This is a genomic window from Leucobacter musarum subsp. musarum (assembly GCF_001273845.1).
Classification (GTDB): Bacteria; Actinomycetota; Actinomycetes; order Actinomycetales; family Microbacteriaceae; genus Leucobacter; species Leucobacter musarum.
This window is the reverse complement of sequence record NZ_JHBW01000087.1, coordinates 518,384-575,126: the sequence shown is the minus strand read 5'-3', so window position 1 is coordinate 575,126 and position 56,743 is coordinate 518,384. Positions and strand designations below refer to the sequence as shown.

The following is a 56,743-nucleotide window of genomic DNA, read 5'->3' as shown; positions in this document are numbered from 1 at the left end:
CTCGGCGGCATCCGCAACATGGGCAAGACCCCTTCGGCGCTCTGGGTGGTCGACACCAAGAAGGAGCACCTCGCAATCGACGAGGCGAAGAAGCTCGGCATCCCCGTGATCGCGATCCTCGACACCAACTGCGACCCCGACGAGGTCACCTACCCGATTCCGGGCAACGACGACGCGATCCGCTCGGTCGCGCTGCTCACCCGTGTGATCGCCGATGCTGCTGCCGAGGGCCTCATGGAGCGCCACCAGAAGCCCGCTGAAGGTGCTGAGCAGGCCGCTGAGCCGCTCGCCGAGTGGGAGGTCGAGTTGCTGAACGCTGACGCTCCGGCCGCTGCCGAGGCTCCCGCCGAAGAGGCACCCGCTGCTGAGGCTCCCGCTGCGGAAGAGGCTCCGGCCGAGGCCGCTGCCGAGACCCCGGCCGCCGAATAATCTCTGACCGTTCACCGAACGACCACTGAAGGAGTCACACATGGCTGCAGTAAGCATGGCCGCTGTGAAGGAGCTGCGCGAACGCCTCGGCGCCGGCATGCTCGACAGCAAGAACGCACTCGTCGAGGCTGAGGGCGACATCGAGAAGGCCATTGAGATTCTGCGTCTCAAGGGTCTGAAGGGCGTCGCGAAGCGCGGCGACCGCGAGGCGACCGAGGGTCTGGTTGCCGTGCGTCAGACCGAGGGTTCTGCCACGATGATCGAGCTCGCTTGCGAGACCGACTTCGTCGCGAAGAACGAGAAGTTCATCGCCCTCGCCGATCGCGTGCTCGACGCTATCGTCGCGGCGCAGGCAGGCACCGTTGAGGAGGCCCTCGCGGCCCCCCTCGACGGCAAGACCGTCGCTGACGTCGTCACCGATGAGGCCGCCATCATCGGCGAGCGCATCGAGATCCGGAAGGTCTCGCGCGTCGAGGCCCCCGCGACCTCGGTCTACCTGCACCAGACCTCGAAGGATCTGCCGCCGCAGATCGGCGTGGTCGTGGGCTACGAGGGTGACGACGCCGAAGCTGCCCTCAGCATCGCCCGTCACATCTCGTTCGCGGATCCGGTGTACCTGAACCGCGAAGACGTGCCCGAGGCAGACGTCGAGAAGGAGCGTGCAATCGTCACCGAGATCTCAAAGAACGAGGGCAAGCCCGAAGCGGCACTGCCCAAGATCGTTGAGGGTCGTCTGACCGCGTACTTCAAGCAGGTCGCGCTCAACGAGCAGGTTCACGCTCTCGACGCAGACAAGCGCGAGGTCAAGAAGGTCGCTGAAGCCGCTGGCATCACCGTGACCGGCTTCGCTCGCAGCAAGGTCGGCGCCTAGCCACTGACACCGGGACCCGGGCCGAATGGCCCGGGTCCCGTGCTGTGTCCGCACTATTATGGCCTCGGGTACATACGGGGCCCACCGGCGCCCGCGCCGCAGAGATCGACTCAAGGAGAACCCCACATGACGAAGACCGCCGATCGCAAGCGCCGAGTCCTGCTCAAGCTCTCGGGAGAAGCCTTCGGTGGGGGCACGTTGGGAGTGAATCCCGACGTCGTCAGTCAGATCGCACGTGAGATCGCCGCAGCATTGAACGATGCCGAGGTCGCCGTCGTCGTGGGCGGCGGAAACTTCTTCCGGGGCGCGGAGCTCTCGCAGCGCGGCATGGATCGTGCTCGTGCCGACTACATGGGCATGCTCGGCACGGTTATGAACGCGCTGGCGCTCCAAGACTTCCTGGAGCAGGCGGGTGTCGAAACCCGCGTGCAGTCCGCGATCACCATGACGCAGGTCGCAGAAACGTACATTCCGCTTCGCGCTGTGCGCCACCTCGAGAAGGGACGCGTCGTCATCTTCGGCGCGGGTGCGGGCCTGCCGTACTTCTCGACGGATACGGTAGCTGCGCAGCGCGCACTCGAGATCGAAGCCGACGAGGTGCTCGTCGCGAAGAACGGCGTCGACGGGGTGTACACCGCTGATCCCCGTCACGACCCTGAAGCCACCCTCATCGAGAAGATCACGTACAACGATGCACTCGTGCGCGGGCTGAAGGTTGTCGACTCGACCTCGTTCAGTCTCTGCATGGACAACGGCATGCCCATGCGCGTCTTCGGTATGGAGCCCGCCGGTAACGTCACCGCTGCAGTTCGCGGTGAGACCCTCGGCACGCTCGTTCACGCCTGACCTGCGAGCGACCGGGCAGGCCGTAGAGTCGTGCCCACTAAGCTGGAACAACGAGCGAAATCACTAAGGAGTACACCGTGATCGATGAAGTCTTCGCCGACGTCAAGGAGCGCATGACCCGTGCGGTCGAAGCCGCGAAGGAGAGCTTCGCTACGGTTCGTACCGGCCGTGCGAACCCTTCGCTGTTGCAGAACCTGCAGGTCAATTACTACGGCACGCCGACGCCGCTGCCACAGCTGGCATCAGTGCAGAATCAGGATGCGCGCAGCCTGCTGATCACCCCGTACGACAAGGGCGCTCTCAAAGACATCGAGCAGGCTATCCGTGACATGCCGAACCTTGGAGCGAATCCGTCGAACGACGGCACGGTGATCCGTGTGTCGCTGCCCGAACTCACCGCGGAACGCCGCAAGGAGTTCGTGAAGATCGTGAAGGGCAAGGCGGAAGACGCTCGTGTGGCGATCCGCAACGTGCGTCGCTCGGGCAAGGATGATTTCGACGCGCTCAAGAGCGAGGTCGGTGAAGACGAGATCTCGCGTGCCGAGAAGGAGCTCGAGGCCGTGACGAAGCAGTTCATCGACCAGATCGATGATGCGCTCAAGCGCAAAGAGGCCGAGCTGCTGGAGGTCTGATCGCGCATGGCCGGCTCGGAGAAGCGAGACGAGCTGCGCACGGCGATCGAATCGACGCGTGCGCAGCTCGAAGCGACCAACGCGCGCATTGAGGCGCGCGCGGGCCGCAATCTCGTCTTCGCCATCGGGTCGGGTGTGGTCTTCGGCGGCATCTTCCTGGCGAGCCTGCTTCTGGTCAAGCAGATATTCATCGTGCTGGTCGCTGCCCTGGTCGCCATCGCACTCGTAGAACTCGCTTCGGCGTTTCGGGTCGCGGGCCGGCGCGTGTCGCGCATCGGGGTGGTCGTCGGCGGGCTCGTCGTCGTCGGCGGCGCGGCGTTCTGGGGGGCCCAAGGCATGCTGCTCGGCTTGTTCGCCGGGTCGGTCGTGCTCATCGTCTGGCGACTGATCGAAGGATTGGTGCCGGCGTGGGAGGCGCCTCCGAAGACGGTCGTTCGCGATGTGTTCTCGGGGCTCTTCACGATCGTCTACGTGGCGTTTCTCGCCTCGTTTGCGGTGCTGCTGGTCGCTGCGGAACACGGCGAATGGTGGGTGTTCGCGCTCGTGCTGGTCGTCGTATCGGTCGACGTCGGCGCTTATGCCGCCGGGGTGTCGTTCGGAAAGCATAAGATGACGCCGCGCATCAGCCCGAACAAGACCTGGGAGGGGTTTGCTGGAGCCGCAGTGGTCGCTGCGGGAACCGGTGTGCTGGTCTCCGTGTTCGCGTTGCACCAACCCTGGTGGGTCGGCGTTATCATCGGCGTGGTGGTGCTCTTCACGGCCACCGGCGGTGACCTGACCGAGTCGCTGATCAAACGAAACCTGGGTGTGAAAGACATGAGTTCTTGGATTCCGGGCCACGGTGGTTTCTTGGATCGCCTGGATTCACTGCTGCCCTCTGCCGTCGGCGTCTACGGTGTCGCGCTCATGTTGGGGGTGGTCTGATGGCCCGTCGTTCACAGGGATCAGCCGAGGAGCCCGTGCAGACTGGACGGGTGCATACCTCGTTTCCCCTCGCCACCGGAACCCAGCTCGGGTATCAGCAGGAACAGGTCGATCAGTTCCTCTCGTCGGCACGCAGCGCCTATGAGGCCGCGGCAGGGTCCGCGGAAGCCATGACCTCCGAATCGGTTCGTAGAACGGCGTTTCCGGTGAAGCGTGGAGGGTATGCGGCTCGCTACGTCGATGCGGCCATGGACCGACTCGAAGAGGTCTTCTACGAACGCGAGCGTCGTGCGCGGGTGCGCGCTGCAGGTGAAGACGCCTGGTGGGATGAAACGCGCCAGCTGCTCTCCGAAGTTCGGGGGCGGATCCACCGGCCCCGTGGTAAGCGATTCCGTCGCCGTGGTCTCTTCGCCACCGGCTACCGCCGCTCGCAGGTCGATGCGTTTCTCGATCGGGTCTCGGAGATGTTCGAGCGCCGCGAACTCGGCCTGAAGCCGGCGGAAGTTCGTGATGTGGTATTTCATTCTCAGTGGCGCGGGTACGACGAAGAACAGGTCGACGCGCTGCTCGACGGTGTCGTCGAGCTGATCCTGGCGACGCGATGAGGCGAGCGCCGTCAGGAGCCCCGAAGCGTCGCTTGTCGGCTCGGCCTCGCTGAGATACAATCGTTATATTGTGTCTGCACTGAACCGAAATCCCCTCTCGCGATGGACCCGCTTGCGCGCTCCGGTCGCCGGCCTCGCCGTCGCCGGATTCTTGGGAGCGGCCGTGGTGGCTCCGTTCGCGATGCCCAGCGCGCCGGCTGATGCTGAGGCGATGGCGTTCCAACAGCGGATCCATCAGGAATTCACCCCGAATACGTCGGCTGACGCAGACCTCGTGTACACGAACGTCGGAGTCGTCGAACTTCCCGACCCTGAGGAAGTGCGCAAGAAGCAGGAAGCCGAGGCTGCTGCGAAAGCGGCGGAGAAGGCTGCGGCCGAGAAGGCCGCGGGAACGGCAAGTTCTGAACAATCGTTAGGGGCATCCGAGAGCGCCGGTGCGCCACCCAAGTACACGGGTGGTGGGTCGATGGCTGAGTGGATGGCTGCAGCGGGAATCGCTGAAGCCGACTGGTCGTATGTGGTGTACATCGCTGAGCGCGAGAGCAGCCTGAATCCGAACGCGACAAACGCGAGCTCTGGGGCGTGCGGGCTCATTCAGGCGTTGCCGTGCAGCAAGGTCCCGGGCAATGGGTACGACCCGGTCGATAACCTCACCTGGGCCAACGGGTACGCGGTGGGACGGTACGGAAGCTGGAGCGCCGCCTACAGCTTCTGGACGGCAAACCACTGGTGGTGATCGGTCGCCATGGCGAAGAGCCGTCGACCGAATAAGTACCAGCGTGCCGCTCTGCAACCGGTGAGCGATGTCTCACGTCTCGCACATGGAGGCGCGCGTCGCGAATCCCGCTCCGGTGCGGAATGGTTCGTGCGCGATATTCCGTCGCATCGGGCGGAGAAAGCGTATCGGTGCCCGTCCTGCGGCACTGATGTGCCCCCAGGCCAGGCTCATATCGTGGCGTGGCGCGCCGACCATATCTTTGGCGACGAATCGGCAGTCCGCGATCGACGGCACTACCACGCACACTGCTGGCGTCTGCGCTAGAAGAGCGTGGGGGGAGCCTCGGCGGGGGCGACGTCAACCTCGCGAATCGGAGCTGCGCCCGCGAATCCGGGGCCGTGATCGGGCTGCTTTCCGGCTTGAAATGCAGTGGCTGCTGCTCGGGCATGCTGATCCGCGGCTTCATTGAGGGCATGTCCGGCATGCCCCTTCACCCATTCGAACGACACGGATCGCCCGGTGAGCGCGGCATCGAGTTGCTCAAGGAGTTCCCGGTTGAGCACGGGCTTGCCGTCGGCCTTTCGCCATCCCCGTCGCTTCCAGCCGGGCATCCATTGCGTGACCGAATTGATCACGTACTGACTGTCGCACAGCACATGGAGTGCTTCACCGCTGCGCTCTGCCGTGGCATTGAGCAGATCGAGCACTGCCATCAGCTCGCCCTGATTGTTGGTCGCACGCGGCCATCCGCCCGCCCGCCACTGATCGCCGTCGATGACCCAAGCCCACCCTGCGGGGCCGGGGTTGCCGAGTGCGGATCCGTCTGCTGCTGCGGTGATGGTCATGATCTCAATCCTGCCAGAGCGCGGCTGTGCGGCGAGCTAGGCTGGAACAGTTCGGCCGCGATGACAGGGAGACACGGATGATCGAGATTTCCAGTAATACGGTGCTGCGCGCGCGTCGAGAAGACATCGAGTTGCACACGGCGGATGGTTTGACGCTGTACGGCGAGTTGGCGCTTCCGGCCGACCGCGAGCCTCTGGCGACGCTCGTCACACTGCACCCGCTGCCGACCGCCGGGGGATTCATGGAGTCCCACGTTTTGCGCAAAGCGGCGAACCGGCTCCCTGAACTCGCGGATCTCGCGGTCCTGCGGTTCAACACGCGAGGCACATCATCCCCGCGAGGCACCAGCGAGGGTGCGTTCAGTGAGGGAATCGAGGAGCGGTTCGACGTCGCCGCAGCCATGGATCTGGTGCAGTCGCGTGGGCTTCCGCACCCCTGGTTGGTGGGCTGGTCATTCGGCACTGAACTGACGCTGAAGTATGGGCTTGAGCATGACATCGACGGTGCGATTCTGCTGTCGCCCCCGTTGCATCGGGCGACATCAGCGGAGGTCGCCGCGTGGCAGCCGGCGGCTCCCGAACTCGTCGCGCTCATTCCTGAATTCGACGACTATCTTCGACCCGAGGAGGCGTCGCAGCGATTTGCCTCAGTTCCTCGCATGCGTCTCGTGAACGTCGAGGGTGGCAAACACTTGTGGGTGGGGGAGAAGCAGACGCGACGCGTGCTCGACGAGATCGTCGCAGCGGTCGGAACCGCGTCGACACCGCTGCCGGGCGAAGTCGCGGAGGATCGCCTGCAGAGGTGATCGCCGCGACTCCGCCCGCCGGTCACCCCTGAGGCGTTGCGTCGTCGGCCTGCGCGTTGCCCGCGGCTTCGGAAGTGTTCGCCGCCGCATCCTCCTGCTGGAGCGACTCGGCAACCGGCTGCTCGACGAGCCGACCCGCGACCGTGCTCATCTTCTGCGCGTTCGTGATGACCTCGCCGAGGCTCTCGAAGTAGCGGGCCACGGCACCGCGCTCGACCTTCAGTTGCGTCATGCGGTCTTCTGCGGCCGCGAGCACCTTCGTCGCGCGATCTTCCGCGGAAGCGAAGGTGGTCTGTGCGCGCCGTTCGGCCTCGAGCACAATGTCAGCGGCGTGACGCTCGGCCGATGCGCGCACCTGGCGTGCGTCTTGCGTCGCGTCGGCACTGAGCCGCTCGTACTCCTCGCGAGCAGCGTCGAGCTGCATGCGGAGTTCGGCGAGTTCGGCGCGAGTCGCATCGAGCTCGCGCTGCGCGGCCTCTGCGGCGGTGCGCTGGCGTTCGGCGAGGTCGTGCTCGAGCGACTCGCGCTGTTGAGCCGCCGACGTTGCGAACGCAGCGCTCTCGGTCTCGATTCGCTCGGTCATCTGGCGCACGGCGTCTTCGGTATCGGCACGCAGCTGCGCAAGGCTCGTCTCTTCGGTGTGGCGGTGTTCCGCGAGTTCGGCCAGCGTCTCGACGCGCAGCAGATCGGTTTCTTCGGTGACCGATGCACGGAGTGCGGCTGCTTCGCGCTCGCTCGCTGCGATGCGCTCATCACGCTCGCGAGCGAGATCGGCGGCGTGTTGTTCGGCGGCAGCCGCGAGTGTGCGCTCCTGCTCTGTGCGCTCACGCTGCAGGTCGTCATCGAGCTTCGCGCGATCGCGCTCGATGCGCAGCTCTAGCGACTCTCGCTCGATGGCAAGTGCCGATGCTGCCTCATCACGGGCGATGCGAAGCCGCTCCTCTGCGGCTGCGGCTTCGTCGGCGATGCGCTGCTCGTGCTCGTGGCGCGCAGCCGAGAGTCGTTCGGCGTGCACAGTACTTTCATCAGAGATCCGTGCCGCGTGATCGGCTTCCGCGCGCTCGTGCTCGCGCTGCTGCGTGGCGCGCGCATCTGCGACGCTGCGCTCATGAGCGGCGAGCTCATCGGCGATGCGAATGCGGTGTTCGTCCCACTCCGAAATCACTCGGTCCTGATGCTCCGCCAGGTCCGCACCGAGTTTCTCGGCGTGAGCCGCGAGTTCTGAGGCAATACGCGCCTCGTGCGCCTCCGTCGCCGCGGCGAGCTCGCGATTGAGCTGGTCGCGCTGGTCGGTCTGCTCGGTGGCCCACGCCTCGCGCTCTGCGGTGATCTGCGACTCGTGCGCCTGACGTTCATCGGTGAGTGCCGCGTCGTGATCTGCGCGTTCACCGCTGATGGCTTCTTCATGCGCCCGCCGTTCTTCGGCGATCGATGACTCGTGCGTTGTGCGTTCCGCAGAGAGGGCGGTGTCATGCGCCTCCCGTTCGTTTGTGAGAGCGGTCACGTGCGCTTCGCGCTCTTGCGCGATGCGTGAGACATGCGCTGCCAACTCGTCGGAGAGTCGCACCTCCTGGCGATCCCGCTCGTCACGCAAACGGGCCTCGTGCGACACGCGCTCGGCCCCGATTGCGGTGTCGTGCTCGTCGCGCTCGCGCGCGATCAGTGCGCGATGCTGCGCGAGTTCTTCCGCGAGTGCGGCGTCTTGCGTGTCGCGCTGCAGGCCAAGCGCGTCGCGGTGCGCTGCCGCTTCGCGCTCGATCGCAGTCTCGTGCGCGCTACGCTGCTCCGCCAGGTCGGCGGTGAGGCGTGTCGCTGCGGCTTCGCGATCTTCGGACGCGATGCTGTCGGCGCGTTCCCGCTCGCGCTCAGCTTGCGTTGCGAGCGTGCTGAGCTCCTCGGAGAGCGCAGCGCGCTCGCGTTCGATCGTGGCCTCGTGCTCGGCGCGCTCCTGCGCGATGCGATCACTATGCGCCTGCACTTCGGCGGCGATGCGCTGCGTCTGCTCGCGCCGTTCCTGCGCGATCGCGGTGTCGTGCTCCATGCGCTCCTGCGCGATGCGGCCGCGCAGGGTCTCCTCTTCAGCGGTGAGGGCGCGTCGACGTGCGTCGAAGTCTGCCTCGAGCGCGCGCTGCTGCTCGGTGAATCGCTCCTCGAGTTCCGCTTCCTCGCGTTGGCGTCGTGCCTCGAATTCTGCGCGGGCCCGCTCACCGTCTTGCACGAGGCGGCAGCGCTCGAGCTCTGCCTCGCGCTCGCTCTCTGCTCGCTGACGGGCGAATGACTCCGCCTGAGCCTCGGTCTGGGTTCGCAGTTCGAGCGCCGCGGCCTGCGCCTCAGACGTCAGTCGGTCGGCCTCGGCCTGCGCGGCCGCGATGGCGGCTTGGGCCTCCCGGTGCGCGGTCTCGCGTGCCGAGACGGTCTCGCGATCGACTGCGGCACGTGTGAGCTCTGCCTCGCGCCGAGCTTCGTCGAGCAGACGCGCACGCTCGGCCTCGGCTGCCGCGCTCTGCGTGGCGACGTCGTTGCGCGCTCCGGTCAAGATGATCTCGGCCTGCTCGGACGCCGATGTCATCTGCTCATCGGCCCGCTGCTGCGCCTGCGTCAGTACCCGCTGCGCTTCCGCCTCTGAGTCACGACGCAGTTTTTCGGCATCGAGGTCGGCCTGAGCCATGAGTCGCTGCGCGTGATCTTCGGCGACCTGCAGACTTTTCTCGACGCGAAGACCGAGACCCGAGTAACCCGAGGCACCGAGTTCGGCAACCTGCTCCTGCAGGTCCGAGATGAGCTGCCGCTGCTGTTCGCCGGTGTGCGATACCTGCTGATGCGCGGTCTGCAAGGCTTCGATGTGGGCCTGCAGCGTCGAGATATGGCCGGTCAGCGCGCCGACGCGTTCGTCGACCTCGTCGCGGTTGTATCCGCGGAACGCAGGGGTGAAAGGCTGGGCTGGTTCGGACACGGGCCCTCCGGTGTCTGGGTGTCGAGACGTCGCACTCCCGAAACCGGGTCGCAGCGCGTACAGAATTGCTTCCCAACGATAGCGTACGAGGGGGTGTGCGGGCCGGGCCGATTCGTCATGAAACACGCCTGCGTGTGCGCTTTCTGGTGAAGTGTTCATGCCAACCCAGGGAAGCTCCGGTAGCGTTGCAGGTTGAAGAATCGTGTTCGGGCGGTGGGGCTGTTGCCGCGCTCGCGAGAACCGATGCCAATGTAGAGGAGTTCCCGTGCGACATGCGGTAGCGATTGCAGTGCTGGTGGTCTCCGGCGTGCTCATACTTCTGGGACTCGGGCAGCGCACCTTTCTCGCCGGCCCCGCAGAGATCAGCTTTCCGGTCGACACGCAGTCGGAGTCGCCGTTCGCGGTCGTCAACGGGTCTGAATTCACCAAGCTTCCGGGCCAGGCGAACGTGGTCGTCTCCGGCCAAGATGCCTTTGTGGCCACGGCGATGACGCGCGATGTCGAAGCCTGGGTCGACGCATTTCCGCATGCTGAACTGTCAGTCGACCAGCGCTCGCAGCGGTTGCTGAGTGCGTTGATTCCCGCGGCGGTCAGCGATGCGCCGACCGCGGGTACGGATGATGCGGCCTCGACTGAGCCCGACTCAGCTGGGCTCGACCCGCGCGGCAGCGACTTGTGGCTCGAGTCGCGTTCGATCGATGACGCGGGCAACGGCACGGAGAACGAGACCCTGCGTGTTCCGGTGGCACTCGCGAAAGACCAGTCCGTGATCATCGCGACGAATGGAACGGACCCGATTCCCAGCGAGCTCTCGCTGGTCTGGGTGCAGGATCGCAGTACCCCTCTGGCCGGGCCCTTCTTGGCCGGAGGTGCTCTGCTGGCGATCGTCGGTGCGGTCCTCTATCTGCTTGCGGTCGACCACGATCGCCGGGGCCTCGGGCCACGTCGCGGTCGTCGGGGTCCGTTGCAGGGCATTCGCAACGCGTTCGGAGGGCGAGGTCGCCGCAGCGCGAGCGCGAGCGGCGCACCCGATACGAATTCGCAGACGGCTGGAGGGCAGAAGTGATGCACGAGTCGCAGCAACGGCAGGCATCGGTCGCAGCACGAGGCAACCACAAGACGGGGCGTCACCTGCGGCGCTGGGTGCCGGTCATCGGTCTCGCGATGGTGCTCGGACTCTCGGGGTGCTCCGCCGAGTATTGGCCGCAGATCGGTGGGGCCGCAGCGCAGGATCCGGAGCCGACGCCCACTGAGCAGTCGTCGTCGATCGCTCCCGTGCCGGTGAACGAAGGCCAGTTGCACCGCATCGTCGAGCAGGTCTCAGTAGCGGCAAATGCTGGCGATGATGCACTCGACGCGACGGCGCTTGATGCTCGGTTCGTCGACGACGCGCTCGCACAACGCACGGCGAATTACGCGATTCGCGCAGCGGTACCCGACTACGCGGTCGTCCCGCCACGAATCACGGATGACGAACTCGATTACGCGCTGGTGCAGAGCACCGAGTCTTGGCCCCGCACGGTCTTTGTGACGGTGGCCTCGACGTCCGGTCAGACGACGGCCGATGCGGCAGCCGATGGTACGGCTGACGCGAGCGCCGAAGGTGCGGAGGGCGCCGATGCCGACGCCAGCGCATCGGAAGAGAAGACATCGCCTTCGTTGGCGATGATTCTGACTCAGGAGTCACCGCACGAGAATTTTCAGGTCTCCCGAGTGATTGCGTTGCGCGGCGGCATCTCCATGCCGCAGGCGGCTCCGGCGAAAGACGGCACGGCACTGCTGGCGAACGACATTTCGACCCTGGTGCTTCCGCCTGATCAAGTGGGCGCGGCCTACGCCGCGGTGCTGCAGAACGGAACGGCGGCTCCCGAAGCCGCATCGTTCGACCTCGACGGAGACACCATTCTCGAGAACTATGGGCAGGCACGTGCTGCGGCGGCCCAGGCGAAGTCCGACGAGAAGGGCCAGACCATGAAGTACTCGGCGCTCGCCCGTCAGGGCGACGCACCCGTAGTCGCGCTGTCGACGGGCGCCGGCGGCGCGCTGGTCGCGACGACGGTGATCGACGAGCAGATCGTCGACGCGGCCGGTGGTCGCTACAAGCCGCAGGCGCAAGACGCGATCACCGCTCTGTCTGGCCTCGAAGGCGAGCAGGAGAAGCTGGTGCAGCAGGTCGCTCACCAGATGCTCTTCTTCGTTCCCAGCAAGGGCGACGACGCGCAGATCGAACTCCTCGGTGTGACGAGCGAGCTCGTCGCCGTTACGAACTGAGTGTGCGCGTCTCGCCCCGGGCTGCCGGGGTGCGACGCCTCGCGAATACCCGGTGAAAGGACCGTGTGAGATGACCCAGCAGATGCCAGAGCGGATTCCTGGAGGAGGCGTGGATCTCAGCCACCTCGCCGCGCGCGGACAGAACGGAGCACCCGCGGGCGCTCCAGCTTCTGCGGCGGCGCAGAACGGTCAAGGAGCCCCTGCGGTCGTCGATGTTCCTGCGCTGGTCATCGATGTGACCGATGCGTCGTTCGAGCCGGTCGCGCAGCTCTCGAGCGTCGTTCCGGTCGTGGTGCTGCTGTGGGCTGAGCGTTCTGAGTCCGCAAAGAATCTCGGATCCGTGCTCGAACGGGTAATCGGCGAACTCGCCGGTCGAGCACTGCTCGCGAAGGTGGACGCCGACACGAACCCTGGCCTGGCACAGGCGTTCCAGGCGCAGTCTGTGCCGACCGTGGTCGCCCTCGTTGGGGGCCGACCGGTACCGCTGTTCCAGGGCGAAATTCCTGATGCGCAGGTGCGCGAGATGTTTGCGCAGCTGTTGCAGCTCGCCGAGCAGCACGGGGTCACGGGCCGCGTGAATGCGCCGGACGCGGGATCGGACGCGGCACCGGCGGAGCCCGCTGAGCCGGAGATTCCGGAAGCGCACATCGCCGCAGTCGAGGCGGCGGAGCGCGGGGACTATGCAGCCGCTGTGACGGAGTGGGAAGCGGTGCTTACCCGGGCGCCCGCAGACGCCGGCGCCCGTGCGGCGCTCGTGCAAGTGAAGCTGCTGCAGCGCCTGCAGGGGCAGACGACGGATGGCATTCGGTCGGCTGCCGCTGCCGCGCCGACGGATCTCGCGGCCCAGCTCGCCGTCGCTGATCTCGATGTCTCGGGCGGCCATGTCGAGGATGCGTTCCTGCGACTCCTCGAACTGTTCCCTTCCCAAGACGATGCGGGGCGAGGCGCGATTCGTGAGCGTCTGCTCGAGCTCTTCGAGGTGGTCGGCGTTGCGGATCCGCGTGTGATCGCCGCGCGCGGGCGTCTCGCCAGCCTGCTCTACTGATCGACGGGCCCGTCATGCCCGGCTCTCGCGCCTATCTCGATCACGCCGCAACCTCCCCGATGCCCGAGGAGGTCATTGCCGAGTACCTCTCCGCGCTCCGTACCGTCGGAAACCCGGCATCAACCCACGGGCACGGCCAACGCGCGAGCGAGATGCTCGAGTCCGCTCGAGATCGGGTCGCGCGGGCGGTCGGATGCGATCACGCCGAACTGATCTTTACGGCGAGTGGTACCGAGTCGATCAATCTGGCGATGAAAGGAGTCTACTGGGCGCGGCGGCGATCCGGAGCCGGTCCGGTCATCGTCGTTGCCGAGGGGGAGCACCACGCCACAATCGAAGCCGCAGAGTGGTTGCGCGACGCGCAGGGCGCTCAGCTCGTCTGGCTGCCGATCGACGCGGAGGGCCGCGTGCGACCCGAGGCGCTCGCCTCAGTCATCAGCGAACACGGAGCCGATCAGATCGCGCTCGTGAGCTTTCTCTGGGCGAACAACGAGGTCGGCACGGTGCAGCCGGTCGCGGAACTCTGCCGTATCGCCGCGGTGGATGGAATCCCCGTGCACGTCGATGCGGTGTCGGCTCTCGGCCAGGTCCCGATCGATTTCCGGGACTCAGGGGCTGCCGCGGTCAGCCTATCCGCGCACAAGATCGGAGGCCCGGTCGGGGTGGGTGCGCTCCTCCTCGGGCGCCGCGTAACCGCTGATCCGCTGCTGCACGGCGGCACCCAACAGCGGTCGCGATCCGGCACCCAAGATGTGGCGGGAGCCGTTGCATTCGCCGCCGCACTCGACCTGGCTGTCGACGACGCCGGAATCCCGCGAGCCGAGCGCATCGCCCATCTCGAGGCGTTGCGGGATCGCCTGATCTCGGGTGTTCGTGCGGTCGACCGCGCGGCCGTGCTTCGCGGTGCGCCGGTCGGGCCAGAACGCCTGCCGGGCAACGCGCACTTCACGTTCCCGGGATGCCAAGGGGATTCCCTGGTCTTTCTGCTCGACGCCAACGGGGTCTCTGCCTCTGTCGGGTCAGCCTGCCAAGCCGGAGTCGCGGAGATTTCCCACGTGCTCCTCGCGCTGGGGCTGGAGCCCGAGACGGCTGCGGGGGCGCTGCGGTTCACCTTGGGCGCCGATACCGAGTCGGCAGAGATCGATGCGCTGCTCGTGGCTCTCCCGGCAGCACTGGAGTCGGCGCGTGCAGCCGGACTCAGTTGATGCTCGCGCGGTGGATGCGCGACTCGACGCAGGCACAAAGCGAGAGTAGGCTGTTGCGGTGAAGATTCTGGCAGCGATGAGTGGTGGCGTCGATTCCGCGGTCGCGGCGGCCCGCGCCGTCGAGGCCGGTCACGAGGTCGTCGGCGTCCATTTGGCGCTGAGTCGCATGCCGGGCACGATCCGCACCGGATCTCGAGGCTGCTGCACGATCGAAGATGCGATGGATGCGCGGCGCGCGGCCAATCTGCTCGGCATTCCGTTCTACGTGTGGGATCTGAGTGAGCGCTTCAAGGAAGACGTTGTCGACGATTTCATCGCCGAGTACGCTGCGGGCCGCACCCCGAATCCCTGCATGCGCTGCAACGAGAAGATCAAGTTCGCGGCGCTGCTCGACAAAGCCATGGCGCTGGGGTTCGATGCAGTGGCGACGGGACACTACGCCACACTCGAAGATGGGGCACACGGGCCCGAGTTGCACCGGGCCAGTGCCTGGGCCAAAGATCAGTCGTACGTGCTCGGTGTGCTCACCGAACGCCAATTGCGGCACTGCTACTTCCCGCTGGGCGACACGCCGTCGAAGCAGCTGATTCGCGCGGAAGCCGCGGAGCGCGGCCTGCAAGTGGCGCAGAAGCCCGACAGTCATGACATCTGCTTCATCCCTGATGGCGATACTCGTGGATGGTTGTCTGACCATGTCGATCGCACGCCGGGAGAGATCCTTGACGAGGCGGGCGACGTCATCGGCACGCACGATGGAGCTCACGGGTACACCGTCGGACAGCGCCGCGGCTTGCAGCTCGGCCGGCCCGCAGACGACGGCAAGCCGCGCTATGTGCTCTCGATCCGGCCCGTATCGAATCAGGTCATCGTCGGCCCGAAAGAACATCTTGCGATCTCACGGATCGCCGGCGGCCGTTACAGCTGGGCAGGCGAGCCGGGGTTCGACCTCGCCGAACGATTCGCCTGCGAGGTGCAGATCCGCGCCCACGCCGACCCGGTTCCGGCATTCGCCCGTCTGGAGCCCATTGTTAAGTCGGAGCGCACCGAGCAGCACCGCGCCGAGGCGACGCATGAGGTCGTCGTCGATATCGATCTCGACCACGCCGAGCCGCTCTTCGGAGTTGCTCCCGGCCAGACCGCGGTGCTCTACGTCGGCACCCGGGTGCTCGGCCAGTTCACCATCGATCGTGCCGTCTCGATGGAGTCCGCTGCAGGCAGTGCATAACTGTCCGTGGTCGCTCCTACACTGGGAGCGTGAGCACGAACACGCAGCAGATCCCGCAAGACTTCGACTCGGCGCGCGCAGAGGCCGAGCGGCTCGCCGAGCATATCGAGCGTCTCCGCACGTCGTACTACTCTGAGGCCGCGAGTCTGGTCTCCGACGCGGAGTACGATGCCATGTTCCATCGCCTCGAGGCGATCGAACGCGCGTTTCCCGAACTCGCCGGGCAAGACAGCCCGACGCGCGAAGTCGGCGCTGCGGTGGTCTCTGCAGGTTTTCCCGAGCACGAGCACGCTGAACGCATGCTCAGTCTCGACAATGTCTTCTCCATCGAGGAGTTTCGAGAGTGGGCCGCGAAAGCGGCAGCGTCGGCCGGTCGACCGGTGCGCTGGCTCTCGGAGCTGAAGATCGACGGCCTCGCCATCAGTTTGGCGTATCGCGATGGAGTGCTCGAAACCGCGACGACGCGCGGAGATGGTCGCGTCGGCGAAGACATCACGGAGAACGTCGACCTCATCCCGGTGATCCCTCGGCGGCTGACCGGTGAGAACCTCCCGCCGTTCTTCGAAGCTCGTGGCGAAGTCTTTCTGACAAGCGCGAATTTCGCGGCACTGAACGAGCGCCAGCACGAGCTCCAGGCCGCCTTCGTTGCCGAGCAGCGCGAGAAAGGCCGCCCCGAAGAGCAGATTCCGGTGCGCTATCCCGAGTTCGCGAATGCTCGCAATACCGCTGCGGGCAGTTTGCGGCAGCGCGCAGAGAAGAAGTCAGCAGCCGACCTCGCCTTGATGCGCGATCGACTGGGCAGACTCTCACTGCACGTGCACGGCATCGGTGCCTGGCCCGACCCGCACATCGAGAATCAGTCGGATGCGTACGCGCTGCTCGCATCGTGGGGGCTTCCGGTGTCTCCGCATTCTCGGGTGTTCGACACCGTCGACGACGTCGCGAACTTCATCGAAGACCGGGGGGAGCACCGTCATTCGGTCGAACACGAGATCGACGGCATCGTCGTCAAGATCGATGAACTCGCGCTGCACAGCGAACTCGGTGAGACCAGCCGGGCACCGCGATGGGCGATCGCCTACAAGTACCCGCCCGAGGAAGTGCACACACGCCTGCTCGACATCCGAGTCGGGGTCGGCCGCACCGGGCGTGCGACGCCGTACGCCGTGATGGAGCCGGTGAAGGTGGCAGGTTCGACGGTGAGCCAGGCGACACTGCACAACCAGCAAGTGGTGAAAGCCAAGGGCGTGCGCATTGGTGACACCGTGGTGCTGCGCAAGGCGGGCGACGTGATTCCCGAAGTGCTGGGTGCAGTGCTTGAGCTCCGTGATGAGGACGCCCCGGAGTGGCAGATGCCGGAGCACTGCCCGGAGTGCGGCACCGAGCTGCGCGCGATGAAAGAGGGCGATATCGACCTCCGCTGTCCGAACGCGCGGGCCTGCCCCGCTCAGGTGCGCGGTCGCGTCGAGCACATCGGTTCGCGCGGAGGCCTCGACATCGAGGTGCTGGGGGAGATCACGGCGGCCGCACTGACGCAGCCCGAAGTTCCGTCCACCCCACCGCTCGAAACCGAAGCCGGGCTGTTCGACTTGACGCTCGACCAGCTCGTGCCGATCGAAGTGATCGTTCGCGATAGCGAAACGGGCGAACCGCGCCTCGACGACGCGACCGGCGAACCTCGGCGACGCAGGCCGTTCCAGAAGACGGAGAAGTTCTACCCCGAGCCGTGGGACCGCGCGACCGCTGCCGAGCGGCGTAAAGCCGGAATCACGCAGGAGGAGCGCGTCGTCGCTTCGCGCGATGCCGAGACATTCCTCGCGGAACTCGAGCGGGCGAAGACCAAACCGCTCTGGCGCCTGATCGTCTCCCTGAATATCCGCCACGTCGGGCCGGTTGCAGCGCGCGCGCTCGCCGACTGGTTCGGTTCACTCGAGGCGATCCGTGCGGCCACTGAAGCGGAGCTTGCGCAGGTCGACGGCGTCGGGGGCATTATCGCCGAGTCGCTGCTGGCGTGGTTCGACGTCGACTGGCATCGCGAGATCGTGGATCGCTGGGCGGAGGCCGGAGTGCAGTGGGCCACGCCCGGGCATCCGGGCCCGGGCGCAGCGGTCGCCGAAGGGGGAGTGCTTGCCGGCCTCATCATCGTGGCCACGGGTTCACTGGACGGCTTCACCCGGGATGGGGCAAAGGAGGCGATCATCGCGGCCGGCGGCAAAGCCGCTTCGAGCGTGTCGAAGAACACCGATTACGTCGCAGCCGGGCCAGGCGCCGGATCGAAGCTGGGGAAGGCCGAAGATCTCGGCATTCCGGTGCTCGATGCCGCGCAGTTTGCAGTGCTCGTCACGCAGGGACCCGACGCGCTCGGACTGTCTGCGGAAACGGAAGCTGCGACGCCGGAGTAAACCGGCTGCTGCCCGAGTTATCCACAGATGTCCCGGTTCGGTGTTCGGAGTGTCCAGCGGGTCGCTAGCGTCGTCAGGAGGCGCGAGAGCACTCCGCCTCCGATGAGATGGGAGCTTGCATGAGCGACACCCCGACGCCGCGACGCGCGGCCTGGGCAACACAAGATCCGCTGTTGACCGAGTACTACGACGGCGAATGGGGCATGCCGAGTTTTGACGACAACGGCGTGTTCGAGCGCCTTTCGCTCGAAGCCTTTCAGTCGGGGTTATCGTGGCTGACGGTGCTGCGCAAGCGCGAAGCATTCCGTGCTGCGTTCGATGGGTTCGACATCGACCGGGTCGCCGATTTCGGCGATGCCGACGTCGTGAGGCTGCTCGATGATGCGACAATCATCCGGAATCGACGCAAGATCGATGCCACGATTGCGAACGCGCGGGCCGCGCAGCGCCTGGTCGCAGAGACCGGGAGCGGGCTCGCCGCCTTCGTCTGGGGGTTTCGACCTGAGCGATCGCCGGCGCCGGTCACCGATGCCGACGTGCCCAGCACGTCAGTCGAGTCCGTCGCGCTCGCTCGCGAACTCAAACGACGAGGCTTCGCGTTCGTCGGTCCGACGACGGTCTACGCGCTGATGACGGCGATCGGCATCGCCGATGCCCATCTCATCACGAGCCATCGTCGTGGGTGCTCCGGCCTCTGGAACGTCGACGGCACCCGAGCGAATACGCCGCTGCCTTTGGTTCCGTGGAGCGCAGAGGAGCCTTCGGCGGGCTCGTGACCGCACGCGAACCCTGAGCCGGTGGTGCGACCGCCGCAGATAGGATGGAACGCGTTCCCAGAAGACCACTCCCGATGGAGCAGCATGCCTGAACCCAGCGCGGCGAGCACCGAGATCACGGCTGAAACCGTGCAGCATCTCGCCGGCCTCGCCCGAATCGCCCTGACCCCCGATGAGATCACGTCGCTCACCAGCGACCTCGGCTCCATCCTCACGAATATCGCGAAGGTGGGCGAGGTCACCACGCCCGATGTGCCGACCACGAGTCACCCGATTCCCCTGAACAACGTGACGCGTCCCGATGAGGTCGCAGACGTGCTCACGCGCGACGAGGCCTTGCAGAACGCGCCCGAGGCAACCGACGGCATGTTCCGAGTCTCGTCCATCCTCGGTGAAGAGCAGTAAGGCGCATCATGACTGAACTGACACAGCTGACCGCGGCCGACCTCGCAGCGAAGATCGCCCAGGGTGATATCTCCTCGGAAGAGGCCACGCGTGCGCACCTCGACCGTATTTCTGCGGTTGACCCCGCGCTGAACGCCTTTCTCGCGACCGACGCCGAAGCATCGCTCGCGGCTGCGCGATCGATCGACGCCCGTCGCGCCGCCGGCGAATCGCTCGGTGAACTTGCCGGCGTTCCGCTCGCGGTCAAGGACGTACTGGTCACCACCGACATGCCGTCGACCTCGGGTTCCAAGATTCTCGAGGGCTATCGTTCGCCCTTCGACGCGACCGCGGTCGCTCGAGCCCGTGCAGCTGGACTGGTCTCCATTGGTAAGACCAACATGGACGAGTTCGCGATGGGGTCATCCACCGAGAACTCGGCCTACGGTCCGACGCTGAACCCCTGGCAGCTCGACCGAGTGCCCGGAGGCTCGGGCGGTGGCTCTGCAGCCGCCGTCGGCGCATTCGAGGCGCCACTGGCACTGGGCTCCGATACCGGTGGCTCGATTCGCCAGCCCGCCGCGCTCACCGGCACCGTCGGCGTGAAGCCGACGTACGGCGGCGTGAGCCGCTACGGTGCGATCGCGCTCGCCTCCTCGCTCGACCAGATCGGTCCGTGCGCCCGCACCGTGCTCGACACGGCGCTGCTGCATGATGTGATCGCGGGGCACGATCACCACGATTCGACCTCGCTCGACTTCGCCTGGCCGTCAATGTCTCAGGCGGCTCGTGACGGTGCCGACCCTGCATCGCTGCGCGGGCTGCGTGTCGGGGTTGTGAAGCAGCTCATGGTCGACGGCGTACAGGCCGGCGTCAAGCAGCGCTTCGAAGAAGCGCTCGCTCTGCTCGAGGCCCAGGGTGCCGAGATCGTCGAGATCGACGCACCCCACTTCGAGTACGCCGTCGCCGCGTACTACCTGATCCTTCCCGCGGAGGCCTCAAGCAACCTCGCGAAGTACGATTCCGTGCGCTTCGGCCTCCGCGTCACGCCCGAGGGTGGCGGCACCGTCGAGAGCGTCATGAGCGCGACGCGAGCCGCAGGGTTCGGCGCCGAAGTGAAGCGACGCATCATCCTCGGCACCTATGCACTCTCCGCGGGCTACTACGACGCCTACTACGGCAGCGCGCAGCAGGTACGCACGCTGATCCAGCGCGATTTCGCGGCAGCGTTCGACCAGGTCGACGTCATTGCTTCGCCGACCGCTCCCACCACCGCCTGGGCGCTGGGTGCTCACGCCGGCGACCCGCTGCAGGACTACCTGAACGACGCTACGACGATTCCCGCCAACCTGGCCGGCATCCCGGGCATCAGCCTGCCGATCGGCACCGCCGAAGAAGACGGCCTGCCCGTCGGGCTGCAGCTCATGGCTCCCGCGTTCGAGGACGCGCGGCTCTATCGCGCCGGCAGTGCGATCGAACGACTCATCGCCGACCGCGACGGCTCACCCTTCTGGGCGCAGGCCCCGTCGCTCGACACGGCATCCCTCGCAGCGGCTGCGGCCGGAAAGGCGGCCCTCTGATGGCGAAAACGCCCGTGCTCGACTTTGAACGAGCCCTCGAACTCTTCGAACCGGTCATCGGCCTCGAAGTGCATGTCGAGCTCAACACGAAGACCAAGATGTTCTCGCCCGCGCCCAACGTATTCGGCTCGGAACCGAACACGAACCTTGCACCGGTCTGCCTCGGTCTGCCCGGCTCGCTTCCCGTGCTCAATCATGAGGCGGTGCGCTACTCCATCAGCCTCGGGCTCGCGCTCGGCTGCGACATCGCCGAGGTCTCGGGCTTCGCGCGGAAGAACTACTTCTACCCTGACATGGGCAAGAACTATCAGATTTCGCAGTTCGACGACCCGATCGCGCACGACGGCTCGGTCGAGATTGAGCTCGCATCGGGCCGAGTCATCCACGTGCCGATCGAGCGCGCGCACATGGAAGAGGACGCCGGCAAGCTCAACCACATCGGTGGATCAACGGGTCGCATCCAGGGTGCCGAGTACTCTCTCGTCGACTACAACCGCGCGGGTGTGCCCCTCGTCGAGATCGTGACGCGTCCGATCTTCGGCGGCGAAGCCGACACCCCCGAGATCGCCGCCACCTACGTGTCGACGATCCGCGATATCGTCGTGGCGCTCGGCATTTCGGATGCCCGCATGGAACGCGGCAACATCCGCTGCGACGCGAACGTTTCGCTGCGCCCCCGTGGCAACGAGGGGGCCGGTATGTCAGTGCTCGGCACGCGCACGGAGACGAAGAACGTGAACTCGCTGCGCTCGATCGAGCGAGCGGTGCGATTCGAGATCCAGCGTCAGGCGAAGATCCTCTCCGAGGGTGGCACGATCACGCAAGAGACGCGCCACTGGCATGAAGACACGGGGGAGACCTCGCCCGGACGCCCGAAGAGCGACGCCGACGATTACCGGTACTTCCCCGAGCCCGACCTCGCCCCGCTCACACCGTCTCGCGAGCTGGTCGAGGAGCTGCGCGCGCAGCTGCCCGAACATCCGACGCTGCGCCGTCGCCGCCTCCGCGACGACTGGCAATTCTCGGCGCTCGAGTTCCAGGACCTCGTGAACGCGGGTCTGCTCGGCACGATCGAGGCGACCGTCGCCACCGGCGTGCCGGCCCAGACCGCGCGCAAGTGGTGGACGGGTGAGATCGCCCGTATCGCGAACGAGCGCTCCGCCGCGTCAGCCGATCTGATCACACCTGAGCAGGTTGCGTCCGTCGTCGCGCTCGTCGACGACGGCACCCTCAACGACAAGCTGGCGCGCCAGGTGATCGCCGGCATCATTGACGGCGAAGGCACCGCCTCCGAGATCGTGGACGCCCGCGGGCTGGCGATCGTCTCCGACGAGGGTGCACTCGTCGCGGCTGTCGATGCGGCGCTTGCCGAGCAGCCCGACGTGCTCGCCAAGATCCGCGATGGCAAGGTGCAGGCCGCCGGCGCGATCATCGGTGCCGTGATGAAGGCGATGCGCGGCTCGGCCGACGCGGCTCGCGTGCGCGAACTCGTGCTCGAGCGTGCTCAAGTCGAGTAGTTCACCCCGGTAGACAACGAAACGGGCGGCCGGTGCATGGAGCACCGACCGCCCGTTTCGTTGTGCGGAGACGCGGTTAGCGAGCGTCCTCGTCGACCCAGTCCATCGACTTGGTCACGGCCTTGCGCCACTGGCGCAGCAGGCGCTCCTGCTCGGCCGAATCGAGCTCCGGCTCCCAGCGACGGTCCTCCTGCCAGTTGGCAGAGAGATCATCGAGGCCCGACCAGTAGCCCACGGCGAGGCCAGCGGCGTAGGCAGCGCCCAGCGCGGTCGTCTCGGCGACCACCGGGCGCACGACCGGAACGCCGAGGATGTCGGCCTGGAACTGCATGAGCGCGTTGTTCGCGACCATGCCGCCGTCGACCTTGAGCTCGGTGAGGTCCACCCCTGCATCCGCGTTCACCGCGTCGAGCACGTCGCGCGTCTGGTACGCCACGGCCTCGAGAGCTGCACGGGAGATGTGGCCCTTATTGGCGTATCGGGTGAGTCCGAGGATGGCACCGCGTGCGTCGGGCCGCCAGTACGGCGCGTAGAGCCCCGAGAAGGCCGGCACAATGTAGACGCCGCCGTTGTCGGGTACGGTATCCGCCAATTGCTCGACCTCGGGAGCGCTCTCGATGATCCCGAGCTGGTCGCGCAACCACTGGATCAGCGACCCGGTCACGGCGATCGAGCCCTCGAGCGCGTAGTGGGTGGGGCCGTCGCCGAGCTTGTACCCGACCGTGGTGAGCAGCCCGTTCTTCGAGTGGACGATTTCTTCGCCCGTGTTGAAGATCAGGAAGCAGCCGGTGCCGTACGTGTTCTTCGACTCGCCGGCAGTGAACGCTGCCTGGCCGAAGGTCGCCGCCTGCTGGTCACCGAGGATGCCCGCGATCGGAGTTTCGCGCAACAGCGAGGAGTTCTTCGCGACGCCGTAGACCTCGGACGACGACTTGACCTCGGGGAGCATCGAGCGCGGCACGCCGAAGGCCTCGAGGATGTCATCGCGCCACTCGAGCGTCTTGAGGTCCATGAAGAGCGTGCGTGAGGCGTTGGTCACGTCAGTGACATGGACGCCGCCGTCGACGCCGCCGGTCAGGTTCCAGATGACCCAGCTGTCGGTCGTGCCGAAGAGCAGATCGCCGGCATCGGCGGCTTCGCGAGCCCCCTCGACGTTTTCAAGGATCCAGGCGACCTTCGTACCCGAGAAGTAGGTGGCGAGGGGGAGCCCGACGATGCTCTTGAATCGATCGGTGCCGCCGTCGGCTGCGAGGCGGTCGACGATGTCTTGCGTGCGGGTGTCTTGCCAGACGATCGCGTTGTAGACGGGCTCACCCGTCTTACGGTTCCAGACCACCGCGGTTTCGCGCTGGTTGGTGATGCCGATCGCCGCGATGTCGTGGCGGGTGAGGTCGGCGCGTCCGAGGGCGACGCCGATGACCTCTTGCACATTGCCCCAGATCTCGGAGGCGTCGTGCTCGACCCAGCCGGCGTGGGGCATGATTTGCTCATGCTCCTTCTGGCCGACGGAGATGATCGAGCCCTTCTTGTCGAAGATGATGGCGCGGCTCGAGGTGGTGCCCTGGTCGATAGCGATGATGTATTCGGACATGGGATTCCTTTCGGGTCAGCTTCGTTGCGTGTCGATGCCTGCGAGCCTAGGCTGCGCCGACGAATCCGAGCAGTGCGGGGGCTGAGAGTGCGGCGATCGCGCCGCCGACGAGCGGGCCTGCGACCGGAATCCAGGCGTAGCCCCAGTCGCTCGAGCCCTTGCCCTTGATCGGCAGAATCGCGTGCGCGATACGGGGTCCCAGGTCACGAGCCGGGTTGATGGCGTAGCCGGTGGGGCCGCCGAGCGACGCGCCGATACCGACGACGACGAGCGCGACGGGCAGTGCGGTGAGCGGCCCGAGGCCTCCGGGCACACCGACCTGGATGTCGCCGTAGTCGGCGAAGGCGAAGACGGAGAACACGAGCACGAAGGTGCCGATGACCTCGGTGAGGAAGTTGCCGAAGGGCGTGCGGATCGCGGGGCCGGTCGAGAAGACGCCGAGCTTGGCGGCTGCATCCGGCTCCTCATCGAAGTGCGAGCGGTATGCGACCCAGCAGAGCACAGCGCCGATGATTGCACCGATCAGCTCGGCCGCAGTGGCGACCAAGAACTGCACGACGCTGATCTTGCCGGCGATCGCCAGGCCGACGCCGACAGCGGGGTTCAGGATCGCTCCCGAATATGCGGAACCCAGCACGCCGACGAACACGGCGAGGCCCCAGCCCCAGTTCACGAGGAGGAAGCCGCCTCCGTTGCCCTTCGTCTTGGCGAGGGCGACGTTCGCGACGACGCCGCAGCCGAGCAGCACGAGGAGCCCCGTGCCGACGAGTTCTGAGAGGAAATACAGACCGAGGTTGACATCTGGCATGTCGTCTTTGACCTTTCGGGAGTGCGAACGCTGGTGGCGTTCACGGGTGGTGATGGAGTGCGGGGGAGCCGAAAGTAGTGCGGCGCCCCCGCGGGCCGAACCGGACTAGATATCTACGACAACGCCTCCGCGTTCGACGTCGATACGGTGGGCGGTGCGGAGCAGTTGGACCGTGCGCGCGATTTCGTCTTCGACGCGCGCGGCATCCCAGTTCAGTGCCTCGGCGATCGCCTCGGCAGCGGCGCGCACACGCTCGAGCGTGAGGCCGCCGACGAAGGCGATCGAGGTGCGCCGCAGCAGGAGGTCGTCGAGGTGTACGACGTCTTCCGTCGCCGCGAGGTGCGCGAGCTCTGCGGCGGTGTAGCCCGGGAGCTGCGGGAGGTCTGTGGCGTCCTCCGGTGCCGCGGCGAGAATCTCCTCGGCGCGCGTTCCATAGCGTTCGAGCAACTGCTCGGTGCGCGCGCGGTCGGTGCCGTCAGCGTGTTCGGCGACCCAGCGGGTGCGCGCGGATTGCGAGCGCGGGAAGTTCTTGCCGCCACCGATCGCGAGCGTCTCGGTGCCCACGGTGCGTTCGACTCCGAGCAGCGCAAGGGTATCGTTCGCGAGGTGCGCGGCGAGCGCACGGAACGTCGTCCACTTGCCGCCGACGAGGCTGAGGAGCGGCACGCCTGCGCGCTCCGATGCGACGATGCGGTAATCGCGCGAGACGAAGCCGGGGGCCGTATCATCGTGGCGCGGCAGCGGCCGGATACCGGAGAACGTGTACACGATCTGCGATCGGTCGACGGTGATCTTCGGGAAGACGTGCGAAATCAGGTCGAAGAAGTAATCGACCTCGTCGGCTGTGGCGCTCACCGGGGTACTCGGGTCGGCGTTGATGTCGGTGGTGCCGACGAGCACGCGATCCTTCAGCGGGTAGATCAGCACGATGCGGCCGTCTGAGTGCTCGAAGAAGATCTCGCGGCCACCGGTGGCCGCGAGTAGCTCGGGGTGGTCGAGCACGATGTGCGAGCCCTTCGTGCCGCCCATGAACTGCGTGCGCTCGCCGAGAGCGGCGTTGGTGAGGTCGGTCCACGGGCCGCTGGTGTTCAGGATCACCTTGGCGGTGAAATCGAACTCGTCGCCGGTGGTCTCGTCGCGCAGCTGCACCGCGCCGTTCTCGAAGCCGACGGCGGGGAGGTAGTTCGCCGCGCGTGCGCGGTCACCGCCGGCGACGGCGCCGTCGTGCAGCACGTCGAGCGCGAGGCGCTCGGGGTCGTGCATCGACGCGTCGTAGTAGGTCGCGGTGTACTTGATGCCGTCGTTCAGCTGAGGTAGCGCGCTCAGCGAGCGGCGCTTGCCGTGGAACTGATGGCGAGGAACCTGGCCGCCATCGCGGGAGAAAGTGTCATAGAGCGTGAGGCCGATCTTGATCAGCGCGGCGCCGCGCTCGTTCGGCTTGCCGCGACCGTGCGTGACCAGCAGGCGGAAGGGGGCAGATAGGATGCCCGAGAACGTCGAGAAGATCGGAATCGTCGTCTTGAGGGGGCGCACGTAGTGCGGTGCGGTGCGGAGCAGGCGATTGCGCTCGGTCACCGCCTCTTGCACGAGCCGGAACTCGCCGTTCTCGAGATAGCGCACCCCGCCGTGCACCATGTGGCTCGACGCCGACGACGCGCCCGACACGAAGTCTCCGCGCTCGACGAGCGCGACATCGACGCCCTGGAGTGCCAGTTCGCGGAAAGTCGCGATCCCGTTGATGCCCCCGCCGATGATCAGCACGTCGGCGTGTGGGCGATCCTGCAGTCGCGTGACAGCAGGGCGAATAGTCGTGGTGCGATCGTTCATGGCTCCAAACCTTTCAGCGTTGGCCTCAGCTTCCTCCACTCGTGCACTGAGTTGCAAGACCGTTGCACGTATGTGCATTATGTGTTCATCTCATGCGACGAAAGGGGCACCGGTGTCTGCAAATCCGTCCAAATCACGGGAAGCATTGCGTGCAGCGCAGCTCTACTACCTGCAGAACCTCACCATGGAGGCGATCGCACAAGAGATGCGAGTCTCTCGCTCATCGGTGTCGCGGCTCCTCACCTATGCGCGCGACACCGGCCTCGTCGAGATTCAGGTGCACTCGCCCCAGGAGGCGCGTTCCCAGCTCGAGCAGCGCCTGTCCGAGCACTACGGCATCACGGCGCACGTCGTATCGTCACCCGTACGCGCGAGTGAGGCCGATCGTTTGGAGCGCACGGCGCGCACGGCCGCCTACCGGGTCGCGGCAGCGGTCGGCGATCGATCGACCATCGGCGTCGCCTGGGGCGCCACGATGAGCGCCGTGGCGCGGCACCTGCCGTCGAAGACCGCGCACGAGGCGCGCATCGTGCAGATGAACGGCGCGGCGAATGTGCGTACGACGGGGGTGTCGTACGCAGCCGAGCTGCTCGGCGGCTTCGGCAATGCCTTCGCCGCTTCGGTCTATCAGTTCTCGGTTCCCGCAATCTTTGACGACCCGAACACTCGTCGTGCAATGTGGCGCGAACGATCCGTGAGCCGGGTGCTCGAGCTCCAGGCGTCGAGCGACCTGTACGTCTTCGGTCTGGGATCTCGGATCGGAGACCCCAGATCCCGTATCTACTCCGGCGGATACCTCGACCGTGATGATTTGCAGGATCTCGTGCGATCGGGCGTCGTCGGTGATTGCGGCACGGTCTTCTACCGCAGCGACGGCAGCACTGACGGAATCGCGATGAATGAACGGTCGAGCGGGCCGTCGCTCGACGTCGTGCGACGGATTCCGCGTCGCCTGTGCGTCGTCTCGGGTACGGCGAAACGCGATAGCCTGCGCGGTGCGCTTGCCGCACGAATCGTGACGGAGCTTGTGGTCGACGAGGAACTCGCGCGACTCGTGCTTGAGACTGGCAGCTGACCCGCTGACGTGGTGAAATAGTACGTATGTTCGAAGCGCCGCGTGAGATCGCCTCGATGCTGCACGTCGACATGGACTCGTTCTTCGTCTCCGTGGAATTGCTCGAACGCCCCGAGCTGCGCGGTCTGCCGGTCGCTGCGGCGCACGACACCTCGCGGTCCGTGGTGTCCAGTGCCAGCTACGAGGCGCGAAAATTCGGTGTGCGGTCGGCGATGCCGGTCGCGCGCGCCAAGCAGCTCTGCCCGCAGCTCGTGCTCGTCACGCCCACCTACGCGAAGTACCGCGAGGCATCGCGCGCGGTGATGGCGGTGTTCGAGGAGTTCACGCCCCTGGTCGAGCCGCTGAGCATCGACGAGGCGTTCCTCGACGTCGCGGGCACCGTGCGGCTCTTCGGCGCTCCCGTGGAGATCGCGCGTGCGATCCGTGAGCGCGTGCGCGAGCGCACGGGGCTCCCCGCCTCGGTGGGGCTGGCCGGCACGAAGTTCATCGCGAAGCTCGCGTCTCAGCGGGCGAAACCCGATGGCATCCTCGAGATTCCTCCCGCGCGCACGCTCGAGTTCTTGCATCCCCTGCCGATCGGAGCGATGTGGGGAGTTGGGCAGGCGACCGAACGCGCGCTGCATGCGCGAGCGATCCACACGGTGGGGGAGCTCGCTCGTGAACCGCTCTCAGCGCTGGAACGCATCGTCGGTCGTGCCAGCGCGCAGCGCCTGCACGACCTCGCGAACGGTCGCGATGCCCGCCGGGTCGAGACGACGCGAGTCGAAAAGAGTATCGGGCATGAGGAGACCTTCGCCCACGACGTTTCGGATGTGGCCGTGCTGCACCGCGAACTGCTGCGACTGTCGACGCGCGCCGGTGAGCGGTTGCGCGCAGCCGGGCTCGAATCGCGCACGATCTCGATCAAAGTGCGCTGGGGCAACTTTGAGACCATCACCCGTTCCCGAACGCTGGGAGAAGCCACGCACGCGACCCAGCGCATCTTCCAGACCGCGAAAGAACTGTTCGAGGGCGTCGACCGCGGTGGTCGAGCGGTGCGCTTGATCGGCGTGCGTGCCGAACAACTCGTCGCCGCAGGCAGCGATCTCGCGGCGCTGTGGAGCGACGACGACGGCTGGCGCGCGGTCGATCACGCGGTGGATGAGGTGCGGGGCCGGTTCGGTACCGACGGTGTCACCTCGGCGAGCCTGCTCACCGGGCGCGGGGCCGTCGTCGACCCGCGTTCCCTGGAAGCCCCGGGGCCTGATCAGGGATAGTCGGTCTCACTCGACTTCGTCGTCGCTGTGATCTCCCGCGGCGTCCGCAGTCACCGACGCGAAGATCGCGAGCACGGATTCGAGGATCGCGGCCAACCAGTCGAACACGAGCACGGTACCCCGCGAGTCCTCATGCTCGAGCAGCCGTTCGCGATCCTCCGTTTCATCGAGACCGATGCGGGCGGCGATCGCTAACCGCAGTGCGGTGACGGTGCGCACCCATGCGGGCAACGATGCAGGGGTGATCTCCACTTCGACCGCGGAGGTCTCGTCGATGGCATCGGCGCCGAGTCCGAGTGCCGCGGTCACCTCCATCGCATCCTGCAGTTTGCGATTGATGAGTCCCTGTTCGGTGACGCTGCGAAACGTGCCTGACTCGTCTGAATCCTCGTAGGCGTCGGGAAACAGTCGAGCGAGCGCCGGATCCTCGGGAGTCTCGTCCGATCCGCCCACTTCGAGGCTCGCGAACAGTGGGTCGGGATCGAGCGCGGTGCTACTGTGGCTCTGCAGCAGCTGTGTGAGCTGCGTGATGAGTTGGTCGAGCATCGCGGCTTCGTCGTGGTCGAGCAGCAGCCGCAAGCCTGTACCGGGGATCGGCAGGAGCTTCATGAGGTTCCTCCCTGGCGCACGGTCGCCCAGAGACCGTAGCCGTGCATCGCTTCGACGTGCATCTCCATCGCCTCGCGAGCGCCCTCGGCGACCACCGCGCTGCCACCGTGATGCACACGCAGCATGAGTTCCTCCGAGCGCTCCCGTGAGAACCCGAAGTACTGCTGGAACACGTACGAGACGTATGACATCAGATTCACCGGATCGTCCCACACCACGGTCTGCCAGATCGGCTCGTGGCGTGTTGCCAGCTCTGCGCTGCGCTGCGCATCCGTTGCCTGCATGGTCACCCCCATCCGAGCTCGTGGATGCGCGATTCTGAGATGCCGTAGAAGTGCGCGATCTCGTGCACCAGCGTGACCCGGATCTCGTGCACCAGTTCGTCATGGTCGGCGCAGTGCCTCAGCAGGTTGTCCCGGAAGAGAATGATGCGATCCGGCTCTTCGCCATACCCGTAGACGCCGCGCTCTGCCAAGGAGAAGCCCTCGTAGACCCCGAGCGTATCGCTGCCGTCTACCGGTTCGTCTTCGATGAGAAAGATGACGTTGTCGAGTTGCGCGAGCATGTCGTCATGCAGCGAATCGAGGCCGTCGGCGACCAGAGATTCGAAGTCCTCGTGTGAGATCTCGAGCATGTCTTCACCCTACACAGAACGGCTCATTCGCGGGTGACGAATAGGTGAGTCGCGACATCCCACGCATGCCATAATGAGCTGCTGCCACTCGCATTTAGAATGCTGCGACAGGCATATTCGAGAATGGGGTCGTGGTGGGACGCGAAGCAACGACGGCGCGAGACCGAGTTTTCGCTGCGCCGTTCATCGTGATCGCGATCGTCGCGGTCGTCGTCGGCGTCGTGGCGCTTGCCGGATCAGAGCCGAGATCCTGGACGCTGGTGCTCACCGTGATCGCCAGCGTGATCATCTGCGGGCCGTTCCAATTGCGCATCGGGTACGACCGCGGATACCCGGTCGTCGGCGTGTCCATTGTGATGCTCGCGATCGAGCCGATGCACGGCGCGCCGTTCCTTGGCATCTCCGTCTGGGCGATCGGCGTGCTCATCTCGCAGTCCATCATGCGGCGCAACGTCGTGCACGCTTGCTACCTCACCGGCGTGAGCACGCTCGGCGCCTGCGCATTCGTGGGAGTGCGGATCGGCCTCGCCGCGCTCGACATCTGGTTCATCGTCGCTTTCGTGCTGGCGACGGCGGCCTACTACTCCGTATTCTTAATCGTCGAATTCGTTCGCCAACGCACGCGATCCGCATCCGACCGCAGCGTCATCACCTCGGCGGTGCGTCCGTTGCGGGTCGTCGTCGTCATCTGCATCGTCGCCGCAGCGGCCATTCTCATCAACTACTTCGATGCGTCCGTGATCTCCTGGCTCGAAGGCGACCCCAACGTGAGTCTGACCCCGTTCGTGGTGCTGCTCGCCGGATCGATCTTCTACGTGCTCGCGCAGCGCTCGCGCTCCGATGACGTGGAGGCCCGTCTGCACGCCGTTGTCGATGCGGCCATCGAGTTCCCCCGGCAAAGCGGTGAAGCGCTTGCAGGGGTGCTGCGCGACCGCGCACAGGCGATCGTGCACGCCGACGAGGTCGAACTGCGCGGTGGCGCCCCCGAGCGCCGAGAGATCGGTGCGCCCGTGCGCGTTGAGTCGGGCGTCGATCAGTTTCTCGTCGCGTCGGGCAAGGTCGGTGGGGGCACGTTCAGTCGCGATGACGAGCGCACCCTCTCGACGCTCGCACACCTCGCCACCGAGGCGGCGCGCATGCAAGAGGAAGTCGACACGCTCGAACAGCGGGCGAACAGCGATCCGCTGACCGGCCTGCCCAACTACGGCGCCTTTCAGAAGGCGCTCGTCGAAGCGAACGAGCACCGTCCCTATCACGAGGGCATCGCCCTACTCTTCCTCGACCTCGATAACTTCAAGAAGTTGAACGACAATTACGGCCACCGCGCCGGCGATGAACTGCTGTGCGCGATTGCGCGCCGACTGCAGCGTGCGGCCGGCGGTGGCGACTTCGTCTCACGCGTCGGCGGCGACGAGTTCGTGGTCATTCTCACCGGTCTCGTCTCGATCGATCAGGCGAAAGATTCGGCCGATCAGATCGTTGCTGCGCTCAGCGAACAGATCGATCTCGAAGGTCACCTCATGCGGCCCGTGGTGAGTGCTGGCTTGGCGTTCTCCAGCCACCGGGAGATCGATGCGCAGTCACTCGTCGAAGACGCTGATCGCACAATGCTGCACGCGAAGCGCACGCGACGTCAGGGGAGCGTCGTTGAGAGCAGCAGCGTGAGTGTCTCCTCGCATCGTTCGACGCGTCTGAACGAAATTGTCGCGCGTGCGATTCGAGACAACCGGTTGATGCTCGCGTTCCAGCCGATTGTCGACATGTCGACCAATCGTCTGTGGGCGTTCGAAGCGCTGACCCGCTACGTAGACCCTGAACTCGGCCCGATCTCGGCGCCCTCGCTCATCGCTCGTGCGAAGAGTCTCGGGCTCATGAATGAGTTGACGCAGCAGGTCATCCGCAAAGCGCTCGATGCCGCTGAGCAGTTTCGCGCGATCGAACCTTCGGTCGAGTGCATGACGGTCAACCTCGAGCTCTGGCAGATCAGCGAGAACCAGCTCGGTCCGTTCATCCGAGAAGCCGCGCAGGCCTACCCGCATATCAAGCTGTGCATCGAGCTCAACGAGCGGTCGCTGCGCACCGTGACCGATGATCTGCGGCGCGACGCCGAGCGCCTGCAGCGCGCCGGAGTGCTGCTCGCACTCGACGACTACGGCTCCGACGACTCCGTCGTCGGCGCACTTGTGCACTTTCCGATGGACATCCTCAAGATCGACAAGGGCCTGATCGACAACCTCGACGATGCGCGACAGCGAGAGGTCATCAAGGCATTCCAGTCGTTCGGCGACAACTTGGGGCATCGCGTGATCGTCGAGGGGATCGAGAGTCGAGAAATGGCCGAGATTCTCATCGACCTCGGCGTGCGCGATGCGCAGGGCTACTACTTTGGTCGTCCGGTCACCCTGGCGCTGACGCTGGATCGACTGCGTCGCCGAGGCATGGTCGCCGACATCTCCTAATCATCGATTGTGAGTGCCGCTGAGCGGCACCCACCGTCAGTAGGAGTTGTTCTCTGAAGGCGGGGTGACGTCGACGCCGGAACTCAGGCGTGAAATCGCCTCATCGGCATCGAACTCAGGGTCGCGCTCGATGAATGCGTCGACGACTCCCATGAAGGAGAGCGCGGAAACCGACCACGATTCGGCTTCGGTCTCGGTCTCGCGAGTGAAGTGGGCCTGTACGAGCGACGGAACCGTCGCACGCACGATGCCGAGGCCCTCGATGACCGAAGCTGCGGCGACGACAAACGGCTGGTAGTCGTTGTGGAACATCGGTTTGAGTCGATAACCCACGGTTGGCAGCACATTGCGGTAGAAATTCTCCATGGTTTCGACGAACGACATTTCGCTCGCGCGCAGCGCATCGAGCACGCGCGTACGGGCTTCGCCATCTGGCCACGCCGTGATGGTCGTCGAGAGGGCGGCGTAGGTGCGCCACTTGCTGGAGGCGGTGATGACATCGAAGTTGTACTCCGCAGCGGTGCGGATGATGTCGATGAGTACGCTGCGTCGGCCTTCGACCGACCGCAGGTCGCCGACCCGCATGCTGAGGTACTGCCACGTCGTAAGCAGCGTCTCGGTGTCGGCTCGGTCGATCTGCGCTTGATTCGCGAGTTCGGTGAAGAGATCGGCGAGGAACGCCTCGTGCGTCGGCCAGGCCTGCGCGAACTGCTTGATACTGACGCCGGCGTTGCTCGCGATCTGTTCGATCAAACCAGCGGTAACACCGAGGGTCAGGCCGACCGACTCGACGTGCTGCACCGCAGCAGAGAGCATTCTCGAACGCGCGTCATCGAAGCCTGGGCGGGAGCGCACACTGCTCGCCCGGTTCCAATTCTCTCCCTGCACCGTTCCCCCCATCGTCGACGACCGTAGTTGCCACATGCTATCACTCGCGTGTTTCTGTCAATTCAGGCGCGCGCGTTATGCCATGAGTTCGCCGTATCTCGTATCGCGACTCGCCGGACATTGCATTCCGTGCATTGGATATCGCAATTGGTGCAAAATGAGAGTACACAGGAGTCGTTCGCGGTCATCGCCCGGGGATTCATGATTTCCATGGCCGTCACAGCTATGTAGCCTCAGGAGGGCCCCGGCGTTGTCTCATATCGACCGTTCTGTCACGAATCACGACGTCATTCCCGTCGTCGATTCTGACGTCTTCGCTGACAACCCGGCATCGCGCCTGGCCGTCGGCCTCATCGCCGTGCATGACGTGCCGCTTCCCGGGTTCGAGCGAGAGTACCTCGCGCACTTCGATCTGCGCCGCAGGGTGTACGTCGATCAGACCGGACAACTTGATGCGAGCGAGCTCCAAGAGGACGGTACCGACCGAGATGCCGATGATGCGCGATCTGCCACGTTTGCCGTGTTCGAGAATCACGCTGACGGAGTGCGTGTGATCGGCGTGTCGAGACTCATCATTCGCGGTGAGGATCACCCGCTGCCAGTCGAAGACTTCTGCCCTGATTCGTTCAGCCCTGGCGACCTGAACACCGTGAGCGTCGAGGTCTCCCGAGTGATTGCGCGGCACGAAAAGGCCGTGATGCAAGAGATGGCGCAGTGGCACCTCTTCGCCGTCATGCTGGCCTACGTCGCCAATCACGGTCTTGAGCGGACCTTCGCCATCATCGAGCCTTGGCTTGAGCGGCATCTCCACGGTTCCATTGCGATTTCGCGCATCGGTGAGCCTCGCTACGTGGAGCACTACCTTGACTACAACCTGCCCATCGAGATCGACATTCCGGCATCGGCTGAACGCGTCAATGCGCGAGGTGGAGACTTCATCGATCAGTATCGGGCGGCTGAACCCGGCATGCTGTTCGTGGGGCGTGCTCCGAAGCGTGTACTCACGGAGCCGGCGCTGTGACGAATCGAGCTGCGCACGAACTCGAGTTCGCGCGTAATTACGGGTTCTGGAGTGAAGACGAGCAGCTGGCTCTGACGAGATCCCGCGTCGCGATCGCTGGCGTGGGCGGCGTCGGCTTTCAGCTCGGGCTGAAGCTCGCGCGCATGGGCGTGAGCAGCTTCAGTATCGCCGACCCTGAAGTCTTCGAGCCCGAGAACGTGAACCGTGTTGACGGCGCGGTGCACTCCACGTTCATGCGAAGTAAGGCCGAGGTGTTTCGTGAGCGGCTGCACGACATCAATCCTGATGCGGCGGTCGACCTCTTCACCGACGGCGTCAACGCCCATAACGTGCAGGAATTCATGCACGGTGCCTCGGTCGTGCTCGACGAGACCGAGATGACGATGCCCGACATCGGAACCCTCGTCGCTCGCGAAGCCCGCCGAATCGGTATCCCGGATGTGCTTGCGATGAACATCGGGTTCGCGGCCCAGGTCACCTCGTTCGATCCGCATTCCGCGTGGACCTTCGAACGCTACCGGGGCTTCAGCGACCGGGCGCCGCTCGACGAAATCGCCGAGCTCGGTGTCGACTTCGCCCGATGCCTGCCCTATATTCCGGCATATACCGACCTGCGATCGCTCGCGACGGTGCAGGGTGACGACGCGCACGCTCCGGCGTCTTTGCCCTCGATCTCGATCGGCGTCGACGTGGCGTCAGCGCTGGCGAGCACCCAGGTGTTCCTGCATCTCACGTCGAAACTCGGCAATCGTCGACGCAAACCCATCTGGGCGCCTCGCGTTGCGTATACGGACACGTACGATTTGCGCACGCGGGTCGTGCGCGCGGGGAAGTGGTCGCACCTGCGGCACCTGCTGAGCGCAGCACTGCGTCAGAAGGCAGGCCGCAATCCGCTGGCGAGTTACACGCACGACGATATCGCTCGTCGCTCGGCCGCGCGCTGAGCGAGTCGCGGGGGAGGTCATCAGCTGGCCCCCGCGCTCGTCGCTCTGCGTGTGCGTGAAAACACACAACGAAGCCCGTCTTGCAACTGGATTCCAGTGCGAGACGGGCTTCGTATTTCTTGGGGTGGCTAACGGGACTTGAACCCGCGACCACCGGCACCACAAGCCGGTGCTCTACCGACTGAGCTATAGCCACCATGCTGTTCTGGCCCGCCGAAGCGAACCAGGCAACCGTATCATCATAACCCAATGCCGCGATCGAACGCCAATCCGTGCGGCCCCCACGGCGTCTCGGCGTGTTGCGCGAGACCGGGGGCCGCATTCGCGGTTACGTGCGTCGAATGATGCCGCGATTGATGCCGATCTGTTGCGCGGCTTCGGCGGCCAGCTTGCGCTTGAGATCGAGTGATTCGCCGATCTCGGCCGCCAGCCGCGGTCGTGACGCGATGAGTGCGTCGATCGTGTCGATGGGCAGCGACAGTACCGTCAGAATTTCACCAGCGACCACAACTGCGTGAGACGGCTCACGCGTCAATGCCGTCAGTCCGACGAGGTCTCCCGGCCCAGCAGAGGTGAACTCCAGGCGCCCGCCGTCTGACTCGAGCGCCACCGATGCGCGGCCAGACACGACCACCTGCACCGCATTGGGGACCGCGCCGGTCGGCAGAACGACCTCGCCCACACCGTAGCGTTCAAGTCGCGCGGTCTTCCGCACGAGTTCGCGACCATCTTCGCGAAGATGCAGCGTCGGTGCAACGAACTCAATTGCAGCGTCCAGGCGTTCGGGCTCGGCGATCGGATCCGTGGAGTCGCCGTCGAGCGCGAAACCACGCCGGCGCGCTGCGTACCAGAGCCATGACAGGTACAGCGTCTGAGCTCGCTGCGCATCCGAGGGGCCATCGACTGGAATCGAGACCTCGAACGCCGCGTTGCCCGAGTATTCGACCGTTGCGCTCTCGCTGCGGCGTTTCAGGGGCAGCGCATTCGCCACTTCGACCAGGAGCGCCATGACCTCGTGAGGCGGATCATCCGTCGTGAACTTCACTGCGGACGTCGCGAAGTAGGGGCCGGCGGGTTCGCTGAGGTTCGTGAACGACGCACCTGAGAGGGTAGAGTTCGGCACGATTTGAATGCCGGATCCGGTTTCGATGTGCACCGCACGCCAGTTGACCTCGACGACCCGACCGCGCACGCTGCCGGTGTCGAGCCAGTCGCCGATCTTGAACGGCTGCTCGAAGAGCAGCAGCAGGCCCGAGATCACACCACCAACCGCGTTCTGTAGCGCGAGGCCGATGACGATCGACGTGACGCCCAGTGCGGCGAACAGGCCGCCAACGTCGGCCTCCCACACCCACGAGAACAGAATTGCGAGGCCGACGACGACCAGCACCAGACGTGCGATCTCGATGAAGATCGACGGAATACGTTCGCGCCAGGATCCGGGCTTCGCGTTCGCGAAGAGCGCCGCGTTGAACGACGACAGCACGAGGAGGATCAGCAGGAAGCCGAAGACCGTCGCAGCGACGCGCACCCACACGAGTTCGGCGGGGGAGGTGATCGCGAATGCGAGCAGGGCGAAGAGCGCACCCGACGGGATGACCCAGTTGCGAAAGAACCGCACCGGCCCCGCAAGCGGGTGACGTCGACGCGTGAGGAACGAGATGAGCTCCGTGAGTCCGACAAGTACCACGGGCACACCTACGGCGAGAACGATGATCCACCACGTCCAGGCCTGAGCGAAGAGATCAGCCATATCAGGCGACCTTCCAGACCGTCTCGTGCTCGCCGCGCGACTCGACGGTGCCGGCCTCGACGTACTCGAAGATCTCCTGCGTGCGGTTGTACACGGTCTGGCTCACGTACACGCCGGGGTCGCCCGTGACCGAGCGCACTCGGTAGGCCAGGCTCACGGCATCGCCCCACAGGTCGTAGGCGAGGGTTGTGCGAGCGACGAGGCCGCTCGTCACGGTGCCGGTGTCGACGCCGGCGCGCACCGAGATCGAGGAACGGTTTTGCGCATTGAAGCGCTCCACGACCGTCAAGAGTGACTTCGCGAACTCCACGCTGCGGCGCACGTTGTCGACACGCGGCACGACGAGACCTGATGAGACGAGGTAGCCGCCGCGCAGCGTGCGCACCTTCTCGACGCCGGCCTTCTCGGCCGCTTCATCGAACGCGCGCATCAGCGTGTTGAGCTGGCTGATCTCCTCCTCGGGCGTCAGGCCGCGAGCGTACTCGTCGAAGCCGACAAGTTCCGCGAACGCCACCGAGACGTTCTCGTGCGCCTCGCTGATGGCTTCGTCGCCCTGCTTGTAACGGGCGGCGACGCTCTCGGGCATCAGGGTGTGCAGCAGCTTCTCGTTCTCGACGCGCTGCTCGTCGATCAGATCCTGCTTCAAGCGCAGGCTCGACGCCATGTCGTTGAATGCGCTGCCGAGGCCGCCGAACTCGTCGCGGGACGCATCGGGTACGCGCACGTCGAGGTCGCCTTCGGCGATGTGGTGCGTTGCATCGACCAGGCGGCGGATCGGGCGGGTGAATACCTGCGCGAGCACGAGCGAAAGAAGCGACACCGCGACGAGGATGCCGAGCAGCGAGAGCAGCACGTTGCGGGTGAACGCGGCGACTGGGGCGAACGCTTCAGACGTGTTGATGCGCGCGACGATCATCCAGTCGACGTCTTCGATGTCGAGCGGTGCGTACGCCGAGATGCTCTCCTTGCCCACGTAGTCGCGGCCGACGAGGGCGCCGCTCTCGCCGGCCTTCGCCGCCTCGATCGCGGGGGTGTTGATCTCCTGCAGCATGGTGGTGCCGCCCACGTCGATGATGCGCTCGGCAACCGCGGGGGAGTTGCCCCCGTCGACGGCCAGTTGAGCGTAGTTCTCGGGATCCTCGATGAGCAGGCGCGAGTTGCTGCGCATGAGGTTGTCGCGACCGACCAGGTAGACCTCGCCGGTATCTCCGAGGCCCTGCTGCTTCCACTGCTCGTTGCCGGTCATGACGTTATTGATGCGATCGATGGAGACCTGGTAGGCGAGCGCCCCCGTGATACCCGTATCGTTGCCGACCGGTGAGATGACCCAGACTGCGGGCACGTTCAGTGAGGGAATCCAGCGCTCGAAGTCGGTCATCATCACGGTATCGACTGAGTTCGTCGCGATGGCCGCGCGGTACTTCTCTGCGAATGAAGTGTCGCGATACGGGCCCGAGTTGAGGTTGGTGCCGAGTTCGACGCCCTTGAAGGCCGAATACACGACGTCGCCGTCGAGGTTGAGGAGGAGCGCGTCCTCGTACCCGGCCTGATCGATGAGTCGGGTGAGATAGTCGCCGTAGCGGTCGGCAGCGGCCGAGTAGCTCGAACCGTCGCCCGAGTCGTTCGCGCGCAGCTGAGCATCGTAACCCGCGTCATCGAGCGTTTCGTTCTTGATCGTGTACTGCATCTGCAGATACTTGCCCGCAGTGGAATCGGGAATGAACGCCTCGTCGCCGTAGGCGTGATCGGCGCGCTTCTCGAGCTCGGGAATGAACGTGTCGCGATAGTAGTCGCTGAGTTGCGCATCCTGGGCCTCGGTGAGGGCAGGGCGATCCTGCAACTCGTCGAAAGCAGTGTTCATCTCTCGCGAAAGCGTCTGTGCGCTCAAGTTGCGCGACTGCAGGGACGCATCGAGTCGGATCGTCTGGATCGCGGTCTCGATCTCCGTAGCGCGCATCGACCGGATCGTCGTGACCTGATCGATCGCGGAATCCTGCAGCGACTGCCGGCCATTCACGAATCCGATCGCACCAACGACAATCGATGAAATCAGGCTCACGCCCAGCAGCATGATGAGCAGCTTCGACTGAATACTCAGCCCGCCGAACTGCCGTTTCCGTCGTGGTGTCGATCCATCCGCGAGAGTTGCGGCGGTACTGCTGTCACTCATGCATCCCCCAATGCTGTGGGCACGCATTGCCCAATCCAGGTTTAACTGTAGTGGGCGCAGGGGAGTGGGACTACTGCTGTTCGGGCTCGGTCTGCTCGGTGTCGATGAGGCTCGCGTAGCGCTCGATCGCGGCGCGCGAGAGCTCGGTTGCGGCCGCCTTGTCGGGTCCGGGCTGCGCGACCATCACGGCGTCGCGGAAGTAGGCGAGCTCCTGAATGGACTCGGCGATATCGGCGAGCGCACGGTGCCCTCCGCGCTTCTCGGGCGCTGCGAAGTATCCGGCCGGGTACCAGCGGCGGCTGAGCTCCTTAATGGTCGATACGTCGACGCTGCGGTAGTGCAGGCGCTCTTCGAGCGTCGGCAGGTACTTCGCAATGAACCGGCGATCCATGCCGATCGTGTTGCCGGCGACGAGCGGGCGACGGCCGGCCGTGACGAACCGCTTCAGATAGTCGATGACCTGCTGCTCGGCGTCGGCGAGGGTCGCGCCACTGGCGATCTTCGGCAGCAGCCCCGACTTCTCGTGCATCGTGCGCACGAAATCATTCATGTGCGCGAGTGCGGCTTCGCCGGGATTGATCACGATCTCGAACCCGGCGTCGAGCGGTTTCAGGTCGAAATCAGTGACGATGACCGCGATTTCGCAGAGCCCATCGGCATCGACGTCGAGGCCTGTCATCTCGCAGTCGATCCAGACGATCTGGTCCGCTGGCGTGTTCGGCACGATTGCTCCTCGCTGCTGCGTAGCGAGCGTCGGTGATCGCTCGCAATCGCTCCAGTCTAGTCGCGTGCATTCGGCTGCTGGATCGCCTGGCGGGCTTGAGGGCGGCGCGTCTGGCACGGGCGACGCCGTAAACTGGCGGGCATGGCTGTTCTTCCCATCGTGATCTCTGGCGAGCCCGTACTGCATCGTCCTGCCGCCCCAGTCACCGCATTCGACGACACCCTGCGCACGCTCGTCGACGACATGTTCGAGACGACGGTTGCGGCTCCGGGAGTCGGGCTGGCAGCGCCGCAGGTGGGCGTCGACCAGCAGGTGTTCGTCTGGATCTATGAGGACCAGGACGAGGCGCCCGAGCGAGGCGTTGCGATCAATCCCGAACTCTGGATCACCCCCGCGGAACCGGGACTGCCCGACGATGACGAGATCGAAGGGTGCCTGTCGTTTCCGGGCGAGCGGTTCGCCCTGCGCCGGTCACCGCGAGCACTGCTGCGCGCACAAGACATCGATGGCGAGCGCTACGAGGTCAGTGCATCGGGGTGGTTCGCGCGCATTCTGCAGCACGAGTTCGATCATCTGCAGGGGCTGCTGTACGTCGACCGACTCGTGCACCCGGAGAATCGCGGTGCCCAGAAGGCGCAGCGAAAGAACGGGTGGGGCAAGCCCGGGCTCAGCTGGCTTCCGGGGGTCGACGACCTCGAGGGGTGACCCGAGGTCAGGCTCGTCCCGGCGTCCCCGTGTCATCGAGCAGTGGTCGTGAGGCCGGCGCCAGCGACCATGCGATCGCCGCGACGGCGATGAGTGCAGCGGTGACGCCGAACGCCCAGCCGAAACCGGCGATGTCGACGATGGCGCCCGCGATCAGCGGGCCGAGTACGCCGCCCAGATCGCTCATCATCGAGTAGCCGGCAACGACGGCGCCGCCTCGTCGGCCTGCGAGCACATCGGCGAGCACCGCTTGCTGTCCGGGATTCACGAGAGCCGACCCGGCGCCGGCGACGAACATGATGACGATGGCAGCCCACAGCACGGGCGCGGCGGGAAACGCGGCGTAGGCGGCGGTCAGGATGACGCTTCCGCTGACCAGCAGCGGTTTGCGGCCGACCGTGTCGTTCCATTTCCCGGAGGGGAAGATCAGGAGCGCGTTTCCGGCAGCGTAGGCGGCGAGCACCCAAGCCGCCATGGTTGCGTCTCCGTGGAAGGTGACGGCGACGAGGATCGGGATGACCGAGACGCGCACGCCGAACGACGACCATCCGAAGGTGAACACCGACCAGAGCAGCGTTCGATACTGCGGAATGCGAAGCGCCGCACCCAGCGTGAGCTCCGCGCGTTCGTCGTGGGAGCCGCGCGGGGTGCGGCCGGCAGTCGCAGAGCGACGGAGTGCGATCGCGACGACTGTCGCCGCTGCGATCAGGGTGAAGAAGTAGCAGACAAACGGTGCGCGGAGACCGAATACGGCGACCGCCCCACCGAGTACCGGTCCCAGGAGCCCGCCGAGCAGGAAGCCGGCGGCGTTCACACTCGCCACGCGCCCGCGGGCGTGAGGCGGGCTGACCTTGATGAGCAGTGCGGTCGCCGCGACGGTGAACATGGCGGAGCCGATGCCGCCGATGCCACGGAGCACGAGAAACTGCGGGTAGCTGACGGCGAGTGCGGCGGCACCTGTTGAGCCGGCGACGACCAGAATGCCGATGATGTAGGTGCTGCGCTCGCCGAGTCTGCCGACGACCCAGCCCGCGAGCGGTGCCGACACGAGTCGCATCAGTGCGAATGCACTCACGATGGCGGATGCGGCGAAGCTCGACACGTCGAATTCGAGCGCGAATTGAGGGATCGCGGGCGCCACCACGCCGTAGCCGAGCGCCACGGTAAACCCACCGGCAACCAAAGCCCAGACCTCGAAGGGGAGTTTCTGGCGTTGGGGAACGGGCACCTCAGGATCCTACTGGTCGAGGTTCGCTGTTCGGAGTGGTATATTCCATGTGGACTAATTGGGGGATGATGATGAATCCGAAGCTGACGCCGCTCGGCGTGATGCTCCTCGCGCTGCTGCGCGAGGGTGACATGCATCCGTACGAGATGATGCGATTGCTGCGCGCCCGCGAGCGCGATCGGCTGTTGAAAGTCACGAATGGCACGCTCTACCACACGGTGGCGCGACTGCTCGAGCACGGGCTTCTCGAAGAGATCGGGGTAGACCGCGACGGCAACCGGCCCGAGCGCACGACCTACGCGCTGACCGACCGCGGCGACGCAGCACTGGTGACCTGGGTGCGTGAGCAGCTGCCGCGGGTGGATCGCGCGACCGACTTCAGAGTGGCTCTCGCCGAGGCGCACAACCTCACGCGCGAAGACGCCCTGATGCTGCTCACCCAACGACGGTCCGCACTTGCCGAAAGCCTGAAGCACGCCGAGCAGGCGCTCGACGCGGCGACGGCAGCGCACGCGCCGATGCAATACGTGATCGAAATCGAGCGAACGGCCGCGATGAGACACGCCGACCTGCAGTGGTTGCAGACGCTGTTGCAGCGTCTGGCTGATCCCGCATTCCCTTGGGGCCCTGGCGCCTCACCACACACTGAGCACTACTTGCAACTCCGAAAGGCAGCACGGCAATGACCGACACCTCCAGCGCAGCGACCCCTGCGGCGGCGACCGGCGCGTCGCACACCGCACCGCGCAGCCCCTGGCCCGCGCTCTGGGCGATGATCATTGGCTTCTTCATGATCCTCGTCGATACGACGATCGTCTCGGTCGCGAATCCCGCGATCAAAGCGGCACTCGACCCCAACACCAACAACCTCGACAACGTCGTATGGGTGACCAGCGCCTACCTGCTGGCGTACGCCGTTCCCCTCTTGATCACCGGCCGCCTAGGCGACCGCTTCGGGCCGAAGAACGTCTACCTTGTTGGCCTCGTCATCTTCACCCTCGCCTCACTCGGGTGCGGGCTCTCGGGCTCGCTCGAGTGGCTCATCTTCTTCCGTGCGGTGCAGGGCATCGGCGCGTCGCTCATGACGCCGCAGACCATGGCCGTGATTACCCGCACCTTCCCGCCCGCTCAGCGCGGCGCGGCCATGGGTCTGTGGGGTGCCACCTCTGGCGTCGCGCTGCTCGTCGGCCCGCTCGCCGGCGGACTGCTCGTCGACGGCCTCGGCTGGGAGTGGATCTTCTTCGTCAACCTGCCCGTCGGCATCATCGGCTTCGTACTCGCCGCGATCCTCGTGCCGCAACTCGACACCCACGAGCACAAGTTCGATCTGTTCGGCGTCCTCCTCTCGGCCGTCTCGCTGTTCCTCATCGTGTTCGGCCTCCAAGAGGGCGAGAAGTACGACTGGGCCGCATGGATCTGGGGCACGATCGCAGCGGGCGTCATCGTCATGGGGCTCTTCATCTGGCAGCAGGCGAAGACGCGGAGCGAGCCCCTGGTGCCGCTGCGACTCTTTACCGACCGCAACTTCTCGATCGCAAACATCGGTATCTCCGTCGTCGGCTTCGTCGTCACCAGCATGACGCTGCCGATGATGTTCTTCATCCAGCTCGCGCGGGGTCTCACCCCCACGCAGTCGGCACTGCTCATGGTGCCGACGGCGGTTGCTGCGGGCGTGCTCTCGCCGCTCGTCGGTCGGTTGCTCGATCGCGTCGACGCTCGCTTCTTGCTCGTCCCCGGTCTGCTGCTCGTTTCGGGCGCGCTGTTCTGGTACTCGGCGCTCATGAACGCCGACACCCCGATCTGGGTCTACCTGCTGCCGTCGTTGCTCATCGGTGTCGGCAACTCGGGCATGTGGGGCCCGCTCGCCACCACGGCGACGCGCAACCTCGACCCGCGCCAGGCAGGAGCCGGAGCCGGCATCTACAACACGACCCGCACCATCGGATCGGCGATCGGCTCGGCGGCGATCGCCGCGTTCATCCAGGCGCGACTCGAAGCGAACCTGCCCGGGGACGCTGACGCGTCGGGCGGCATCGGTGGCGGGCAGCTGCCCGCACAGATCGTGCCCGGATTCTCCGACGCGATGTCGCAGACGCTGCTGCTCCCCGCGATCGTGATGCTCGTCGGCGTCGTCGCGGTGCTGTTCCTCGAGCGCCCGAAGCACCTCGCGCGCGGCTAGCTCGAGATCGAAGAAAACGCGCTCGCACCCCTCAGGTCGACGGGGTGCGGGCGCGTTGTTCATGTGTGCCCCCGGCAGGATTCGAACCTGCGACCAACGGATTAGAAGGCCGTTGCTCTATCCACTGAGCTACGGGGGCAGCCCTACGAGCGTACACCGATCAGGGGTGCCATCGACGCACCGGGCACTGTCGTGACTGACGCTCGTGGCCTCGCGCGATTGAGGTCAGATATCTACCGCGTGCTTCCGTGCGTACATCTCCGCGTCCGCGGTCGAGATCGCCTCCAAGACCGTTGCGACGCCCGGCACCGCAGGGGCGCACCCGAGCGATGCGGATACTCCCGCCGCGTTCAGCGCGTCGTTGAAACGTTGGAAGTGCGCGGGCAGCTGATGCGTCGTGACGCCGTTCGCCAGAATCGCGAATTCATCGCCACCGATGCGGGCGACGCGGTGCGCGGGCGAAGCGGCAGCCTGCAACGCTTCGGCCGCTCGAGCGATCAGTCGGTCGCCGGCGGCATGGCCGTCGCGGTCGTTCACGGCTTTGAGTCCGTTCAGATCGATGATCGCAATCGAGACAGGATCGCCGAAGGCATCGACGCGCTCCTGAGCGTCGGCGACGACCCGATCCCAACCCCGACGATTCAGCACCCCGGTGAGCGCATCGGAGTGGGCGAGAGCGTCGGCGATGGCGATACTGCGACGCTCGCGGTCGATGTTGCGCGAGAGCTCGAGCTGTGTGGAGAGCAGCTCGCTGAGGAGTCGCACCAGCTCTTCATCAACCGTCTCTTCGATGCGCAGCGGTTCAGGCCGCACCCCGCAGAGCACACCGAACAGGTCGCCGTTGTCATCACGGATCGTGTACCCAGCGTACGCGCCCACATCGGCAGCTGCGGTGAGGTCGGCGTAATCGGGATCGGCACGGGAATCGCGAACCACGTGTGCGGCGCCGTTCGACATGCGACTGCAGAACGATTCGCTCCAGTCGACACGGTCACCCACCGACAGCACTTGGTCATGCTGCACGTGCACGTGGATCTGCTCACCGTTCGCGACGCGTGAGACCGACCAGTCGGTGAGTGGCGTGTGCTCGCGTAGGTAGGCGACGACGCGTTCGGCCGATTGCGTGAATGTCGTTGCGCCATTGAGCGCGTGTGCATCGGGCATCAGCACGTCGGCTCCGTCGTTCGACGCCGCACTGATTCGCGCGTCATGCAGTGCGCCCCTGCTTCGCGGCGGCTTTCGCCGCGCGCTTCGTCTCACGCACTTCGAGCAGCGTTTCTGGCGAGGTGATGTCGGCGACGCTGCGTCGTGACCCCTCCTCGCCATACGCGCCGGCGGCTTCACGCCACCCCGCGCCTGAGAAGCCGAGCTGCTTGCCAATCAGGGCGAGGAAGATCTTGGCTTTCTGCTCGCCGAAACCGGGGAGGGCCTTGAGGCGCTTCAGTACGGTCTTGCCGTCAGGATCGCCCTCGGTCCAGATCGCCGCCGCGTCACCGCCCCAATCGTTGACCAGTGTCTGACAGAGCGTCTGCACGCGCGTCGCCATCGAGCCGGGGAACCGGTGCACCGCGGGAGTTTGCTTGAACGCCTCGAGAAAGACGTCGGGGTCGGTCGCCGCGATAGTGCGGGCATCGACGTCGCCCACGCGCTGCTGAATCTTGAGCGGGCCGACGAACGCGACCTCCATGGCGATCTGCTGATCGAGCAGCATGCCGATGAGGAGTGCGAGTGGATTGTTCGTCAGCAGCTCATCGGCTGCAGGATCGTCGGTGAGATGCAGGCTCATAATTGCAGTCTAGTAAGCCAGATGCCCGGATTTCGACTGACGCGATGCGAAACATTGCGGCCGTAAACAGCTCATTCGAAGCGGTTCACCATCGCGGTCGCGGCGCGTTCCACGTAGTCGCGGAATGCAGCGTCATGCATCGGCGGCAGTGCGGCCTCGTCGAGCGCCGCGTGCATGTGACGCAGCCAGCGCTCGCGCGCATCCGGAGTGACCGCGAACGGCTGATGCCGCATGCGCAGTCGCGGGTGTCCGCGCTGCTCGGAATAGGTCGTCGGCCCGCCCCAGTACTGTTCGAGAAAGGCGCGCAGGCGCCAAGTAGCACCTTCCCAGTCGTCATCGGGATACATCGGGGCGAGTACCTCGTCGGTGCGCACCCCGCGGTAGAACGCCTCGGCGATGATCTCGAACGTGGGAGTGCCGCCGACCTGAGCCCACACGGTGTCGGTTACCGCGTCTCCATGCTCGCCCGACCGCAGCGTGAGTTTCGCGGGTGCAGTGGGTGCGGCGGCCTGCTGCGGATTCGGCGCGGAGTGAGTGCCGGAGCCGCCGGGGGTCAATGGAATGCTGGTCATGCTGCGCCTCCGGGCGGCTTCGGTAGCTCGTCTGCCAGGGTGATGTCGTGCTCGCGGAACTTGCGGCGCAGTTCGGCTCGGATGCCGCGCTGCACCTCCCACTGCGCTTCGGGCCGCGTACGCACAGTGAGTCGCAGCGTCGCGCGGTCGCCATAGATGCTTTCGAGGCCGAGCAGTTCGGGCGAACCGGTAACCTTGCGGGCGTAGCGCTCGGAACGCAGCAGCTCTTTCGCCGCATCGAGGGTGACCTCGGTGACGTGCGCAAGATCCTGTCGGGCGTCAACGGTCACGTCGATGACGGCCTGGCCCCACCCTTGCGAGGCGTTGCCCAGGGTGAGGATTTCGCCGTTGCGAATGAACCAGAGCGTGCCATCGATCGCGCGCACCTGTGTCACGCGGATGCCGACGTCTTCGACCGTGCCGCTCACCGTGCCGATCGTGACGACGTCGCCGACGCCGAGTTGATCCTCGAACACCATGAAGACGCCGTTCAAGATATCTTTCACGATGTTCTGGGCCCCGAAGGCGAGGCCGGCGGCGACGATGCCCGCAGAGGTGAGCAGCGCGCCCAGATCGACGTTGAGCTGACTGAGGATCAGGATCAGTGCGATCACCACGATCGCCCAGGTGATCACTGCGCGGCCGACGGTGCCGAGGGTGCGCGTGCGCTGCACGGCGCGTGCGCTCACGTAGGGCGCCGCGCGCATCTCAGATGTCGTGTCGACGTCTTGCGCTTTCTTGACTCCGCGCACCACATGCGTGACCGTGCGCATCAGGAGCTTGCGCAGCAGCCAGTTCAGGAGCACCGCCACGATCACGATGAGCGCGATCGTGAGCGGCACCTGATACGTGGTCAGGAAGTCGTGGAACGCACTCCCGACTGCCTCCTCGACACCGTCGCCCTCCATTTAGGCCTCCTGGTCGGCCGCCTGCACGCGCAGCGCGCGCTCGACTCCCGAAAGGTGCTCAGAAACCATGCGGCGCAGGGCCGCCGGTGCATCGCCGTTCGCTTCGAGCCACGCACGAGTCGCCTGGGCGAGCGCCTCGCTCGCGAGCTCCGCCGGGTAGAAGCCCTCGACGAGCTCTTCAGCGATCGCGTAGCTGCGCGACTCCCAGATCGGCAGCAGCGCGGCAAAGAAGCGCTCGACGTACGGTTCGAGCACGGCGAGGTCGTGCGCATGGGTGAACCCGGCAGCGGTGGCGCGTACGATCGCGTTCGGTTTGTCGGCATCGTCGAACACCGAACTCCAGGCGCGTGCCTTGTCATCGGCCGACGGCAGAGCCGCGCGCGCGTGCGCTGCCGACTGGTTGCCGTTCGCCGTGCGATCCTCCGCGAGTCGCGCATCGATCTGCGCGTCGGTGGCGCGGCCGCCCGCGGCGAGCGAATAGAGCAGTTCCCACCCGAGGTCGGTGTCGATCGCCAGCCCGTCGAGCGAACGGTCGCCGTCGAGCAGAGCCTGCACGATATCGAGCTGTGCGGCGCTCGTGGCAGCCTGCGCGAACGACTTCACGAACTGGAACTGTCGGTCGGAACCCGCCTCGGCGTTCGCCGCGAGCTCCCACAGCGCATCCGCGACCTTCGCCCCGGTCGCCTCGCGTCGATCGCGCGCCACATAGCTCGCCGCCGAGAGCAGCAGCTGGCCGAGCAGGGTGCGCAGCGTGGTCGATGCCGTCTCGCGGCCGATGTGCGCGAGCACGATGTCGATGAACCGACTCGCCGGGAACTCACCGTCTCGCGTCGCATCCCAAAGCGTGCCCCAGAGCAGCGCGCGTGCGAGCGAATCCTCGGCGCTGCCGAGGTGCGCCGCAGCCGTTTCGAGTGAGCGCTCGTCGAGGCGGATCTTCGCGTAGGTCAGATCGTCGTCGTTCAGTAGCAGTAGCGCAGGCTGCGCCACTCCGACCAGTTCGGCGACGTCGGTGTGATCGCCATCCACATCGAGTTCGATGCGCTGCGTACGGCGCAGCACGTCGCCCTCGACCTCGTAGAGTCCGACGGCGATGCGATGCGGACGGATCGTGGGGTACTCGGCGATCGCCGACTGCGCGATGGCGAAGCTCGCGTAGCGGCCGTCGGCATCGAGCTCGAACTCCGGGCGCAGCGTGTTGACGCCTGCGGTCTCGAGCCACAGTTTCGACCAGCCGGTGAGGTCGCGGCCGCTGCGGGCTTCGAGCTCCGTGAGCAGGTCGGGCAGCTCGGTGTTCGAGTGGTGGTGCTTCACGAAGTAGTCGTGCACGCCCTGCATGAAGGGCTCGCGACCCACCCAGGCGACGAGCTGTTTGAGCACCGACGCGCCCTTCGCGTACGTGATGCCGTCGAAGTTGACGAGCACGTCTTCGAGGTCGCGGATCGGGGCGACGATCGGGTGCGTGGAGGGCAGCTGATCCTGCCGGTACGCCCACGACTTCTCCGAAGCGACGAACGTCGTCCAGCAGTCGGTCCATTCGGTGGCCTCGGCGACACCCAGCGTCGACATGTACTCGGCGAACGACTCGTTGAGCCACAGGTCGTTCCACCACCGCATCGTCACCAGGTCGCCGAACCACATGTGCGCGAGTTCGTGCAGGATCGTGACCACGCGACGCTCGCGCATCGCGTCGGTCACCTGGCTGCGGAAGACGTACGCCTCGGTGAAGGTCACCGCGCCGACGTTCTCCATCGCACCCATGTTGTACTCGGGCACGAACAGCTGGTCGTACTTGTCGAACGGGTAGGCGTAGTCGAACTGCTCTTCGAAGAACTCGAAACCCTCGCGGGTCTTGTCGAAGATGTAGTCGGCATCGAGGTGCGGTGCGAGCGACTCGCGGCAGAAGACACCGAGCGGAATGGTGCGACCGTCTCGGCTCGTGAGCTCGGAACGCACGACGTGGTAGGGGCCGGCGATGAGCGCCGTGATGTAGCTCGACATCACGGGCGTCGGCTCGAATGACCAGGTCGCGATGGCCTGCTCGGCCCAATCCTCGCCCTGCGCAGCGGCCTTGACACCGGCATCGGCGGGCTCGGGGGTCGGCTGGTTGCTGACCACGTGCCAGCGTGCGGGCGCGGTGATGGTGAATGCGAACGTTGCCTTCAGATCGGGCTGTTCGAAGACCGGGAACATGCGGCGCGAGTCGGGCACCTCAAACTGCGAGTAGAGGTAGACCTCGCCATCGGCGGGATCGACGAAGCGGTGCAGCCCCTCACCCGTATTGGTGTAGCGCTGCGTCGAGGCGATCCTGAGCACGTTCTCGGCGGCGAGACCGGGCAACTGGATGCGCGAATCGGCGAAGACCTCGGCCGGGTCGAGCGCGGCACCGTTCAACTCGACGCTCTCTACCGAGTCGGCGATGAGGTCGATGAACGTGGACGCCCCGGCGGTGCCGCTGAAGTGAATCGTGGTGACGGCGGCGAAATTCTGCGCGCCGGTCGTGAGGTCGAGGGCGACCTCGTAGCGATCCGTCGAGACGACTGCGGCGCGCTCCTGCGCCTCCGCACGGGTGAGGTTCGTTCCTGGCACTGAAGCTCCTGACGATCGGGAATACGTAATGCGCCCAGCCTAGGCCCGGCGCCTATCATCCCGCTCGGAACGACGCGGCTCAGGCGATCGTGAACACGATGTCACCGCGATCGCGCACGGCCCAATCGATGAGCCGGCGCATCGCCACCGCTGTCTTTCCGCGGGTGCGGCGAGTGGTCTGCATTGGCGAGGCATCTGATGTGGCGTGCATGGATCTTCCTTCGTTCGGTCGTCACCGGGCTCGTGCAACGCCCGGTGGTCACTCGTAATACGGAGGCACGAGCGGATCGTGACGCGCGTTTGAAGAAATTCATGCGGCCGCCGGAGAAGTCGGCGCCGACACCCGTGTGCGCCCGCGCAGCCGTTCGCCGCTCCTCTACAGTGGAAGCCATGCAACGCCAGCTCGGTGCCTCTGACCTGTTCGTCTCGACCGTCGGCCTCGGCTGCAACAACTTCGGGCGTCCCGGTGCCGCAACTGAGACGCAATCCGGCACTGACGCGGTGATCGGCTCCGCGATCGACGCAGGCATCAGCCTTTTCGATACCGCAGATCTCTACGGGTACGCCTTCGGGCGCAGCGAGGAGATGATGGGGCGTGCGCTTGGCTCCAGGCGCGATGAGATCGTGCTCGCCACGAAGTTTGGGCACCCCGACGCCGACGCCCCCTATGCCGGTGCTCGCGGCTCGCGGGAGTTCATTCGTGCGTCGATTGAAGGATCGCTGCGCCGCCTGCGGACCGACCGCATCGATCTCTACCAACTGCATGTGCCTGACCCGTCGACGCCCATTTCGGTCACTATCGCGGCACTCGACGAGCTGGTGCGGGAGGGCAAGATTCGCGCGTTCGGGCACTCCAACTTCAGCGCTGACGAGATGCGTCTCGCCGCTGAAGCCGCGACTGAACTCGGCACGGGCGCGTTCGTTTCGGCGCAAAACGAGCTGAGCCTCGTGCAGCGTGACGCCGACCGAGACGTCGTGCCGGCGGCCCGCGATCTCGGCCTCGGGTTTCTCCCGTTCTTCCCGCTCGCCAACGGCTTGCTGACCGGCAAATTCACTCGCACGCGATTTCCCGCCGACAGTCGCATCATGCGGCAACGCCCCCACGTCGCCGAACAGGCCGACTGGGACGCGCTCGATGCCTATCGGGCGCACTGCGCCGAATGGGGCGTCACGATGCTGGAAGCAACGCTCGGCTGGCTGCTCGATCATGCGCCCGTCACGAGCGTCATCGCCGGGGCCACGACGCCTGAGCAGGTGCGACAGAACGCCCGGGCAGGGGAGCGGTGGCGCCCCGATCACGCCCAGCGCGAACGCATCGAACAACTCTTCCCGGTTCCCGTCGGCCCGCGAGTAGGCTGAGCCGCATGAGCACCGAAATCGCATCGCCGTCAGCGCAGCCGTCTGTCGAATTCTGGTTCGACCCGATTTGCCCGTGGTGCTGGATGACGAGCCGATGGGTCTCGAGTGTCGCCGAGCAGCGCGGCTTCGACGTCGTCTGGCATCCGGTGAGCCTGAAGGTGATTAACGAGGGCAATGAGCCCGGGCCGTACGATGAGGCCATGCGTCACGGCCATCGTTTGGGCCGCGTCGCCGTCGCCGTCGGTCGCGAGCACGGAGCCGAGATGGTCGGCAAGCTCTACACGGAGTTCGGTACAGCGATTCACCCCGGCGGCCGCGATGACTTCGACGCCCTCCTGACCGATGCGCTTGCGGCACTCGGCCTGGATGCGGCGTTCGCTGCAGCCGCCGACGATGAGCAGTACGACGACGAGGTGCGCGGCAACACGGCGCACGCACTCGAGATCGCCGGGCCCGACGTTGGGGTCCCCGTGATCTCGGTCAATGGCGTGGCCTTCTTCGGTCCCGTCGTCACGCCGGCTCCGCAGGGCGAGCAGGCGCTCACGCTCTGGGACGGCATTGTTGCGGCGGCAAGTGTGCCGGGATTCTACGAGCTGAAGCGCGGTCGTACTCAGGGGCCGCAGTTCTGACTCGTGTCACCGGTGCGCGGGGCCGTTGAGCTTCCGCGCACCGGTAGCATTGACCCCATGCGTATTCACGTCGCCACGGACCACGCCGGGCTCGAGTTCAGCCAGCAGTTGCAGCACCACTTGAGTGGGCTGGGGCACGAAGTCATCGATCACGGGCCTGCCGAGTACGACGCGCTCGACGACTACCCGTCGTTCTGCATCAACGCCGCCGTGGGAGTCGCTCGCGACGAGCGAGCAGGTGTCGAAGCGCTGGGTGTCGTCTTCGGCGGGTCGGGCAACGGTGAGCAGATGGCAGCGAACAAGGTCGAGGGCATTCGCGCCGCGCTCGTGTGGAACGAATCGACGGCGACGCTCGCGCGCGAGCACAACAACGCCAACGTGATCTCGATCGGCGCGCGCCAGCACGAGGTCGCCGACGCGATTCGATTCATCGAGCTGTTCATCTCGACGCCGTTCCCCGGAGACGAGCGCCACGTGCGACGCATCGGGCAGCTCGGCGAGTACGAGCGCACGGGTGAGATCGTCGGCAAGCAGGTCGACAGCCTCTAATGCCCGAGGGCCACTCCGTACACCGCATCGCTCGGCAGTTCGCCGTCAACTTCGTTGGCACCGCGCCTGAGGTGACGAGCCCCCAAGGGCGCTTCGCTCAGGGCGCCGCGTTGTTGAGCGGCCGTGAAATGACCGATGCGCGCGCCGTCGGCAAGCAGATGTTCCTCGAATTTGCGGGCGGGCACTGGCTGCGCGTGCATCTCGGCATCTACGGCGCCTGGGACTTCGCCGGAGACGTGCGGGTCGACGCGTCGATTCAGATTCACGGCCAGACCCCTGGGCACTCCAAGCTGGGTCAGACCGGCGAGTACTCGCGGCCCGATCAGGCCCGGCCTCTCGACCGTGATGCCGAGGACTCAGTGACCTCTATCGGGGCGCCGCGCCGCAGTCGGGTGCGCATGGCCGAGTCGGATCGCGCATCCGATGCCTCCGCAGAGTTTCCGCCCGAGCCGGTCGGTCAGGTGCGTGTGCGTCTGCTGAACGATCGGGTGTGCGCCGACCTGCGCGGCCCCACCGCGTGCGAGGTGCTCACTCCTGCCGAGGTCGACGCGGTCGTATTGAAGCTCGGACCCGACCCGGCGAATGCGAACACCCCTGAGGAGCGGGAGCGTTTCGTCGCGCGAGCACTGCGCAAGAAGACGCCCATCGGTCTGGTGCTCATGGATCAGTCGGTGATCGCGGGAATCGGCAACGTGTACCGGGCCGAGATGCTGTTCCGTGCAGAGCTGAACCCGCACACGCCTGCGAACGCGATCGACCGTACGGTGCTCGAAGCGCTGTGGGATGACTGGGCGCACCTGCTGCAGATCGGCATCACGGTGGGGCAGATGATCACCATCGATGGGCTGACCGGTGAGGCGTATCAGCGAGCGCTCGAGGAGCGCGACGAGCGGCACTCGGTGTACAAGCTGGAGGGCACGCCCTGCAAGCGATGCGGCACGAACATCGTGCTCGAGGAATTCGGCGCCCGCAAACTCTATTGGTGCCCGGGCTGCCAGTCCTGACGCAGTCAGGTGAACGGCCATTTCTGGCCGTTCATGCAGCCCCGGATGCCGTCTCGGCATCCGTGCAGCGCGTTGCGTGATGCGCGCGCGTGGCTGCCAGTCCTGACGCAGTCGAATGAATATCTATCAATGTCGGTGGCCTGAGTCACACTGGAAGCGCCCTGAACACCCCGCATTCCCGTGAAACGAGCCGCGCATGACCCGCACGATCTTCTACACCGCGACCACCCTCGACGGGTTTCTTGCTGATCCCGATGACTCGCTTGATTGGCTCCTGCGCCAAGACCTGGAGGAGGGCGGCCCGGGCGACTACTCGACGTTCCTCGGCGGCGTCGGCGCGATCGTCATGGGTTCGACGACCTACGAGTGGGTGTTGGCACACGAGAACGGCGAGTGGGGGTACGACCTGCCCGCATTCGTGTTCACGACGCGCGAACTTCCGCTGCCGACCCGCACGAGTCATGGCGGCGCGCCCGACGTGCGGTTTCGCCGCGGCAGCATCGCCGATGCGCTCGAAGAGTTGCACGCGGCGGCGGGGGAGCGCGACCTCTGGGTGGTCGGCGGCGGAGACCTGGCCGGGCAGTTCGCCGACCTCGGCGCACTGGATGAGGTGCTCACCTCCATCGCCCCGGTGACCCTGGGGGCGGGCCGGCCGCTGCTGCCCAGGCGGCTCGACCTCGAACTGCTCGAGGTCTCGCGAAACGCGGGGTTTGTCGTCGCGCGGCACCGGGTGGTGGGCCGACTGCGTGAGGATGTGCAGGCAGACGGTGCGTCGGGCCCCCGAAGTGTGGCATAATTGATCCTTGTGCCACGGTGCGGCACTGCCGCGAGGGTCCGCACGAACCGTGAGCCGAACACCTCAGTACTTTTTCGATATCCGCGTTCCGACTTGCGGCGGGCGCAGAGAGTAGACAACCATGCAGAAGCTCGACCACGTCGATGCCGCGTCGCTCAAGAGCGACATCCCCGAGTTCCGTGCCGGTGACACCGTCAAGGTGCACGTGAACATCATCGAGGGCAACCGCTCGCGTGTCCAGGTGTTCCAGGGCATCGTGATCTCCCGCCACGGCGAGGGCGTTCGCGAGACCTTCACCGTTCGCAAGATCAGCTTCCAGGTCGGCGTGGAGCGCAAGTTCCCCGTGCACTCGCCCGCGATCGACAAGATCGAGGTCGTTACCCGCGGTGACGTGCGTCGCGCCAAGCTCTACTACCTGCGCGGCCTCACCGGCAAGAAGGCGAAGATCAAGGAGAAGCGCTTCTAATCGAACGCTTCACTCACGGCATGTCCACGGCATGCCGACACGCTCTCAGGCTCCCCCCGGCAATAGGGTGGGAGCCTGAAGTGTCTCACCGGTAGGCGAGACCTGAGTATCCGCACCACCGCAGCACCACACCCATCGACAGGGGCACCCACATGAGTGAAGCCGAGGCATCGACCTCAACGCGTCGAACCCGGCGGGGAGGCGTCGTCGGTTTTCTCCGTGACCTGCTCGTCATTCTGGTCGTGGCATTCCTGGTGTCATTCCTGCTGAAGACCTTCCTCGTGCGCAGCTTCTTCATTCCGTCGGAGTCGATGGAGAATACGCTGCAGATCGACGATCGCATCCTGGTGAACCAGCTCGTTCCCGACCTCGTGCCCGTGCAGCGCGGCGATATCGTGGTCTTCAAAGATCCTGGCGGGTGGCTCTACCCGCGCAGCACGGAGCCTCCGCAGGGCTTCGAACGCGTGCTGCAGTCGGTCGGCCTCGCAGCCGACACCAGCAACGAGTACGTGGTGAAGCGCGTCATCGGCATCGGTGGCGACCACGTCGAATGCTGCGACGCCCAGGGCCGCGTGATGGTCAACGGTGTGCCGATCGATGAGCCCTACATCGTGAAGCCCGAAGGTGAAGACCGAGCATCGGCGATCGACTTCGACGTCACCGTGCCCGAGGGCTCGCTCTGGGTCATGGGTGACAATCGCTATCAGAGCAAGGACTCGCGCTACAACCAAGACCAGCCGGGCAAGGGCTTCGTGCCCGATGATGAGGTCGTCGGCCGCGCATTCGTGCTGAACTGGCCGCTCAACCACTTCACCTGGCTCGGTACTCCCGAAGGTACCTTCACCGGCGTCGACGCGGCGAAGGCGAAGTAGCCGTTGGCGGGCGACGCTGCCGCGACTCGATCGAAAGATCCGACGCTCGATGTCGAGCACGCATACTTCTCCGAGGGCGCCGAGATCGTCATCGGTATCGATGAGGTCGGTCGAGGCGCGATCGCCGGCCCGGTCGCCGTGGGCGTGCATGCGGTCACGGCGGGCACCGATGGCTTTCCTGACGGGCTGCGTGACTCCAAACTGCTCAGCGAGAAGCGGCGCGACGCTCTGGAACCGCTCGTACGCGAGTGGGGCAGTGGGGCGGTCGGGTTCGCCAGCGCCGAAGAGATTGATGCCCAGGGCATCACCGCAATGCTGGGCCATGCGGCGCGGCGCGCGCTACTCGAACTGCGCTCGACGGGTGTGCCGGTCGAACGAGCGGTGATCCTGCTCGACGGATCGCACGACTGGCTGTCGGGCGTGCTGCGCGCCCCGCTCGATGTGCGCACCCGAGTAGGCGCCGATCGCGATTGCGCGAGTGTCGCTGCAGCTTCGGTGCGAGCAAAAGTGGCGCGCGACGCCCTGATGCGCGACGCGGATGAGGCGCACCCGGAGTACGCTTGGGCGTCGAACAAGGGGTACGGCGCGAAAGCGCACTACGCGGGTATCGCGAGTGCGGGTCTGACCGAGTTGCATCGGCACACCTGGATCAAACTCGCCGCGCTCGGAGATTCGGCCCCCGCACCGGCTTCGACGCCCCTCGGGTAGTCTGGTCGAGTGAGTTCGCAAGCTTCTGACGCGTTCGCGCCCATCGGGGTGTTCGACTCCGGAGTCGGCGGGTTGACGGTCGCCCGTGCAATCCGAGACCAGCTGCCCAGCGAGTCCATGATCTATGTCGGCGACACGGCACGCACCCCCTACGGGCCCCGGCCGATCGCCGAGGTGCGACGCTTCGCGCTCGAAATTCTCGACGGGCTGGTCGATCAGGGCGTCAAGATGCTCGTGATCGCCTGCAACACCGCGTCGGCTGCCGTGCTGCGTGACGCCCGTGAACGATACGACGTTCCCGTGGTCGAGGTCATCGGCCCGACCGTGCGCAGCGCGGCATCGATCACCCGCAATCAACGCGTCGGGCTCATCGGCACACAGGGCACGATTCAATCGCGCGCCTACGATGACCTCTTCGCCATGCGGCCCGAGATCGCCCTCACCTCTGCCGCGTGCCCGCAGTTCGTCGAACTCGTCGAATCGGGGGAGACGAGCGGTGCTCGAGTGCACGAAGTCGCTGAGCAATACCTGGCGCCGCTCGTCGCCGAGGGCATCGACACCCTCGTGCTCGGCTGCACCCACTACCCGTTCCTGCGCGGTGCG

Annotated in this window: 54 protein-coding genes and 2 tRNA genes (2 of these 56 cut by a window edge); 35 read left to right on the top strand and 21 right to left on the bottom strand. The window is 65.8% G+C overall.

The window, feature by feature from the left end:
* From rpsB to CH42_RS11620, 7 genes are all read left to right on the top strand, one after another.
* Positions 1 to 429: the end of a 30S ribosomal protein S2 gene (rpsB, locus tag CH42_RS11650; RefSeq protein ID WP_053353301.1), read on the top strand. 441 nt of this gene lie to the left of the window's left edge; 429 of the gene's 870 nt are visible here — the last part of the coding sequence; the start codon falls outside the window, past its left edge; it ends in the stop codon at positions 427 to 429.
* A 40-nt stretch (positions 430 to 469) separates the two neighbouring features.
* Positions 470 to 1,300, top strand: a complete 831-nt coding sequence (gene tsf, locus CH42_RS11645) for a translation elongation factor Ts (protein ID WP_053353300.1) — start codon at positions 470 to 472, stop codon at positions 1,298 to 1,300.
* 126 nt (positions 1,301 to 1,426) lie between these two features.
* On the top strand, positions 1,427 to 2,146 hold the full coding sequence (pyrH, locus tag CH42_RS11640; RefSeq protein WP_053353299.1) for a UMP kinase: 720 nt from the start codon (positions 1,427 to 1,429) through the stop codon (positions 2,144 to 2,146).
* A gap of 77 nt (positions 2,147 to 2,223) precedes the next feature.
* On the top strand, positions 2,224 to 2,778 hold the full coding sequence (gene frr, locus CH42_RS11635; protein WP_053353298.1) for a ribosome recycling factor: 555 nt from the start codon (positions 2,224 to 2,226) through the stop codon (positions 2,776 to 2,778).
* Between the two features lie 6 nt (positions 2,779 to 2,784).
* Positions 2,785 to 3,702, top strand: a complete 918-nt coding sequence (locus tag CH42_RS11630) for a phosphatidate cytidylyltransferase (RefSeq protein WP_053353297.1) — start codon at positions 2,785 to 2,787, stop codon at positions 3,700 to 3,702.
* A gap of 50 nt (positions 3,703 to 3,752) precedes the next feature.
* The gene (locus CH42_RS11625; RefSeq protein WP_075201479.1) at positions 3,753 to 4,307 is read left to right on the top strand and encodes a DivIVA domain-containing protein; all 555 of its coding nucleotides are present in this window, start codon (positions 3,753 to 3,755) and stop codon (positions 4,305 to 4,307) included.
* Positions 4,308 to 4,377: 70 nt separating this feature from the next.
* Complete coding sequence (locus CH42_RS11620; RefSeq protein WP_053353295.1) at positions 4,378 to 5,043, top strand: aggregation-promoting factor C-terminal-like domain-containing protein; 666 nt, start codon at positions 4,378 to 4,380, stop codon at positions 5,041 to 5,043.
* A gap of 302 nt (positions 5,044 to 5,345) precedes the next feature.
* Here CH42_RS11620 and CH42_RS11615 read toward each other — a convergent pair whose 3' ends face one another.
* Positions 5,346 to 5,870: a ribonuclease H family protein gene (locus tag CH42_RS11615; RefSeq protein WP_053353294.1), complete on the bottom strand. Its 525-nt coding sequence runs from the start codon at positions 5,868 to 5,870 to the stop codon at positions 5,346 to 5,348.
* 77 nt (positions 5,871 to 5,947) lie between these two features.
* On the opposite strand from CH42_RS11615, the gene CH42_RS11610 reads away from it, so the two are divergent.
* A complete protein-coding gene (locus CH42_RS11610; RefSeq protein ID WP_053353293.1) occupies positions 5,948 to 6,676 on the top strand; it encodes an alpha/beta hydrolase in 729 nt (242 codons plus the stop codon).
* Positions 6,677 to 6,698: 22 nt separating this feature from the next.
* Here CH42_RS11610 and CH42_RS11605 read toward each other — a convergent pair whose 3' ends face one another.
* Complete coding sequence (locus CH42_RS11605) at positions 6,699 to 9,629, bottom strand: hypothetical protein (protein WP_053353292.1); 2,931 nt, start codon at positions 9,627 to 9,629, stop codon at positions 6,699 to 6,701.
* Between the two features lie 265 nt (positions 9,630 to 9,894).
* On the opposite strand from CH42_RS11605, the gene CH42_RS16945 reads away from it, so the two are divergent.
* The 10 genes from CH42_RS16945 to gatB all read left to right on the top strand — a co-directional run bounded on the left by CH42_RS16945 (position 9,895) and on the right by gatB (position 22,034).
* Positions 9,895 to 10,695: a hypothetical protein gene (locus CH42_RS16945; protein WP_239684029.1), complete on the top strand. Its 801-nt coding sequence runs from the start codon at positions 9,895 to 9,897 to the stop codon at positions 10,693 to 10,695.
* Positions 10,695 to 11,900: a hypothetical protein gene (locus CH42_RS16940; RefSeq protein ID WP_239684028.1), complete on the top strand. Its 1,206-nt coding sequence runs from the start codon at positions 10,695 to 10,697 to the stop codon at positions 11,898 to 11,900. The genes CH42_RS16945 and CH42_RS16940 overlap by 1 nt, the downstream gene beginning before the upstream one ends.
* A 70-nt stretch (positions 11,901 to 11,970) precedes the next feature.
* Positions 11,971 to 12,945 (top strand): tetratricopeptide repeat protein, encoded by a 975-nt coding sequence (locus CH42_RS11595; RefSeq protein ID WP_053353291.1) that lies wholly within the window; start codon positions 11,971 to 11,973, stop codon positions 12,943 to 12,945.
* A 14-nt stretch (positions 12,946 to 12,959) separates the two neighbouring features.
* Positions 12,960 to 14,150 (top strand): cysteine desulfurase family protein, encoded by a 1,191-nt coding sequence (locus tag CH42_RS11590; protein ID WP_053353290.1) that lies wholly within the window; start codon positions 12,960 to 12,962, stop codon positions 14,148 to 14,150.
* A gap of 58 nt (positions 14,151 to 14,208) precedes the next feature.
* Positions 14,209 to 15,375, top strand: a complete 1,167-nt coding sequence (gene mnmA / locus CH42_RS11585; protein WP_053353289.1) for a tRNA 2-thiouridine(34) synthase MnmA — start codon at positions 14,209 to 14,211, stop codon at positions 15,373 to 15,375.
* A 29-nt stretch (positions 15,376 to 15,404) separates the two neighbouring features.
* Positions 15,405 to 17,777 carry an NAD-dependent DNA ligase LigA gene (gene ligA / locus CH42_RS11580; protein ID WP_053353288.1) on the top strand — a complete coding sequence of 791 codons (2,373 nt, stop codon included), beginning with the start codon at positions 15,405 to 15,407 and terminating at the stop codon, positions 17,775 to 17,777.
* 119 nt (positions 17,778 to 17,896) lie between these two features.
* Positions 17,897 to 18,553, top strand: a complete 657-nt coding sequence (locus CH42_RS11575; RefSeq protein ID WP_053353287.1) for a DNA-3-methyladenine glycosylase I — start codon at positions 17,897 to 17,899, stop codon at positions 18,551 to 18,553.
* A gap of 84 nt (positions 18,554 to 18,637) precedes the next feature.
* Entirely contained in the window at positions 18,638 to 18,958 is a 321-nt protein-coding gene (gatC, locus tag CH42_RS11570; RefSeq protein WP_075201448.1) for an Asp-tRNA(Asn)/Glu-tRNA(Gln) amidotransferase subunit GatC, read from the top strand.
* Positions 18,959 to 18,966: 8 nt separating this feature from the next.
* Positions 18,967 to 20,517 (top strand): Asp-tRNA(Asn)/Glu-tRNA(Gln) amidotransferase subunit GatA, encoded by a 1,551-nt coding sequence (gene gatA / locus CH42_RS11565; RefSeq protein WP_053353286.1) that lies wholly within the window; start codon positions 18,967 to 18,969, stop codon positions 20,515 to 20,517.
* Complete coding sequence (gene gatB, locus CH42_RS11560; protein WP_053353285.1) at positions 20,517 to 22,034, top strand: Asp-tRNA(Asn)/Glu-tRNA(Gln) amidotransferase subunit GatB; 1,518 nt, start codon at positions 20,517 to 20,519, stop codon at positions 22,032 to 22,034. Before gatA ends, gatB begins: the two co-directional genes overlap by 1 nt.
* A gap of 76 nt (positions 22,035 to 22,110) precedes the next feature.
* On the opposite strand, the gene glpK is transcribed toward gatB, so the two are convergent.
* From glpK to CH42_RS11545, 3 genes are all read right to left on the bottom strand, one after another.
* Positions 22,111 to 23,625, bottom strand: a complete 1,515-nt coding sequence (glpK, locus tag CH42_RS11555) for a glycerol kinase GlpK (RefSeq protein WP_053353284.1) — start codon at positions 23,623 to 23,625, stop codon at positions 22,111 to 22,113.
* A 46-nt stretch (positions 23,626 to 23,671) separates the two neighbouring features.
* Positions 23,672 to 24,433 (bottom strand): MIP/aquaporin family protein, encoded by a 762-nt coding sequence (locus tag CH42_RS11550; RefSeq protein WP_053353283.1) that lies wholly within the window; start codon positions 24,431 to 24,433, stop codon positions 23,672 to 23,674.
* Positions 24,434 to 24,538: 105 nt separating this feature from the next.
* Positions 24,539 to 26,260 carry a glycerol-3-phosphate dehydrogenase/oxidase gene (locus tag CH42_RS11545; protein WP_053353282.1) on the bottom strand — a complete coding sequence of 574 codons (1,722 nt, stop codon included), beginning with the start codon at positions 26,258 to 26,260 and terminating at the stop codon, positions 24,539 to 24,541.
* Positions 26,261 to 26,339: 79 nt separating this feature from the next.
* On the opposite strand from CH42_RS11545, the gene CH42_RS11540 reads away from it, so the two are divergent.
* Positions 26,340 to 27,335 (top strand): sugar-binding transcriptional regulator, encoded by a 996-nt coding sequence (locus tag CH42_RS11540; RefSeq protein WP_053353281.1) that lies wholly within the window; start codon positions 26,340 to 26,342, stop codon positions 27,333 to 27,335.
* A 26-nt stretch (positions 27,336 to 27,361) separates the two neighbouring features.
* Positions 27,362 to 28,591 (top strand): DNA polymerase IV, encoded by a 1,230-nt coding sequence (gene dinB, locus CH42_RS11535; protein ID WP_053353280.1) that lies wholly within the window; start codon positions 27,362 to 27,364, stop codon positions 28,589 to 28,591.
* A 6-nt stretch (positions 28,592 to 28,597) separates the two neighbouring features.
* On the opposite strand, the gene CH42_RS11530 is transcribed toward dinB, so the two are convergent.
* From CH42_RS11530 to CH42_RS11520, 3 genes are read right to left on the bottom strand one after another with little or no spacing between them, the layout of a single operon-like run.
* Positions 28,598 to 29,200, bottom strand: a complete 603-nt coding sequence (locus tag CH42_RS11530; protein WP_053353279.1) for a DUF2017 family protein — start codon at positions 29,198 to 29,200, stop codon at positions 28,598 to 28,600.
* Entirely contained in the window at positions 29,197 to 29,484 is a 288-nt protein-coding gene (gene clpS / locus CH42_RS11525; protein WP_156322562.1) for an ATP-dependent Clp protease adapter ClpS, read from the bottom strand. The genes CH42_RS11530 and clpS overlap by 4 nt, the downstream gene beginning before the upstream one ends.
* Before the next feature lie 2 nt (positions 29,485 to 29,486).
* Positions 29,487 to 29,834 carry a metallopeptidase family protein gene (locus tag CH42_RS11520; protein WP_053353277.1) on the bottom strand — a complete coding sequence of 116 codons (348 nt, stop codon included), beginning with the start codon at positions 29,832 to 29,834 and terminating at the stop codon, positions 29,487 to 29,489.
* A gap of 131 nt (positions 29,835 to 29,965) precedes the next feature.
* Between CH42_RS11520 and CH42_RS11515 the strand changes: the two genes are divergently transcribed.
* Positions 29,966 to 32,293, top strand: coding sequence for a putative bifunctional diguanylate cyclase/phosphodiesterase (locus CH42_RS11515; RefSeq protein WP_053353276.1), 2,328 nt, complete (start codon positions 29,966 to 29,968; stop codon positions 32,291 to 32,293).
* 36 nt (positions 32,294 to 32,329) lie between these two features.
* Here the strand turns inward: CH42_RS11515 and CH42_RS11510 are convergent, their stop codons facing one another.
* Positions 32,330 to 33,109 carry a hypothetical protein gene (locus CH42_RS11510; protein ID WP_053353275.1) on the bottom strand — a complete coding sequence of 260 codons (780 nt, stop codon included), beginning with the start codon at positions 33,107 to 33,109 and terminating at the stop codon, positions 32,330 to 32,332.
* A 322-nt stretch (positions 33,110 to 33,431) separates the two neighbouring features.
* Here CH42_RS11510 and CH42_RS11505 point away from each other — a divergent pair, with 322 nt between their 5' ends.
* Together CH42_RS11505 and CH42_RS11500 are read left to right on the top strand one after the other, a co-directional pair.
* Positions 33,432 to 34,202 (top strand): hypothetical protein, encoded by a 771-nt coding sequence (locus CH42_RS11505; RefSeq protein ID WP_053353274.1) that lies wholly within the window; start codon positions 33,432 to 33,434, stop codon positions 34,200 to 34,202.
* Positions 34,199 to 35,146 (top strand): ThiF family adenylyltransferase, encoded by a 948-nt coding sequence (locus CH42_RS11500; protein ID WP_053353273.1) that lies wholly within the window; start codon positions 34,199 to 34,201, stop codon positions 35,144 to 35,146. The genes CH42_RS11505 and CH42_RS11500 overlap by 4 nt, the downstream gene beginning before the upstream one ends.
* A 120-nt stretch (positions 35,147 to 35,266) precedes the next feature.
* Here CH42_RS11500 and CH42_RS11495 read toward each other — a convergent pair.
* The 4 genes from CH42_RS11495 to orn form a co-directional block, all read right to left on the bottom strand.
* Positions 35,267 to 35,342 (bottom strand) — tRNA-His (locus tag CH42_RS11495).
* A 132-nt stretch (positions 35,343 to 35,474) separates the two neighbouring features.
* Positions 35,475 to 36,899 carry a mechanosensitive ion channel domain-containing protein gene (locus tag CH42_RS11490; protein WP_053353272.1) on the bottom strand — a complete coding sequence of 475 codons (1,425 nt, stop codon included), beginning with the start codon at positions 36,897 to 36,899 and terminating at the stop codon, positions 35,475 to 35,477.
* A 1-nt stretch (position 36,900) separates the two neighbouring features.
* Positions 36,901 to 39,069 carry an adenylate/guanylate cyclase domain-containing protein gene (locus CH42_RS11485; protein ID WP_053353271.1) on the bottom strand — a complete coding sequence of 723 codons (2,169 nt, stop codon included), beginning with the start codon at positions 39,067 to 39,069 and terminating at the stop codon, positions 36,901 to 36,903.
* 70 nt (positions 39,070 to 39,139) lie between these two features.
* On the bottom strand, positions 39,140 to 39,793 hold the full coding sequence (gene orn / locus CH42_RS11480; RefSeq protein WP_075205352.1) for an oligoribonuclease: 654 nt from the start codon (positions 39,791 to 39,793) through the stop codon (positions 39,140 to 39,142).
* Positions 39,794 to 39,934: 141 nt separating this feature from the next.
* On the opposite strand from orn, the gene def reads away from it, so the two are divergent.
* A complete protein-coding gene (gene def, locus CH42_RS11475; protein WP_053353270.1) occupies positions 39,935 to 40,498 on the top strand; it encodes a peptide deformylase in 564 nt (187 codons plus the stop codon).
* A 7-nt stretch (positions 40,499 to 40,505) separates the two neighbouring features.
* Here the strand turns inward: def and CH42_RS11470 are convergent, their stop codons facing one another.
* Positions 40,506 to 41,726: an MFS transporter gene (locus tag CH42_RS11470; protein WP_053353269.1), complete on the bottom strand. Its 1,221-nt coding sequence runs from the start codon at positions 41,724 to 41,726 to the stop codon at positions 40,506 to 40,508.
* 65 nt (positions 41,727 to 41,791) lie between these two features.
* Here CH42_RS11470 and CH42_RS11465 point away from each other — a divergent pair, with 65 nt between their 5' ends.
* On the top strand, positions 41,792 to 42,412 hold the full coding sequence (locus tag CH42_RS11465) for a PadR family transcriptional regulator (RefSeq protein ID WP_156322542.1): 621 nt from the start codon (positions 41,792 to 41,794) through the stop codon (positions 42,410 to 42,412).
* The gene (locus tag CH42_RS11460; RefSeq protein ID WP_053353268.1) at positions 42,409 to 43,905 is read left to right on the top strand and encodes a DHA2 family efflux MFS transporter permease subunit; all 1,497 of its coding nucleotides are present in this window, start codon (positions 42,409 to 42,411) and stop codon (positions 43,903 to 43,905) included. Before CH42_RS11465 ends, CH42_RS11460 begins: the two co-directional genes overlap by 4 nt.
* 66 nt (positions 43,906 to 43,971) lie before the next feature.
* Here CH42_RS11460 and CH42_RS11455 read toward each other — a convergent pair.
* The 7 genes from CH42_RS11455 to CH42_RS17040 all read right to left on the bottom strand — a co-directional run bounded on the left by CH42_RS11455 (position 43,972) and on the right by CH42_RS17040 (position 49,968).
* Positions 43,972 to 44,044 (bottom strand) — tRNA-Arg (locus CH42_RS11455).
* An 86-nt stretch (positions 44,045 to 44,130) separates the two neighbouring features.
* Entirely contained in the window at positions 44,131 to 45,069 is a 939-nt protein-coding gene (locus CH42_RS11450; protein WP_075205378.1) for a GGDEF domain-containing protein, read from the bottom strand.
* Between the two features lie 43 nt (positions 45,070 to 45,112).
* On the bottom strand, positions 45,113 to 45,691 hold the full coding sequence (locus tag CH42_RS11445; RefSeq protein WP_053353266.1) for an HhH-GPD-type base excision DNA repair protein: 579 nt from the start codon (positions 45,689 to 45,691) through the stop codon (positions 45,113 to 45,115).
* A 71-nt stretch (positions 45,692 to 45,762) separates the two neighbouring features.
* Positions 45,763 to 46,263, bottom strand: coding sequence for a globin (locus tag CH42_RS11440; RefSeq protein WP_082309412.1), 501 nt, complete (start codon positions 46,261 to 46,263; stop codon positions 45,763 to 45,765).
* Positions 46,260 to 47,171 carry a mechanosensitive ion channel family protein gene (locus CH42_RS11435; RefSeq protein WP_053353265.1) on the bottom strand — a complete coding sequence of 304 codons (912 nt, stop codon included), beginning with the start codon at positions 47,169 to 47,171 and terminating at the stop codon, positions 46,260 to 46,262. Before CH42_RS11435 ends, CH42_RS11440 begins: the two co-directional genes overlap by 4 nt.
* Complete coding sequence (gene pepN / locus CH42_RS11430) at positions 47,172 to 49,757, bottom strand: aminopeptidase N (RefSeq protein WP_053353264.1); 2,586 nt, start codon at positions 49,755 to 49,757, stop codon at positions 47,172 to 47,174. It abuts the gene before it with no gap.
* Between the two features lie 79 nt (positions 49,758 to 49,836).
* A complete protein-coding gene (locus CH42_RS17040) occupies positions 49,837 to 49,968 on the bottom strand; it encodes a hypothetical protein (RefSeq protein ID WP_275575615.1) in 132 nt (43 codons plus the stop codon).
* Positions 49,969 to 50,147: 179 nt separating this feature from the next.
* Here CH42_RS17040 and CH42_RS11425 point away from each other — a divergent pair, with 179 nt between their 5' ends.
* From CH42_RS11425 to murI, 9 genes are all read left to right on the top strand, one after another.
* Positions 50,148 to 51,116, top strand: a complete 969-nt coding sequence (locus tag CH42_RS11425) for an aldo/keto reductase (protein WP_053353263.1) — start codon at positions 50,148 to 50,150, stop codon at positions 51,114 to 51,116.
* Between the two features lie 5 nt (positions 51,117 to 51,121).
* A complete protein-coding gene (locus CH42_RS11420) occupies positions 51,122 to 51,745 on the top strand; it encodes a DsbA family protein (protein ID WP_053353262.1) in 624 nt (207 codons plus the stop codon).
* Between the two features lie 57 nt (positions 51,746 to 51,802).
* Positions 51,803 to 52,294: a ribose-5-phosphate isomerase gene (locus tag CH42_RS11415; protein WP_053353606.1), complete on the top strand. Its 492-nt coding sequence runs from the start codon at positions 51,803 to 51,805 to the stop codon at positions 52,292 to 52,294.
* Complete coding sequence (locus CH42_RS11410) at positions 52,294 to 53,298, top strand: Fpg/Nei family DNA glycosylase (protein ID WP_053353261.1); 1,005 nt, start codon at positions 52,294 to 52,296, stop codon at positions 53,296 to 53,298. Before CH42_RS11415 ends, CH42_RS11410 begins: the two co-directional genes overlap by 1 nt.
* 196 nt (positions 53,299 to 53,494) lie before the next feature.
* The gene (locus CH42_RS11405; RefSeq protein WP_053353260.1) at positions 53,495 to 54,094 is read left to right on the top strand and encodes a dihydrofolate reductase family protein; all 600 of its coding nucleotides are present in this window, start codon (positions 53,495 to 53,497) and stop codon (positions 54,092 to 54,094) included.
* A 121-nt stretch (positions 54,095 to 54,215) separates the two neighbouring features.
* Entirely contained in the window at positions 54,216 to 54,560 is a 345-nt protein-coding gene (gene rplS / locus CH42_RS11400; RefSeq protein WP_053353259.1) for a 50S ribosomal protein L19, read from the top strand.
* A 152-nt stretch (positions 54,561 to 54,712) separates the two neighbouring features.
* Positions 54,713 to 55,432 carry a signal peptidase I gene (lepB, locus tag CH42_RS11395; protein ID WP_053353258.1) on the top strand — a complete coding sequence of 240 codons (720 nt, stop codon included), beginning with the start codon at positions 54,713 to 54,715 and terminating at the stop codon, positions 55,430 to 55,432.
* 3 nt (positions 55,433 to 55,435) lie between these two features.
* Positions 55,436 to 56,140, top strand: a complete 705-nt coding sequence (locus CH42_RS11390) for a ribonuclease HII (RefSeq protein ID WP_053353257.1) — start codon at positions 55,436 to 55,438, stop codon at positions 56,138 to 56,140.
* A 9-nt stretch (positions 56,141 to 56,149) separates the two neighbouring features.
* Positions 56,150 to 56,743 carry the 5' portion of a glutamate racemase gene (murI, locus tag CH42_RS11385; RefSeq protein WP_053353256.1) on the top strand. It continues 246 nt past the right edge of the window, so 594 of the gene's 840 nt are visible here — the first part of the coding sequence; it begins with the start codon at positions 56,150 to 56,152; the stop codon falls past the right edge of the window.

Bases quoted from the DNA above. Each gene is read 5' to 3' on its own strand.
- tsf (WP_053353300.1), top strand. From the start codon at position 470: ATGGCTGCAGTAAGCATGGCCGCTGTGAAGGAGCTGCGCGAACGCCTC.
- pyrH (WP_053353299.1), top strand. From the start codon at position 1,427: ATGACGAAGACCGCCGATCGCAAGCGCCGAGTCCTGCTCAAGCTCTCG.
- CH42_RS11630 (WP_053353297.1), top strand. From the start codon at position 2,785: ATGGCCGGCTCGGAGAAGCGAGACGAGCTGCGCACGGCGATCGAATCG.
- CH42_RS11615 (WP_053353294.1), bottom strand. From the start codon at position 5,870: ATGACCATCACCGCAGCAGCAGACGGATCCGCACTCGGCAACCCCGGC.
- CH42_RS11610 (WP_053353293.1), top strand. From the start codon at position 5,948: ATGATCGAGATTTCCAGTAATACGGTGCTGCGCGCGCGTCGAGAAGAC.
- CH42_RS16940 (WP_239684028.1), top strand. From the start codon at position 10,695: ATGCACGAGTCGCAGCAACGGCAGGCATCGGTCGCAGCACGAGGCAAC.
- CH42_RS11595 (WP_053353291.1), top strand. From the start codon at position 11,971: ATGACCCAGCAGATGCCAGAGCGGATTCCTGGAGGAGGCGTGGATCTC.
- CH42_RS11590 (WP_053353290.1), top strand. From the start codon at position 12,960: ATGCCCGGCTCTCGCGCCTATCTCGATCACGCCGCAACCTCCCCGATG.
- CH42_RS11575 (WP_053353287.1), top strand. From the start codon at position 17,897: ATGAGCGACACCCCGACGCCGCGACGCGCGGCCTGGGCAACACAAGAT.
- gatC (WP_075201448.1), top strand. From the start codon at position 18,638: ATGCCTGAACCCAGCGCGGCGAGCACCGAGATCACGGCTGAAACCGTG.
- gatA (WP_053353286.1), top strand. From the start codon at position 18,967: ATGACTGAACTGACACAGCTGACCGCGGCCGACCTCGCAGCGAAGATC.
- gatB (WP_053353285.1), top strand. From the start codon at position 20,517: ATGGCGAAAACGCCCGTGCTCGACTTTGAACGAGCCCTCGAACTCTTC.
- glpK (WP_053353284.1), bottom strand. From the start codon at position 23,625: ATGTCCGAATACATCATCGCTATCGACCAGGGCACCACCTCGAGCCGC.
- CH42_RS11550 (WP_053353283.1), bottom strand. From the start codon at position 24,433: ATGCCAGATGTCAACCTCGGTCTGTATTTCCTCTCAGAACTCGTCGGC.
- CH42_RS11545 (WP_053353282.1), bottom strand. From the start codon at position 26,260: ATGAACGATCGCACCACGACTATTCGCCCTGCTGTCACGCGACTGCAG.
- CH42_RS11540 (WP_053353281.1), top strand. From the start codon at position 26,340: ATGTGTTCATCTCATGCGACGAAAGGGGCACCGGTGTCTGCAAATCCG.
- dinB (WP_053353280.1), top strand. From the start codon at position 27,362: ATGTTCGAAGCGCCGCGTGAGATCGCCTCGATGCTGCACGTCGACATG.
- CH42_RS11530 (WP_053353279.1), bottom strand. From the start codon at position 29,200: ATGAAGCTCCTGCCGATCCCCGGTACAGGCTTGCGGCTGCTGCTCGAC.
- clpS (WP_156322562.1), bottom strand. From the start codon at position 29,484: ATGCAGGCAACGGATGCGCAGCGCAGCGCAGAGCTGGCAACACGCCAC.
- CH42_RS11520 (WP_053353277.1), bottom strand. From the start codon at position 29,834: ATGCTCGAGATCTCACACGAGGACTTCGAATCTCTGGTCGCCGACGGC.
- CH42_RS11510 (WP_053353275.1), bottom strand. From the start codon at position 33,109: ATGCTCTCTGCTGCGGTGCAGCACGTCGAGTCGGTCGGCCTGACCCTC.
- CH42_RS11490 (WP_053353272.1), bottom strand. From the start codon at position 36,899: ATGGCTGATCTCTTCGCTCAGGCCTGGACGTGGTGGATCATCGTTCTC.
- CH42_RS11485 (WP_053353271.1), bottom strand. From the start codon at position 39,069: ATGAGTGACAGCAGTACCGCCGCAACTCTCGCGGATGGATCGACACCA.
- def (WP_053353270.1), top strand. From the start codon at position 39,935: ATGGCTGTTCTTCCCATCGTGATCTCTGGCGAGCCCGTACTGCATCGT.
- CH42_RS11465 (WP_156322542.1), top strand. From the start codon at position 41,792: ATGATGATGAATCCGAAGCTGACGCCGCTCGGCGTGATGCTCCTCGCG.
- CH42_RS11460 (WP_053353268.1), top strand. From the start codon at position 42,409: ATGACCGACACCTCCAGCGCAGCGACCCCTGCGGCGGCGACCGGCGCG.
- CH42_RS11450 (WP_075205378.1), bottom strand. From the start codon at position 45,069: ATGCCCGATGCACACGCGCTCAATGGCGCAACGACATTCACGCAATCG.
- CH42_RS11445 (WP_053353266.1), bottom strand. From the start codon at position 45,691: ATGAGCCTGCATCTCACCGACGATCCTGCAGCCGATGAGCTGCTGACG.
- CH42_RS11440 (WP_082309412.1), bottom strand. From the start codon at position 46,263: ATGACCAGCATTCCATTGACCCCCGGCGGCTCCGGCACTCACTCCGCG.
- CH42_RS11435 (WP_053353265.1), bottom strand. From the start codon at position 47,171: ATGGAGGGCGACGGTGTCGAGGAGGCAGTCGGGAGTGCGTTCCACGAC.
- CH42_RS17040 (WP_275575615.1), bottom strand. From the start codon at position 49,968: ATGCACGCCACATCAGATGCCTCGCCAATGCAGACCACTCGCCGCACC.
- CH42_RS11425 (WP_053353263.1), top strand. From the start codon at position 50,148: ATGCAACGCCAGCTCGGTGCCTCTGACCTGTTCGTCTCGACCGTCGGC.
- CH42_RS11420 (WP_053353262.1), top strand. From the start codon at position 51,122: ATGAGCACCGAAATCGCATCGCCGTCAGCGCAGCCGTCTGTCGAATTC.
- CH42_RS11415 (WP_053353606.1), top strand. From the start codon at position 51,803: ATGCGTATTCACGTCGCCACGGACCACGCCGGGCTCGAGTTCAGCCAG.
- CH42_RS11410 (WP_053353261.1), top strand. From the start codon at position 52,294: ATGCCCGAGGGCCACTCCGTACACCGCATCGCTCGGCAGTTCGCCGTC.
- CH42_RS11405 (WP_053353260.1), top strand. From the start codon at position 53,495: ATGACCCGCACGATCTTCTACACCGCGACCACCCTCGACGGGTTTCTT.
- rplS (WP_053353259.1), top strand. From the start codon at position 54,216: ATGCAGAAGCTCGACCACGTCGATGCCGCGTCGCTCAAGAGCGACATC.
- lepB (WP_053353258.1), top strand. From the start codon at position 54,713: ATGAGTGAAGCCGAGGCATCGACCTCAACGCGTCGAACCCGGCGGGGA.